General features: G+C 45.5%; 75 protein-coding genes (2 of these 75 cut by a window edge). 66 read left to right on the forward strand and 9 right to left on the reverse strand.

The window, feature by feature from the left end; genetic code table 11:
- Both LM917_RS03360 and efp read left to right on the forward strand, forming a co-directional pair.
- Positions 1-487 carry the 3' portion of a M24 family metallopeptidase gene (locus LM917_RS03360; RefSeq protein ID WP_232696079.1) on the forward strand. The gene continues 587 nt to the left of window position 1, outside the view, so 487 of the gene's 1,074 nt are visible here — the last part of the coding sequence; the start codon falls outside the window, past its left edge; it ends in the stop codon at positions 485-487.
- Between the two features lie 41 nt (positions 488-528).
- The gene (gene efp, locus LM917_RS03365) at positions 529-1,086 is read left to right on the forward strand and encodes an elongation factor P (RefSeq protein WP_232696080.1); all 558 of its coding nucleotides are present in this window, start codon (positions 529-531) and stop codon (positions 1,084-1,086) included.
- Between the two features lie 54 nt (positions 1,087-1,140).
- Here efp and LM917_RS03370 read toward each other — a convergent pair whose 3' ends face one another.
- From LM917_RS03370 to comA, 3 genes are read right to left on the reverse strand one after another with little or no spacing between them, the layout of a single operon-like run.
- Positions 1,141-1,605, reverse strand: coding sequence for a DUF441 domain-containing protein (locus LM917_RS03370; protein WP_232696543.1), 465 nt, complete (start codon positions 1,603-1,605; stop codon positions 1,141-1,143).
- Between the two features lie 42 nt (positions 1,606-1,647).
- Entirely contained in the window at positions 1,648-2,367 is a 720-nt protein-coding gene (locus LM917_RS03375) for a 2-phosphosulfolactate phosphatase (RefSeq protein ID WP_232696081.1), read from the reverse strand.
- Entirely contained in the window at positions 2,358-3,197 is an 840-nt protein-coding gene (comA, locus tag LM917_RS03380; protein ID WP_309241921.1) for a phosphosulfolactate synthase, read from the reverse strand. Before comA ends, LM917_RS03375 begins: the two co-directional genes overlap by 10 nt.
- Before the next feature lie 138 nt (positions 3,198-3,335).
- On the opposite strand from comA, the gene LM917_RS03385 reads away from it, so the two are divergent.
- From LM917_RS03385 to LM917_RS03465, 17 genes are all read left to right on the forward strand, one after another.
- Positions 3,336-3,602, forward strand: coding sequence for a YqhV family protein (locus tag LM917_RS03385; RefSeq protein ID WP_232696083.1), 267 nt, complete (start codon positions 3,336-3,338; stop codon positions 3,600-3,602).
- A gap of 85 nt (positions 3,603-3,687) precedes the next feature.
- The gene (locus LM917_RS03390) at positions 3,688-4,182 is read left to right on the forward strand and encodes a CD1247 N-terminal domain-containing protein (protein ID WP_232696084.1); all 495 of its coding nucleotides are present in this window, start codon (positions 3,688-3,690) and stop codon (positions 4,180-4,182) included.
- A gap of 135 nt (positions 4,183-4,317) precedes the next feature.
- On the forward strand, positions 4,318-5,274 hold the full coding sequence (gene spoIIIAA, locus LM917_RS03395; protein ID WP_232696085.1) for a stage III sporulation protein AA: 957 nt from the start codon (positions 4,318-4,320) through the stop codon (positions 5,272-5,274).
- Positions 5,268-5,786 carry a stage III sporulation protein SpoIIIAB gene (spoIIIAB, locus tag LM917_RS03400; protein ID WP_232696086.1) on the forward strand — a complete coding sequence of 173 codons (519 nt, stop codon included), beginning with the start codon at positions 5,268-5,270 and terminating at the stop codon, positions 5,784-5,786. Before spoIIIAA ends, spoIIIAB begins: the two co-directional genes overlap by 7 nt.
- Positions 5,787-5,802: 16 nt before the next feature.
- On the forward strand, positions 5,803-6,006 hold the full coding sequence (gene spoIIIAC / locus LM917_RS03405) for a stage III sporulation protein AC (RefSeq protein WP_232696087.1): 204 nt from the start codon (positions 5,803-5,805) through the stop codon (positions 6,004-6,006).
- A 14-nt stretch (positions 6,007-6,020) separates the two neighbouring features.
- Entirely contained in the window at positions 6,021-6,410 is a 390-nt protein-coding gene (gene spoIIIAD, locus LM917_RS03410; protein WP_232696088.1) for a stage III sporulation protein AD, read from the forward strand.
- 18 nt (positions 6,411-6,428) lie between these two features.
- Positions 6,429-7,613, forward strand: a complete 1,185-nt coding sequence (gene spoIIIAE / locus LM917_RS03415) for a stage III sporulation protein AE (RefSeq protein ID WP_232696089.1) — start codon at positions 6,429-6,431, stop codon at positions 7,611-7,613.
- A 9-nt stretch (positions 7,614-7,622) separates the two neighbouring features.
- A complete protein-coding gene (gene spoIIIAF / locus LM917_RS03420) occupies positions 7,623-8,309 on the forward strand; it encodes a stage III sporulation protein AF (protein WP_232696090.1) in 687 nt (228 codons plus the stop codon).
- A 23-nt stretch (positions 8,310-8,332) separates the two neighbouring features.
- Positions 8,333-8,974 carry a stage III sporulation protein AG gene (gene spoIIIAG / locus LM917_RS03425; protein WP_232696091.1) on the forward strand — a complete coding sequence of 214 codons (642 nt, stop codon included), beginning with the start codon at positions 8,333-8,335 and terminating at the stop codon, positions 8,972-8,974.
- Positions 8,975-8,989: 15 nt separating this feature from the next.
- Complete coding sequence (locus LM917_RS03430) at positions 8,990-9,667, forward strand: SpoIIIAH-like family protein (protein ID WP_232696092.1); 678 nt, start codon at positions 8,990-8,992, stop codon at positions 9,665-9,667.
- A gap of 161 nt (positions 9,668-9,828) precedes the next feature.
- Positions 9,829-10,341 (forward strand): acetyl-CoA carboxylase biotin carboxyl carrier protein, encoded by a 513-nt coding sequence (accB, locus tag LM917_RS03435; RefSeq protein WP_232696093.1) that lies wholly within the window; start codon positions 9,829-9,831, stop codon positions 10,339-10,341.
- A gap of 17 nt (positions 10,342-10,358) precedes the next feature.
- Positions 10,359-11,711, forward strand: a complete 1,353-nt coding sequence (gene accC / locus LM917_RS03440) for an acetyl-CoA carboxylase biotin carboxylase subunit (protein ID WP_232696094.1) — start codon at positions 10,359-10,361, stop codon at positions 11,709-11,711.
- 67 nt (positions 11,712-11,778) lie between these two features.
- Complete coding sequence (locus tag LM917_RS03445) at positions 11,779-12,198, forward strand: Asp23/Gls24 family envelope stress response protein (RefSeq protein WP_232696095.1); 420 nt, start codon at positions 11,779-11,781, stop codon at positions 12,196-12,198.
- A gap of 120 nt (positions 12,199-12,318) precedes the next feature.
- Positions 12,319-12,885 carry an alkaline shock response membrane anchor protein AmaP gene (gene amaP / locus LM917_RS03450; RefSeq protein ID WP_232696096.1) on the forward strand — a complete coding sequence of 189 codons (567 nt, stop codon included), beginning with the start codon at positions 12,319-12,321 and terminating at the stop codon, positions 12,883-12,885.
- A 12-nt stretch (positions 12,886-12,897) separates the two neighbouring features.
- Entirely contained in the window at positions 12,898-13,110 is a 213-nt protein-coding gene (locus LM917_RS03455; protein ID WP_232696097.1) for a DUF2273 domain-containing protein, read from the forward strand.
- Positions 13,111-13,125: 15 nt separating this feature from the next.
- Complete coding sequence (gene nusB / locus LM917_RS03460; RefSeq protein WP_232696098.1) at positions 13,126-13,527, forward strand: transcription antitermination factor NusB; 402 nt, start codon at positions 13,126-13,128, stop codon at positions 13,525-13,527.
- Between the two features lie 15 nt (positions 13,528-13,542).
- Positions 13,543-14,496 (forward strand): tRNA (adenosine(37)-N6)-threonylcarbamoyltransferase complex transferase subunit TsaD, encoded by a 954-nt coding sequence (locus tag LM917_RS03465; RefSeq protein WP_232696099.1) that lies wholly within the window; start codon positions 13,543-13,545, stop codon positions 14,494-14,496.
- Between the two features lie 565 nt (positions 14,497-15,061).
- Here the strand turns inward: LM917_RS03465 and LM917_RS03470 are convergent.
- Positions 15,062-15,376, reverse strand: a complete 315-nt coding sequence (locus tag LM917_RS03470) for a GNAT family N-acetyltransferase (protein WP_232696100.1) — start codon at positions 15,374-15,376, stop codon at positions 15,062-15,064.
- A 532-nt stretch (positions 15,377-15,908) separates the two neighbouring features.
- On the opposite strand from LM917_RS03470, the gene folD reads away from it, so the two are divergent.
- The 7 genes from folD to LM917_RS03505 all read left to right on the forward strand — a co-directional run bounded on the left by folD (position 15,909) and on the right by LM917_RS03505 (position 22,673).
- Complete coding sequence (folD, locus tag LM917_RS03475) at positions 15,909-16,760, forward strand: bifunctional methylenetetrahydrofolate dehydrogenase/methenyltetrahydrofolate cyclohydrolase FolD (RefSeq protein ID WP_232696101.1); 852 nt, start codon at positions 15,909-15,911, stop codon at positions 16,758-16,760.
- Between the two features lie 25 nt (positions 16,761-16,785).
- Positions 16,786-18,132 carry an exodeoxyribonuclease VII large subunit gene (xseA, locus tag LM917_RS03480; protein ID WP_232696102.1) on the forward strand — a complete coding sequence of 449 codons (1,347 nt, stop codon included), beginning with the start codon at positions 16,786-16,788 and terminating at the stop codon, positions 18,130-18,132.
- 1 nt (position 18,133) lies between these two features.
- The gene (gene xseB, locus LM917_RS03485; RefSeq protein ID WP_232696103.1) at positions 18,134-18,400 is read left to right on the forward strand and encodes an exodeoxyribonuclease VII small subunit; all 267 of its coding nucleotides are present in this window, start codon (positions 18,134-18,136) and stop codon (positions 18,398-18,400) included.
- The gene (locus LM917_RS03490) at positions 18,390-19,286 is read left to right on the forward strand and encodes a polyprenyl synthetase family protein (RefSeq protein WP_232696104.1); all 897 of its coding nucleotides are present in this window, start codon (positions 18,390-18,392) and stop codon (positions 19,284-19,286) included. Before xseB ends, LM917_RS03490 begins: the two co-directional genes overlap by 11 nt.
- Before the next feature lie 107 nt (positions 19,287-19,393).
- A complete protein-coding gene (gene dxs / locus LM917_RS03495; protein WP_232696105.1) occupies positions 19,394-21,283 on the forward strand; it encodes a 1-deoxy-D-xylulose-5-phosphate synthase in 1,890 nt (629 codons plus the stop codon).
- A 7-nt stretch (positions 21,284-21,290) separates the two neighbouring features.
- Entirely contained in the window at positions 21,291-22,118 is an 828-nt protein-coding gene (locus LM917_RS03500; protein WP_232696106.1) for a TlyA family RNA methyltransferase, read from the forward strand.
- A 123-nt stretch (positions 22,119-22,241) separates the two neighbouring features.
- Complete coding sequence (locus tag LM917_RS03505; RefSeq protein ID WP_232696107.1) at positions 22,242-22,673, forward strand: GNAT family N-acetyltransferase; 432 nt, start codon at positions 22,242-22,244, stop codon at positions 22,671-22,673.
- On the opposite strand, the gene LM917_RS03510 is transcribed toward LM917_RS03505, so the two are convergent.
- Positions 22,665-22,940 carry a hypothetical protein gene (locus LM917_RS03510; RefSeq protein ID WP_232696108.1) on the reverse strand — a complete coding sequence of 92 codons (276 nt, stop codon included), beginning with the start codon at positions 22,938-22,940 and terminating at the stop codon, positions 22,665-22,667. The genes LM917_RS03505 and LM917_RS03510 overlap by 9 nt on opposite strands.
- On the reverse strand, positions 22,933-23,493 hold the full coding sequence (locus LM917_RS03515; protein WP_232696109.1) for a GNAT family N-acetyltransferase: 561 nt from the start codon (positions 23,491-23,493) through the stop codon (positions 22,933-22,935). The genes LM917_RS03510 and LM917_RS03515 overlap by 8 nt, the downstream gene beginning before the upstream one ends.
- 267 nt (positions 23,494-23,760) lie before the next feature.
- Between LM917_RS03515 and LM917_RS03520 the strand changes: the two genes are divergently transcribed.
- The 20 genes from LM917_RS03520 (at position 23,761) to LM917_RS03615 (ending at position 38,501) form a co-directional block, all read left to right on the forward strand.
- Positions 23,761-24,618, forward strand: a complete 858-nt coding sequence (locus LM917_RS03520; RefSeq protein WP_232696110.1) for an NAD(+)/NADH kinase — start codon at positions 23,761-23,763, stop codon at positions 24,616-24,618.
- Positions 24,619-24,622: 4 nt separating this feature from the next.
- Positions 24,623-25,072, forward strand: a complete 450-nt coding sequence (gene ahrC / locus LM917_RS03525) for a transcriptional regulator AhrC/ArgR (RefSeq protein ID WP_232696111.1) — start codon at positions 24,623-24,625, stop codon at positions 25,070-25,072.
- 13 nt (positions 25,073-25,085) lie between these two features.
- Entirely contained in the window at positions 25,086-26,810 is a 1,725-nt protein-coding gene (gene recN, locus LM917_RS03530; RefSeq protein WP_232696112.1) for a DNA repair protein RecN, read from the forward strand.
- 113 nt (positions 26,811-26,923) lie between these two features.
- Entirely contained in the window at positions 26,924-28,243 is a 1,320-nt protein-coding gene (spoIVB, locus tag LM917_RS03535; RefSeq protein WP_255667933.1) for a SpoIVB peptidase, read from the forward strand.
- Between the two features lie 290 nt (positions 28,244-28,533).
- Positions 28,534-29,316 carry a sporulation transcription factor Spo0A gene (spo0A, locus tag LM917_RS03540; RefSeq protein WP_232696114.1) on the forward strand — a complete coding sequence of 261 codons (783 nt, stop codon included), beginning with the start codon at positions 28,534-28,536 and terminating at the stop codon, positions 29,314-29,316.
- A gap of 425 nt (positions 29,317-29,741) precedes the next feature.
- Positions 29,742-30,314: a hypothetical protein gene (locus LM917_RS03545; protein ID WP_232696115.1), complete on the forward strand. Its 573-nt coding sequence runs from the start codon at positions 29,742-29,744 to the stop codon at positions 30,312-30,314.
- A 633-nt stretch (positions 30,315-30,947) separates the two neighbouring features.
- Positions 30,948-31,172 (forward strand): helix-turn-helix domain-containing protein, encoded by a 225-nt coding sequence (locus tag LM917_RS03550; protein ID WP_232696544.1) that lies wholly within the window; start codon positions 30,948-30,950, stop codon positions 31,170-31,172.
- Positions 31,173-31,410: 238 nt separating this feature from the next.
- Positions 31,411-32,136 (forward strand): phage antirepressor KilAC domain-containing protein, encoded by a 726-nt coding sequence (locus LM917_RS03555; RefSeq protein ID WP_232696116.1) that lies wholly within the window; start codon positions 31,411-31,413, stop codon positions 32,134-32,136.
- A complete protein-coding gene (locus LM917_RS03560) occupies positions 32,130-33,245 on the forward strand; it encodes a ParB N-terminal domain-containing protein (RefSeq protein WP_232696117.1) in 1,116 nt (371 codons plus the stop codon). Before LM917_RS03555 ends, LM917_RS03560 begins: the two co-directional genes overlap by 7 nt.
- A complete protein-coding gene (locus tag LM917_RS03565) occupies positions 33,238-33,954 on the forward strand; it encodes a hypothetical protein (protein WP_232696118.1) in 717 nt (238 codons plus the stop codon). The genes LM917_RS03560 and LM917_RS03565 overlap by 8 nt, the downstream gene beginning before the upstream one ends.
- Before the next feature lie 343 nt (positions 33,955-34,297).
- Entirely contained in the window at positions 34,298-34,642 is a 345-nt protein-coding gene (locus LM917_RS03570; RefSeq protein WP_232696119.1) for a hypothetical protein, read from the forward strand.
- Between the two features lie 236 nt (positions 34,643-34,878).
- Positions 34,879-35,106, forward strand: a complete 228-nt coding sequence (locus LM917_RS03575; RefSeq protein ID WP_232696120.1) for a hypothetical protein — start codon at positions 34,879-34,881, stop codon at positions 35,104-35,106.
- A 373-nt stretch (positions 35,107-35,479) separates the two neighbouring features.
- Positions 35,480-35,752 carry a hypothetical protein gene (locus tag LM917_RS03580; RefSeq protein WP_232696121.1) on the forward strand — a complete coding sequence of 91 codons (273 nt, stop codon included), beginning with the start codon at positions 35,480-35,482 and terminating at the stop codon, positions 35,750-35,752.
- Between the two features lie 4 nt (positions 35,753-35,756).
- Positions 35,757-35,999 carry a hypothetical protein gene (locus tag LM917_RS03585; protein ID WP_232696122.1) on the forward strand — a complete coding sequence of 81 codons (243 nt, stop codon included), beginning with the start codon at positions 35,757-35,759 and terminating at the stop codon, positions 35,997-35,999.
- On the forward strand, positions 35,993-36,385 hold the full coding sequence (locus LM917_RS03590) for a hypothetical protein (RefSeq protein ID WP_232696123.1): 393 nt from the start codon (positions 35,993-35,995) through the stop codon (positions 36,383-36,385). The genes LM917_RS03585 and LM917_RS03590 overlap by 7 nt, the downstream gene beginning before the upstream one ends.
- Positions 36,386-36,675: 290 nt before the next feature.
- Positions 36,676-37,041 carry a hypothetical protein gene (locus LM917_RS03595; protein ID WP_232696124.1) on the forward strand — a complete coding sequence of 122 codons (366 nt, stop codon included), beginning with the start codon at positions 36,676-36,678 and terminating at the stop codon, positions 37,039-37,041.
- Complete coding sequence (locus LM917_RS03600) at positions 37,038-37,418, forward strand: hypothetical protein (RefSeq protein WP_232696125.1); 381 nt, start codon at positions 37,038-37,040, stop codon at positions 37,416-37,418. The genes LM917_RS03595 and LM917_RS03600 overlap by 4 nt, the downstream gene beginning before the upstream one ends.
- Positions 37,418-37,723, forward strand: a complete 306-nt coding sequence (locus LM917_RS03605; RefSeq protein ID WP_232696126.1) for a hypothetical protein — start codon at positions 37,418-37,420, stop codon at positions 37,721-37,723. The genes LM917_RS03600 and LM917_RS03605 overlap by 1 nt, the downstream gene beginning before the upstream one ends.
- Complete coding sequence (locus tag LM917_RS03610) at positions 37,711-38,112, forward strand: hypothetical protein (protein WP_232696127.1); 402 nt, start codon at positions 37,711-37,713, stop codon at positions 38,110-38,112. The genes LM917_RS03605 and LM917_RS03610 overlap by 13 nt, the downstream gene beginning before the upstream one ends.
- A complete protein-coding gene (locus tag LM917_RS03615; protein WP_232696128.1) occupies positions 38,109-38,501 on the forward strand; it encodes a hypothetical protein in 393 nt (130 codons plus the stop codon). The genes LM917_RS03610 and LM917_RS03615 overlap by 4 nt, the downstream gene beginning before the upstream one ends.
- Before the next feature lie 32 nt (positions 38,502-38,533).
- Here the strand turns inward: LM917_RS03615 and LM917_RS03620 are convergent, their stop codons facing one another.
- Complete coding sequence (locus LM917_RS03620) at positions 38,534-38,701, reverse strand: hypothetical protein (protein WP_232696129.1); 168 nt, start codon at positions 38,699-38,701, stop codon at positions 38,534-38,536.
- Between the two features lie 244 nt (positions 38,702-38,945).
- Here LM917_RS03620 and LM917_RS03625 point away from each other — a divergent pair, with 244 nt between their 5' ends.
- The 3 genes from LM917_RS03625 to LM917_RS03635 all read left to right on the forward strand — a co-directional run bounded on the left by LM917_RS03625 (position 38,946) and on the right by LM917_RS03635 (position 41,610).
- A complete protein-coding gene (locus tag LM917_RS03625; protein WP_373688759.1) occupies positions 38,946-39,638 on the forward strand; it encodes a P-loop NTPase family protein in 693 nt (230 codons plus the stop codon).
- Entirely contained in the window at positions 39,635-39,811 is a 177-nt protein-coding gene (locus LM917_RS03630) for a DUF7695 domain-containing protein (protein ID WP_232696130.1), read from the forward strand. Before LM917_RS03625 ends, LM917_RS03630 begins: the two co-directional genes overlap by 4 nt.
- A gap of 455 nt (positions 39,812-40,266) precedes the next feature.
- Positions 40,267-41,610, forward strand: coding sequence for an AAA family ATPase (locus LM917_RS03635; protein WP_232696131.1), 1,344 nt, complete (start codon positions 40,267-40,269; stop codon positions 41,608-41,610).
- 13 nt (positions 41,611-41,623) lie between these two features.
- On the opposite strand, the gene LM917_RS03640 is transcribed toward LM917_RS03635, so the two are convergent.
- Positions 41,624-41,848, reverse strand: a complete 225-nt coding sequence (locus LM917_RS03640) for a helix-turn-helix domain-containing protein (protein WP_232696132.1) — start codon at positions 41,846-41,848, stop codon at positions 41,624-41,626.
- Between the two features lie 755 nt (positions 41,849-42,603).
- Between LM917_RS03640 and LM917_RS03645 the strand changes: the two genes are divergently transcribed.
- Positions 42,604-42,984, forward strand: coding sequence for a toprim domain-containing protein (locus LM917_RS03645; RefSeq protein ID WP_232696546.1), 381 nt, complete (start codon positions 42,604-42,606; stop codon positions 42,982-42,984).
- A 60-nt stretch (positions 42,985-43,044) separates the two neighbouring features.
- On the opposite strand, the gene LM917_RS03650 is transcribed toward LM917_RS03645, so the two are convergent.
- Complete coding sequence (locus LM917_RS03650) at positions 43,045-43,290, reverse strand: helix-turn-helix transcriptional regulator (RefSeq protein ID WP_232696133.1); 246 nt, start codon at positions 43,288-43,290, stop codon at positions 43,045-43,047.
- Between the two features lie 155 nt (positions 43,291-43,445).
- Here LM917_RS03650 and LM917_RS03655 point away from each other — a divergent pair, with 155 nt between their 5' ends.
- From LM917_RS03655 to nrdJ, 16 genes are all read left to right on the forward strand, one after another.
- Entirely contained in the window at positions 43,446-44,033 is a 588-nt protein-coding gene (locus tag LM917_RS03655) for a hypothetical protein (protein WP_232696134.1), read from the forward strand.
- 374 nt (positions 44,034-44,407) lie between these two features.
- Complete coding sequence (locus LM917_RS03660; RefSeq protein ID WP_232696135.1) at positions 44,408-44,929, forward strand: hypothetical protein; 522 nt, start codon at positions 44,408-44,410, stop codon at positions 44,927-44,929.
- A gap of 628 nt (positions 44,930-45,557) precedes the next feature.
- On the forward strand, positions 45,558-45,968 hold the full coding sequence (locus tag LM917_RS03665; protein WP_232696136.1) for a hypothetical protein: 411 nt from the start codon (positions 45,558-45,560) through the stop codon (positions 45,966-45,968).
- A gap of 30 nt (positions 45,969-45,998) precedes the next feature.
- Positions 45,999-46,781, forward strand: a complete 783-nt coding sequence (locus tag LM917_RS03670; RefSeq protein ID WP_232696137.1) for a hypothetical protein — start codon at positions 45,999-46,001, stop codon at positions 46,779-46,781.
- 186 nt (positions 46,782-46,967) lie between these two features.
- Positions 46,968-47,360 carry a PDDEXK-like family protein gene (locus LM917_RS03675; protein ID WP_232696138.1) on the forward strand — a complete coding sequence of 131 codons (393 nt, stop codon included), beginning with the start codon at positions 46,968-46,970 and terminating at the stop codon, positions 47,358-47,360.
- Between the two features lie 2 nt (positions 47,361-47,362).
- Positions 47,363-48,787, forward strand: coding sequence for a hypothetical protein (locus LM917_RS03680; RefSeq protein ID WP_232696139.1), 1,425 nt, complete (start codon positions 47,363-47,365; stop codon positions 48,785-48,787).
- Positions 48,788-48,934: 147 nt separating this feature from the next.
- Positions 48,935-50,569, forward strand: coding sequence for a DNA polymerase (locus LM917_RS24360; RefSeq protein ID WP_309241926.1), 1,635 nt, complete (start codon positions 48,935-48,937; stop codon positions 50,567-50,569).
- Entirely contained in the window at positions 50,566-51,663 is a 1,098-nt protein-coding gene (locus tag LM917_RS03685) for a DNA polymerase (RefSeq protein WP_309241927.1), read from the forward strand. The genes LM917_RS24360 and LM917_RS03685 overlap by 4 nt, the downstream gene beginning before the upstream one ends.
- A gap of 368 nt (positions 51,664-52,031) precedes the next feature.
- Entirely contained in the window at positions 52,032-52,649 is a 618-nt protein-coding gene (locus LM917_RS03690; protein WP_232696140.1) for a hypothetical protein, read from the forward strand.
- Positions 52,646-53,236: a 3'-5' exonuclease gene (locus LM917_RS03695; protein ID WP_232696141.1), complete on the forward strand. Its 591-nt coding sequence runs from the start codon at positions 52,646-52,648 to the stop codon at positions 53,234-53,236. The genes LM917_RS03690 and LM917_RS03695 overlap by 4 nt, the downstream gene beginning before the upstream one ends.
- Entirely contained in the window at positions 53,237-53,497 is a 261-nt protein-coding gene (locus tag LM917_RS03700) for a hypothetical protein (RefSeq protein WP_232696142.1), read from the forward strand. It begins immediately after the preceding gene.
- Entirely contained in the window at positions 53,497-53,700 is a 204-nt protein-coding gene (locus LM917_RS03705; RefSeq protein ID WP_232696143.1) for a hypothetical protein, read from the forward strand. The genes LM917_RS03700 and LM917_RS03705 overlap by 1 nt, the downstream gene beginning before the upstream one ends.
- A gap of 4 nt (positions 53,701-53,704) precedes the next feature.
- Entirely contained in the window at positions 53,705-54,241 is a 537-nt protein-coding gene (locus tag LM917_RS03710; protein WP_232696144.1) for a crossover junction endodeoxyribonuclease RuvC, read from the forward strand.
- Positions 54,242-54,243: 2 nt separating this feature from the next.
- Positions 54,244-54,432 carry a hypothetical protein gene (locus LM917_RS03715; protein WP_232696145.1) on the forward strand — a complete coding sequence of 63 codons (189 nt, stop codon included), beginning with the start codon at positions 54,244-54,246 and terminating at the stop codon, positions 54,430-54,432.
- A gap of 195 nt (positions 54,433-54,627) precedes the next feature.
- Positions 54,628-54,837 carry a hypothetical protein gene (locus LM917_RS03720; RefSeq protein WP_232696146.1) on the forward strand — a complete coding sequence of 70 codons (210 nt, stop codon included), beginning with the start codon at positions 54,628-54,630 and terminating at the stop codon, positions 54,835-54,837.
- Positions 54,838-54,871: 34 nt separating this feature from the next.
- On the forward strand, positions 54,872-55,246 hold the beginning of the coding sequence (gene nrdJ / locus LM917_RS03725) for a ribonucleoside-triphosphate reductase, adenosylcobalamin-dependent (RefSeq protein WP_232696547.1). 1,815 nt of this gene lie beyond the right edge of the window; only the first 375 of its 2,190 coding nucleotides appear in the window; the start codon lies at positions 54,872-54,874; its stop codon lies off the right edge, out of view.

Below are 55,246 nucleotides of genomic sequence, written 5' to 3' on the forward strand. Positions count from 1 at the left end.
ACATGGCCGTGCCAGTGAAAAACTGATTGAAGCAGGCGATATGGTTACCATCGATTTTGGTGCTCATTACAAGGGATATCATTCCGATATTACGAGAACATTTAGTGTGGGAGAACCTAATGCACAAATGAAGGATATTTATGAAATTGTGTTAAAAGCCCAGCTACATGCAGTGAATCAGGTAAAACCAGGTATGACAGGTAAAGAAGTGGACGCTCTCTGCCGCGATATTATTACGGAAGCGGGATACGGCGAAAAATTTGGACACTCCACTGGACATGGCTTAGGTATGGATGTTCATGAAAGCCCAGCTGTATCTGCTAGTTCTGATGTCGTACTTCAACCTGGAATGGTCATTACGATTGAACCTGGAATCTATGTTGAAGGTCTTGGCGGTGTACGGATTGAGGATGATATCATCATTACAGAAGATGGTTGCGAGATCCTAAACAAGACGTCAAAAGAGTTGATGATTTTGCCTGTTTAATTTATACTATGTAAGGTCGAGTTTTATTTAGGAGGAAAAACATGATTTCTGTAAACGAATTTCGTACTGGTCTTACAATTGAGGTAGATGGCAACATTTATTCTGTACTTGAATTCCAACACGTAAAACCAGGTAAAGGTGCAGCTTTCGTTCGTTCCAAATTGCGTAATCTGCGTAACGGTAACGTTGCTGAAATGACTTTCCGTGGTGGCGAAAAGGTTAACCCTGCTCGTATTGAAACTAGCAAAATGCAATACCTGTATTCAAGCGGAGACGATTATACATTCATGAACACTGAAACGTATGAGCAAATGACGTTTACAGAGGAACAAATCAAAGAGGAATTAAACTTCCTTAAAGAAAACATGAATGTACAAATTATGCAATACAATGGAGAAACAATCGGTATCCAACTACCTAACTCTGTTGAACTGGAAGTAACAGAAACAGAACCAGGTATTAAAGGCGATACAGCAACAGGAGCTACTAAAAAAGCGACTTTGGAAACAGGATTCATTGTTAACGTACCATTGTTCGTTAACCAAGGTGATGTCCTGATTATCGATACCCGTACACAACAGTACGTTTCTCGTGCCTAATTAACATGTAAAATGCCTGTTTGTTTGAGGAATCCTCAACAGACAGGCATTTTTTTACATCGATTTACTCATCCAATCGATTAGTTTCATAAAGAAGGCAGTTATACCAGCAGCCATTAATGGACCGACGGGAACTCCCTTGAAAAATACAATTCCAATGATAGAGCCAATAACCAAGCCTACAATTAATTGCGGGTCCGCCCGTAGCATATCTAATCCTTTGCCGTTCAGATGAGTAGCGAGGATACCCCCAAGTAATGCCATGCCGCCAACCACAGTGGTAAATAAAGGGGTGACATCTCTCAAGGAAACCTTCTCGCTTGCAAACGGTACGAGAACAGATACGGTTAGAAATAATAGCCCTAATTCTAGTCCCCTACGCTCCACTGTCGGGAAAAAACGATCTAATGCAGTTAATTTCAATACTAATAGTAGACTTGCTGCGGTAGCGATGATAGGCGAACGCCCAATCAATCCCACAATGATGAGAATAACTAGCATGATCTCACCGTTTGCCACATGCATGCGCTACCTCCTCCTTATGCTTGTCTTCATTCCACTTTATGAGCCAAGCAGGGGGAGTATTCGTTTTTCCTTCTGAACAGGTACAATCTTAAATGGGTTTAGTCTGGCAGCATAAGTGACATCAGCCTGTGCCTGATGCTTTACCAGCCGTTTTCCTGTCGTACTGGTAAAAAGCATCTCCTCCACAGAATCCTTGCAAGCCAGATATGCGGCTTCCAGTATCAAGCTTAGGTCACAAACGTTAACTACTTGACAAGTTTTTTTTGCATAATGGATCATATAACCTGCACATAATCCATCTTCCAAGGCGAACTCTTGGCGGGTACCAGCACAGTATAAAGTAATATCACGCTTTAATTGAATGGCATGATGAATGCAAGCATGGGCATTTAAAAATGAACCGATTAGCAGGTGCTCCGCTCGTTCTGCTTTTTGCATCGCTCGTGTTCCATTCGTAGTAGTTAGGATCAGATGATTTTTTATGCTCCAGTTTAAGTGACTCATGGAAACCGGTGAATTGGTCTCATCAAACTCCGGGATCTTTTTTGAATGTCGCTCCCCTGCAACCCAAGTGTCTGCTCGGCGTAATTGAAGAGCTTGCCCGATTGTCTCAGTAGGGGTTACAGCCTTACAGCCGTGTGCTAATGCTGACACAATCGTACTGGTTGATCGTAGTACATCAATAATGATCACGGTTCGATGTGTGATTTGCTCCTGCCTGATTTCATCCACAGTGGAAACAGATTCTATTCGCATAAGATTTCTCTCCTGTCTTCTAAAGCAGACAAAAGCGTATCGCCGCGAAGTCCTCTACGCAACGCTTCTAGAGAGAGTACGTCAGTAGGAGCTATATTGCCTAAATTCACATCGAATCCAATCGTAGAAAGCAAGGCAAGCTGTTGTTTTTTCTGAGGTGCCTCCCAAATTAAGTTGGAAGAGTAAGAACCAATTTCGCTAATAACCTCTTGAATGAAAGTAGTGTCCAACTCCCCACTTGCATTGCATATTCCCACGTTGCCACTCTCCCGTGCTTCAACAATAACATGATGGGAACCAGCATCTAGGTCGTGATGCAATGTCTCGATCAACTCATTTTTTTCAGCCTGAAAACCGTCTGCTTTTTTCCCGTATTCACTATAAACCGTAAAACCCATGCTACGTGCAAGTGCAATAGTACGTAAACGATCGGTTAGTGCGACAGGAAGACTTCCATCAGAAATTTCCACCGCTGTAAACCCTATCTCCCGTAATGTTTCAAGGTAGGTACGAGGAGAAGAGAATGAGGTGGCGATTTCGAAAAAAGTACCTCCAGGCATAATGAGGATATCAGCCTCGTATGCCATGGAAATCTTTTGTCTTAGTTGAGGAAGAGGATATAGAACGGTTGTTCCAAAACCCAATTTATAAACATCAATGTAGGAAGCAGCAATTTGTAGTAGATCTTTCATACCTTGTACGCCTAAGCCTTTGTCAATAATCATGCTGAGTCCATGCTGTCTGGGTTTGGACAACCGCTTACAGGAGGGGTCTGCCCACTGGGAAGGCCAAAAGGAGCACTCATTGTTCATTTCTGATCTATTCTCCATTCTCTAGGCATTTTTTCTAGCGTATGCAAGGGCGGGCTCACTGGTTGATGAAGGTTAAGCCCATCTATTTTTTCTCGATTTGCATGACTGAATGGACTTTTCTTCGCATAGAGTGTGGAGGAGAGAGGAGGGACATGCATGTGGGAAAAAGCGATCATCGGAATGGCTTCGCTTCGGCTGTTATCAGGCAGTCTAGAGATCATCGTAGCGCTATTAATTCTTAAAGCCAATCAGGTCGAAAAAGCGCTTATTTATAATTCAAGCCTTGCACTAGTGGGTCCCATGGTATTAATGGCAACAACAACGATTGGCTTAATAGGTTTATCAGATAAATTGTCGGTTAGCAAAATCGTATGGATTTTTATCGGTGTTACCTGCATTTTAATTGGAGTGAAGACGAAATAAGATTACTTCTGGAAAAACCTGTTACCACTACCTGTAGCAAAATGGGAAATACTAGCGGAGAGAAACTGAAGGGTGGTATGGCAGGATGGATGGACTAAAACAACGTATGGCTTATTTACGAGGCTTAACCGAATCACAGGAATTGGGTGGTCAAGTAGCTTCAGCCAAGGTTCTTACTCAGCTGGTCCAGATGTTTGACGAATTGTATAACGAAGTAAGAAGCCTGCATACACGAATTTATGAGTGTGAGGTTTATATGGAAGCTGTGGATGAAGATTTATCAGATCTGGAGTGTTTGTTATACGATGACGAGGATTATGACGAGACTGTAGCCAGAGATTATCAGGAGGCAATGGCATGGAGAGATCATTTTTCTGACCTGGATGACGATGAAGGAGCCTATCTCTATGAAACGGTTGGACCCAATTCTTCTACATGGAAAAATGATAGTATGCATGTACAGGAAATGGAGTGCCCAGGCTGCCATGAAATCTTCCTGGTTAGAGAACAGGTAGATTCGTCTGGATATTATTCATATAAAAGAGAATCAAAAGAGAACCAGCAGTGGAATCCCTCCTAAAATCATGAAAGTAACCCATAAAGAAGCGTTACCTGCACTCTAGCAGAAACGCTTTTTTTGTGTGAAAAACGGAATAATAGTTGTCCCTTCCTGCATAGAATGATATAAGTCTTGGTGGACAAAGGGGGGAGGCAGATGAGACAGGTTATGGCGATGCTTCCATCGGAGATTCGTACTGTTCTCGGTACGCTTCCGGAAAAGGTACATGAGTGTATGGAAGAGATACGGCTCAGGCAAAATCTTCCGATAGAAATTCGCTACGGACAACATTCGAGCTATGTGACCTCTACAGGACAGCTTACGGCTAACTATCGACTAGGATGGGTGTTTCGCGAGGAGTGTCGCTTAAAACTGATAAATCAGATCAGTCAACACTCTTTGTACGCCTTAGATGAAGAGTTACGTAGGGGTTACATCACAGTTGCAGGAGGACATCGTATCGGAATTGCAGGACGTGTGGTACTGGAACGAGGAGAGGTAAGAGGGATCAGAGATATAACCAGCTTTAATATAAGAATTGCCAGAGAAAAGAAAGGGGCTGCCAAGTCTCTAGTTGGCTCTCTTTTTGAGCAGGGAGTATTTCAGTCTACTTTACTCATTTCCCCACCACAATGTGGTAAGACCACCATTCTACGTGATCTCGCACGATTACTCAGTTATGGAAATGAGCACGCCTCTAGTAAAAAAGTAGGCATTGTAGATGAGCGTTCAGAAATTGCTGGATGCTATCAAGGTGTACCTCAAAAAGATGTGGGGCCGAGGACGGATGTGCTTGATGCTTGTCCAAAAGCTTCCGGGATGATGATGATGATTCGTTCCATGTCCCCAGATGTTCTGGTGGTTGATGAGATTGGGCGTCACGAAGATGGAGAAGCCATATGGGAAGCACTTCATGCAGGTGTTGCAGTTTTGAGTAGTGCTCATGGATCTAGTCTCGAGGATGTAATGAATCGGGCAACTCTCCACAAATTGATTTCGGAGCGTGTTTTTAAAAGGTATGTAGTGATTAGCAGGAGATCCGGAGTGGGAACGATTGAAGGGATTTACGATGAACATCTGAAGCCACTCCAAGGAGAGAAAATAAAATGCTAAAAATAATCGCAGCGCTTATCATCCTCTTCTCAGCCACTATGATCGGGTTTCAACTGGGCAAACATTATCGGGATCGCGTGACACAATTAAGGATCCTTCTATTATCCCTGCAAATGCTAGAAACGGAGATCGTGTATGGATCGACGCCGCTTTACCTGGCGTTTCAAAAAATAGGTGGACGAGTAACACAGCCAGTCGCCCTTTTTTATCAGAAAGCAGGGGAATTCTTATTGGAAATGCAGGGCGAATCAACACAGATGAGCTGGCACAAAGCGATCGAAAAAACCAAGGGTAAAATGGCGTTACAAGAGGAAGAGCTGGAAGTTTGGAAGAATGTCGGACTTATCATTGGTGGCTCGGATCGAGAAGATCAGAAGAAACATCTGCAATTGGCAATGTCTCATTTACAGTCGTTAGAGGACGAGGCAAAAAGTGATCAGAACAGGTACGAGAAGATGTACAAAAACCTTGGCTTTTTAAGCGGTCTTCTCGTTGTCATATTAATGATGTAAGAGCGGGGTGTGAGATGTGAACTTTGATTTGACACCAGTATTTCAAATAGCGGGTGTTGGTTTTATCGTAGCCATCCTTCATACAGTGCTGAAACAATCAGGGAAGGAAGACATGGCACATTGGTCTACCCTACTCGGTTTTATCATTGTGTTGTTTATGGTTGTCAGTTATTTAGGTGATTTGTTTACAGAGGTTAAGAGAGTCTTCCTTTTTAACTAGGGGGTGAGAAGCCGGTGGAAATCATACAAATCGTCGGCCTTGGCATCGTAGCAACCCTTCTCGCCCTGGTCATCAAGGAACAAAAACCGCTGTTTGCCTTCTTGCTTGCCATCGCTAGCGGCGCCATAATTTTCCTCTTTTTGATCGGGAAAATTACAGATGTGATACATGTTCTAGAAAGACTTGCCGTACAAGCAGATCTTAATCTCGTATTTTTGGAAACTATTCTCAAAATAATCGGAATTGCCTATATTGCAGAGTTCGGTGCGCAGGTAACCCGAGATGCAGGACAAGGGGCTATTGCCTCAAAGATTGAACTGGCAGGTAAAGTATTAATCCTCGTCATGGCGGTACCTATTATTCAAATTATTATTGAAACGGTAGTTAATTTGCTGCCCGCTTAAAGAGAGGTGGGGTTGCTTTTGGCACGCAGATGCTTCCTGTTAATCTTCCTGCTCATTATGCTTGTAACGGATGGTGCCAGCGCTGCTCCAACGGACACCGGCACATTTTCTCCCTTAGATAAAATCGTAGAGCAACAGACAGATCATCTTAATTTGGATCAGATTGAATCATTCTGGAACAAGACAAGGGATCAATATGAAGGATATCTGCCTGACTTAAAGCAAAAAGGTTTTGTTCAACTCCTCATGGAGGATGGACAGCTCACTTTCACTGGCGTAACGAAGGGCATAATCAAATTTATTTTTCATGAAATTCTGCTAAATGGAAAGCTGCTCAGCTCGATCATAATCATTACCGTTTTTGCGATGTTATTAGAAACCATGCAGAATGCTTTTGAAAAAAATGCAGTATCAATCGTTGCTTATGCTATCGCTTATTTGGTATTGATGGTGCTTGCAATGAACAGCTTTCACGTGGCAATCACCTACGCAAAGGATGCCATTTCGAGCATGTCAGATTTCATGCTAGCGATGATTCCACTAGTCCTGGCTTTACTTGCATCAATGGGCAATCTGGCATCAGCAGCCATGTTTCATCCTATTATAATTTTCATGATACATGGCAGTGGCCTTCTGATCTCTACAATCATTTTCCCACTACTCTTTTTATCAGCCATGTTATTTATCGTCAGCCTGTTTTCTGAGCGCTACAAGGTGACTCAATTAGCCAATCTGCTACGAAATATATCCATGGGACTATTAGGCTCTTTTCTAACGATATTTCTCGCTGTGATCAGCATCCAGGGAGCTACGACAGCTATGGCAGATGGTGTAACCATCCGAACGGCAAAGTATCTCACAGGTAATTTTGTTCCTGTTGTCGGTCGAATGTTTACGGATGCGGCAGACACAGTGGTGAGCGCGTCCGTCCTTGTTAAAAACGCAGTTGGATTGTCGGGTGTGATCATTCTGTTGCTCTTATGTGCCTTTCCTGCCATCAAAATATTGGTACTTGCCCTGATCTATAACTTCTCCTCAGCGCTCTTACAACCGCTAGGTAACAGTCCCATCATCAAGGCGCTCGGCACGATTGGTAAGAGTCTGCTCTATATTTTTGCCTCGCTGGCTACTGTGGGTCTGATGTTCTTTTTAGCCATCACCATCATCATTGCAGCCGGAAACATATCTTTGATGGTTCGGTAGGTGAAATGAATGGAGTTTATAACAATATGGCTTCGAAAAGTAATTCTGTTGGTGTTACTAGCGGCTTTTCTAGATTTAATCCTGCCAAATACAAAGCTTCAATCGTATGTAAAGATGGTAATGGGCTTAATCATTATCCTGACGATTATGCAACCTCTGTTTTCTCTCATGAATGTAAAGCAAGAGGAACTGGCAGCCAAAATCGGTATCTACCAAGATATACAAGAAGGACAAAAAGTTGAAGCAGAGTGGCAACAACTGTCCAAAAAATTGATCAATACACAAGACAAACAAGTAATTAGCTATGTGGAAGATCAGATGCGGAGTTTATTAACGGAAAAAGTAAAGCTTGCCTATGGAGTCACCCTTACTGATTTGGCTGTTTCATTTGAAACTGAAGTCACAGGTCAGCAGAAAATCTCACAGGTAGTCGCCACCATTTCTGATCAAACTAATGCAACTTCTGGGGAAGCTTCTGGTGTGCGAGCGATCCAATCCATCAATCCTGTTGAACCTGTTCAAATAACTATCGATGACAAATCAGCGACGAATTCCAATGAATCGATAGCAGCAAGTTATACCCCGCAACATCCATTACAGAAGGAACTGGTCACCTATATTGCGATGGAGTACGGAGTAGAGCCGGAAGACGTGAAAGTAAAGGTGGAAGGAGTGGAAGGAAGCAGTCGTGAGTAATGAAAGGGACAAGGAGGGTCAGTATGCTGGATTCCTTAAAGAAAATCATTACATCCAAGGATGAACCTAAAAAAATGAAACCGCTCCATTATTTCATCATCCTGTTTTGTCTCGGGGCGGCAGTAATGATCCTGACAGATTTTCTGGACATGACTCCAGATGTGGCACAGGAGCAAGAAGGCAATTACAACATGAGCCAGCCTCCGGAACAAGAAGGGAATAGCACTCCCGCCTTTTCTTTCAATTCTACTTCTCCGAATGATTTAATCAGGGAATATGAGAACCACTATGAGACGCAATTGAAAGAAATACTGGAGATGGTTCCTGGTGTAACCTCTGTTGATGTACTGGTTAATCTGGATTCTACGCCAGAAGTGGTTGTGGAAAAGAACACAGATCAACGTCTCGCATCTACCAATGAAACGGATAAGGATAAAGCAACCCGTACCCAGATCGATCAATCAAAAAATGAGCAGGTAGTACTAATCAATGGCTCCAAGAACGAACAACCCGTGGTCATCAAAACCGTGAAGCCCAAAGTTAGAGGAGTACTTGTTGTAGCAAAAGGGGCGGAGAATATTCAGGTCAAGGCATGGATAACGGAAGCCGTTCAAAAAGCTTTAGAAGTGCCTGCATACAAGATTTCCATTTTGCCGAAAAAATAGAGGAGGGATTTCGTAATGATGTTGCGTAAACAAACGGTGTGGTTATTAACAATGTTGGCAGTCATGGTGGTATTGTCTGGTTACTATATGGTAAAAGGACCAGAAGAGCAGATACCGGCTGCTATTTCCGAACAGCACGGGGAAGGACAGCCAACTGTAGAACAGCCAATAAATGGTGTACAAGTAGATACGAAGCAACTTGATCAGCCAGTTCCAGAAGTAGCGGTGGTTGAAGGGAAGGAAACCGTTTCTCAACCTCCAGCGACGAAAGCACCTTCAGCGCCTGCTGAAACAACCGATAAAACAGTACCAAAAGATACACAGCTTGACGGATTGACTGCAACCAACCAAGTGTTTACCGGCTATAAACTGAAACGCGAATCCACGTTCCAACAGCAAAAAGATGATCAAACCTCTATCATGACAAACTCTTCTTCTACACCTCAGGCAATAGCAGAGGCGGATGCTCGTATTCAGGAATTATCTACGATGGAGCAACAAACGGTCGCACTGGAGGAATTGATCAAAACAAAAGGCTATAAGGATTGCGTCGTAATGTTGCAAGCTGAAGGTGTTATGATTATGGTTCAAAAGGATAAACTGGAAAGTAAGGAAGCAGCTGAGATCATTGGAATGGCGAAGGTATATCTGAAAGTGCCTGGACAAAAAGTTACAGTTTCGTATCAACCCTAAGGGGGAAAAAGGATTTCTTTCTCGAAATATGAGGAGAAGGAAATCCTTTCTTGACGTTCAGGTTACAAAAAGATACCATTTAATTTATGACCAGCTCATAATACTAATCGCTAAATGGCAATAAAGAGCTGAATTTTGGATGAATAAAGGGGTGCTAGGTAGTGTTTAAACTGCATGAAATCCGTGAAATTATCAAGTTAATTGATCAAACATCGATAAAAGAATTTGAATTAGAATCAGACGGCTCGAAGCTTTCTATTAAAAAAAGCGGTGGTGTAGAAGTTCCTCAGCCTGTTTACATTCACAGTGAACCTGCTGTTGCACCAACAGTCGTGAATCAAGCAACCGTTCCGCCTATCGAAACTTCAGTTACTCCTAATACAGAAGTTACTGCTCTGAAAGCGGATGCCAAACAAGAAGACGAAATGCAGAACCTACATAAAGTCGTCTCTCCAATGGTAGGGACTTTTTATCGTGCTGCTGAGCCAGGAGCTGCTCCATTCATTGCTAGTGGAGATCGTGTAAATCCAAATAGTGTTGTATGTATTGTGGAAGCAATGAAGCTGTTTAACGAGATAACGGCAGATGTATCAGGGGAGATTGTGAAAGTATTGGTAGAGGATGGATCGTTAGTCGAATACGGACAGCCTCTATTCTTAGTAAAGGCACAATAATCGAAAGGAGATGCGAAATGTTTCATAAGATTCTCATTGCAAACCGGGGCGAGATTGCCGTACGAATCATTCGTGCTTGCCGTGAATTAGGCATTAAAACCGTAGCGGTCTATTCAGAAGCAGACCGTGATGCATTGCATGTTAGGATGGCCGATGAAGCATATTGTATCGGACCGACAGCCTCGAAAGACAGCTATTTACATATGGCAAACATAATGAGCGTAGCTACAAAAAATGGGGTAGATGCCATTCATCCTGGTTACGGATTTTTGGCGGAGAACGCAGACTTTGCTGAAATCTGCTCCGCATGCAATATTACGTTTATTGGACCAGATCCGGAAGCAATTACGGGAATGGGCGATAAATCAACAGCTAAGGATACAATGAAACGAGCAAACGTTCCTACTGTTCCAGGAACCGAAGGACTAATAGATGATGTCTCTGAAGCAATCGTAACAGCGAAGCAGATAGGATACCCTGTCATGATTAAAGCAACGGCTGGCGGTGGAGGACGAGGCATGCGTGTTGCCCAGAATGATGAGGATTTGGAAAAATCTATTCGTCAGGCACAAAATGAGGCGAAAACAGCCTTTGGTAACGCAGGTGTTTATCTAGAAAAATTCGTGGAAGGCCCACGACATGTTGAAATTCAGATTATGGCAGATAAACATGGTAATGTTGTATTTTTGGGTGAACGTGATTGTTCCATACAGCGCCGCCATCAGAAATTGGTTGAGGAAGCTCCTTCACCAGCATTAAATCCCGAACTTCGTAATCAAATGGGAGAAGCAGCGGTTGCAGCTGCACGTGCCGTTCAATACCATGGAGCAGGTACGGTAGAATTCCTGCTGGATAAACATGGACAATTTTATTTTATGGAAATGAATACTCGCATTCAGGTAGAACATCCCGTTACGGAGCTGATTACCGGGATCGATTTGATAAAAGAACAGATTAGTGTTGCCTATGGCAATGAGCTATCTTTTACTCAAGAGGATATTGTTCTGGATGGTTGGGCGCTCGAATGCCGAATTAATGCAGAGAATGCTTCACGTAATTTTATGCCTTCTCCGGGAAAAATTACAGAATATCTTCCTCCAGGCGGCTTTGGAGTAAGAATTGATAGTGCTGCTTATGCCGGATATGTGATTCCTCCTTATTATGATTCGATGATTGCTAAGGTAATTGTCTGGGGAAAAACGAGGGACGAAGCAATTTCACGAATGAGAAGAGCGTTAGAAGAATTTACCATTGAAGGAATTCATACTACTATTCCTTTCCATCTGAAATTGTTGGAGCATGAAGTATTCATTAGTGGAGATTTTGACACAAAATTTTTAGAGACGTATGATTTAAGGCTTGCGGAGTAAGAGTAGGTTTGCAAAAAAACATTAGCCACTGTTATAATGGGGTGTAACGAAAAGGGAGGTGCGAAGAGTGGAATTTATCGATACAGAAGAAACCAAAACTGAATTAGGAAAAATTCAAATCGCCCCCGAGGTCCTGGAAATTATTGCTGGACTAGCAGCTGCTGAGGTAGACGGCGTAGCGCAAATGACAGGTGGACTAGTCGGTGACTTCGTAGAAAAATTAGGGCGCAAAAGCGCTGGCCGTGGCGTTCGTGTTGAAGTAGGCTCCAGAGAGGCAGCAGTAGATGTCTCTATCATTGTAAAATACGGTTTTCGTATCCCGGAAGTAGCACGTAACATTCAAGACAACGTGCGCAATGGGATTGAAGCAATGACAGGCCTTAATGTGGTGGAAGTAAACGTACATATTATCGATGTTGAACTGAAATCTGAGGAAAAAGTACAGCCTACGCCACCAGTTGTGGAAGAGACTCCACGAGTCCGATAGGTATTATACTAGGATGCCCCCTGTTTCGGGGGCTTTTTTTCCTAGATCGCATATAAACTTGTCTTGCCAGGTGGTTCATACAAAGGTATACTTTTTTAGCACGCACAAGGAGAGGTGCTTATGAATCTATTTGACCGTTTCATCTTAACGATCTACAGTCTTGCACTAACTGTCCTGTCAATCATCGCTATCGGAATTATTACAAGGGTGATTGATCCTAGTTATGTGCAATACGCATTAAACTCCATGTACAATGCAGGCTCTATCAACATTCCATATCTGATTGTAGCAGTGATTTTCCTTGTTATTAGTGTCCGCTTTATTTTCAGTGCATTCCCGCAAAAACGTGCACGTGAAGAGAAAGGTATTTATCAACGTACCGAGACAGGTATGGTGACCATTAGTGTAGATACAATCAAATCGATTGCTGAACGAACTGGTCGCAAGGTCCGTGGTGTTCGTGATTTGGATACGAAGGTTCGTACAACTGAGAGTGGAAACGTGATCCTTGTAAAGATTACTGTTGATGGAGAAACTCCAATTCCTGAGATGACTCAAACCCTGCAAAAAGAAATCAAACATCAAGTCGAAACGATTGCAGGCGTCGAAATTGCTGAAGTAACCATTGTTGTATCCGAGGTTGTTTCCAGGGAAAACGTCGCTGGTCGCACGAGAATGTTGGATTAGAGGGTGAAGAGCATGATGATGGAGTTATTATGGGAACATAAAGGGAAACTGTTAGGAATTCTCGCTGGCTTTCTTTTTGGCTTAATCTATCTGTTTGTCGGCTTCTGGGATACGCTCGTGTTTCTGGTTCTTATTGGAACAGGCTATTATATAGGTCGTAAACTGGATCGTAAGGAAGATTTACGCGAAATTCTTGATCGGATTTTACCAGGTAAATTTAAATAGTAGGTGACTAGAAACATGAAACGCAGAATTGCACGTGAAAAAGCAGTTCAAATCCTTTTTCAAATCGACATGGCAGAAGTGAAGATGCATGATGCCCTGCACATGGTAATGGAAGACAGTTCCGATGACAATAAATACCTAATGTATTTAGTTGAGGGTACATTGGAACATTTACAGCAGATTGACGAAGAAATTAAACAATATCTGCGCGGCTGGCAACTGGATCGGATCGCTAATGTGGATCGCGCCATCCTGCGTCTCGCCTATTTTGAATTGATGTTTGAAGAGGTGCCTGATCGAGTTGTAGTAAACGAAGCGATTGAACTGGCAAAGCTTTTTAGTGATGATCAATCCTTCCGCTTTGTAAATGGAGTATTGTCTCAATACTTGCAGACGAAACAACCAACAGAAGAATAATGATAGGTGAAGCGAATGAAAAACGTGATGCTAGGAATTGATACCAGCAATTATCGGACATCGCTTTGCCTTGCTACGAAAGACGGCGAGATTGTAGCAGAAGCGAAAAAACTTCTGCATGTAAAAGCGGGTAAACGCGGTTTACAACAATCAGAGGCCGTCTTTCAACATGTGATGAACCTGCCAGAACTTTGCGATCAGCTTGAGCTGGATAAGTGGAAGGTAGAGGGAATCTGTGTAAGTGAAAAGCCACGTCCGGTAGAACAATCTTATATGCCTGTTTTTAAAGTAGGGGAAGGTCTGGCGAAGTCCCTCTCACTTTTTTTGAAAGTGCCCTTATACATGACCACTCATCAGGAAGGTCATATAGCGGCAGGTGAACATTCAGCAAGCGATTGTCCTGTTGCAGATCGCTTTCTAGCCGTTCACTTGTCTGGCGGAACCAGTGAGATCCTCGTTTGTACTCGCACGGAGCATGGGTACGATATAGAGATTATTGGTGGTACGATTGATCTCCACGCAGGTCAACTATTAGATCGAATCGGGGTTGCCTTGGGATTGCCTTTTCCTGCAGGACCTTATTTGGAAAAACTGGCGAAGGAAACAACTGAAGATTTTCGTATTGCTTCCTCTGTTCAGAAATGCACATTTAGTTTCTCAGGTCCTGAAAATGCACTCATGCAAGCGATTCAGCACCAAAAAGCTTCTCCTAGTGCGATAGCCAGAGCTGCTGAGCAGTGTGTAGCTAATTCGCTTGAGAAAGCGCTGCGTAATGCCATTGAAATGGGATACGAACGGGAAATCCTTATTGTAGGTGGCGTGGCCGCTAATGAGTACATCAGAGAGCGGTTAATTAAGCGTCTTGAGCATCCCGCTGTAAAGGCAAAACTCTATTTCTGTAATCCTGCGTATACGGGAGATAATGCTTATGGCGTGGCAATGTTAGGATGGAAACAAGTTAATCAATAATAAAAAGCACAGCGCTCGTATCCCAACGTATCAGGTGGGAAATGAGCGCTGTGCTTTTGTCTGGTTTTAATGCTGGTTCGGGTTTTGGCATTAGAGTTTTGCGTTTTATTAAATGTCAATAAAATCGTTATAAGTATTGATTTATTGGACATTTATGTTTATTCAACTAAAGGATACATCGATTACTTACCGTTTCTGTTGCAAAAGGACAAAAATCAAGATGGCGTAGACAGTCAGCATTACCGGAATTTGTATATCGAGGAATCATTAAAAATGAAGGTTAAACGAATGGGGAGGGTAGGCGATTTTTCTAAGTAGGTGACAACAGCTCCCTAGTCCCAAGTAATAAGTATTAGAACGATCTGAATACCAAACGAAGCGGCAGTCTGGAACAGAAAAAATAATGTCCTTGACTGCCGCTGCTATTATTCAACTATCAATTCCCGTTACTACATTAACTTCTCTCTTTATAATTCGCAATTTTATGTAACTTAGGATAACTTTAACTCCATATAGATTGTCCCTTCAATAGGGTTAAAACGATAGGGTTCAATACTATAGAATCCTAACGAGCGGTAAAGCGAAATTGCTTGTTCCATATTATGAATTCATATCCACGGGTTTTAGCTTCGTCAATTATTGATGAGGCTAAATTTCTTCCTATTCCTTTTCCCTTAAAGTCCGGCTTCACATATAATCTCTTCATTTCACAAACATTTTCATTTGTTTTCCTTAAGGCGACACATCCTGCTAACTGTTCTCTATACATAGCCAACAGTATACAGCCTTCAGGAGGTGCGTATTCACCCGGTATATTTTGCAATTCAGTATTGATATTTTGAAAACTTAAATCGATACCTAAAGAATCTACATATTCCAAGAAAAGTTCACGTACTTGTTTGTATTGATATTCCTCAATTACTTTAACTAAGCTTAGCGACTAAAACACCCCCAATTTGATTTACTTTATACTTCCCCACTCTTCTAAGCGATCAGCTCTCAGCTATGAATATTCTCAGATCCCCTGTTATACCCAGACTTTACTATTTTCTAAAGCTAGTTAAGAAACCCTTCTATGATAAAGATATTGTTACGCAATTCTGCTACCCGCCGGGATAAGGCACCTTTTTCGCACAAATGGGACTAAAATTAAATAGCGATAACTTAAGTTGATTGTGGCGGTTACTTTTGTCATAATTGTGGTATGTCTATTTGGACATATTAAGCACTTGTTCATTTCTGTAAGGATAGCTTAGCGTAGGATACTGTACCACTGTGCCTTACCTTTCTTTTAATCACCATCATAATCCGAACAATTAATGGATTATTGTATGTATTTTTCGTCTTTACACCTATCTACACTTTCGGTACACTAATAGAAGATATACGAAGGATAGGGAGGCGCCATATAGATGAAGGCCCAAATCATTGATGGAAAAGTATACGCAAAAACATACCGAGAAACCTTGAAAACCGAAGTGGATGCATTGGTGCAACAAGGGGTTCAGCCAGGTTTAGCAGTGGTTTTAGTAGGTGAAGACCCTGCATCACAAACTTATGTGAACGGTAAAATAAAGGCTTGTGAAGAAACAGGCATATACTCAAAAGCATTCCGTCTACAGAGTGATATCGCTGAGAGTGAATTATTAGCTCTTGTTGAAGAATTGAATCAAGATCCGAATATTCATGGTATCCTGGTTCAGTTGCCATTGCCTGCTCATATTAATGAAGATGCTGTCATTGATGCGATTTCAAAAGAGAAGGATGTAGATGGCTTTCACCCTGTAAGTGTAGGTAATTTGAGTATCGGAAAAGAAACGTTTTTACCTTGTACACCTCATGGGGTTATCAAGCTGATCGAGAGCACTGGGCTAGGGATTGCTGGTAAACACGCCGTTATTGTAGGAAGAAGCAATATTGTAGGAAAGCCAGTAGCTATGTTACTCTTGCAAAAGAATGCTACGGTTACGATCTGCCATTCCCGGACCAAAGACCTTGGAGAAATGACTCGTCAAGCAGATATTTTAATCGTAGCGGTGGGTGTAGCGCACTTGATCAAAAAGGAACATGTGAAGGAAGGCGCAGTTGTTATTGATGTAGGAATGAACCGTGTTGATGGCAAGCTAACAGGAGATGTGCTGTTCGATGAGGTAGCAGAAGTAGCTAGTTATATCACTCCAGTTCCCGGTGGAGTTGGTCCGATGACCATTACGATGCTGATGCAGAACACCCTGACAGCAGCGAAACGCATCTCTGTAAATTAATGAATAGAAGAGGAAGGGATTGCAGATGAAGCCAGGAGAAGTATTATCTGTTGCAGAGCTTAATCGTCAGGTCAAGCGATTGCTTGAAACAGATATCGGACTTCAAGATGTATGGGTACGCGGTGAGATATCCAACTTTACTCATCATCATAGTGGTCATATGTACTTCACACTGAAAGACAAGGATTCCCGTCTTAAAGTGGTCATGTTTGCTGGTTACAATCGCTTTCTCAAATTTGTACCTAAGAATGGAACCAAGGCGATCGTGCGTGGTTCCATTTCTGTGTTTGAGAGAGATGGAGCGTATCAGCTTTATGCTAGAGAAATGCAACCAGATGGCATAGGAGCCTTGTTCCTCGCCTTTGAGCAATTAAAAGAAAAGCTTCAGGCAGAAGGACTCTTTGCTCCAGAACGCAAGCGCGCTTTGCCGCGTTTTCCTAAAAAAGTAGGAGTAGTTACCTCGCCAACAGGAGCAGCGATTCGCGATATTATCACGACAATCAAACGTAGATACCCACAGGCGCATATCGTTCTGGCACCAGCTATCGTACAAGGGGTAGAGGCTCCATCTTCCGTGGTGCGTGGAATTAGACAAATCAATCAGCTAGGCGACGTTGACGTGTTGATTGTTGGGCGTGGTGGAGGCTCTATTGAGGAGCTTTGGGCGTTTAATGATGAGCAGGTAGCACGTACAATCGCAGCTTCTGTTATTCCTATCATTTCTGCGGTTGGTCATGAGACGGATTTTACCATCGCAGATTTTGTAGCAGATGTAAGGGCAGCTACTCCTACGGCTGCTGCAGAGCTTGCTGTTCCGCATTATCTGGAATGGACGGAGCGAGTGAAACAACTCGAACATCGATTATTCCGGGCTCTAAAGACTCAAATGGAAGAAAAACGAACCAGTCTGAAACGATTGCAACAATCATACGGACTAAAAAACCCACTGCGTCGAATTGACGAGCGTAAGCAGCGAATTGACGAGCTAAGTATGCGACTGGGAAGCCTTACTCGTCAGTCTGTTAACAAAAAACGAGATCAGCATCAGCATTTGAAAAGCAGGCTGCAACAGGTCAAAATAAAGAAGCGAGTTCAAGAACAACGTCAAGAAGTAGAGCGTAATAGAGAACGTTTAGGACGTAGCATGAAGCTGCGTATTACTCATGATCGTCGCGAGTGTCTATCTCTTTTACAGCAACTTGATGCACTAAGTCCGCTAAAAGTCATGCAACGCGGATTCACACTCGTTTATCAGGAAGAAAAATTGATTAAATCCGTTGAAGGAATTGAACCAGGTGAGAAGCTCATGATACGATTGACAGATGGAATCATTCATTCTACGGTGACAGAAACAGAGCGAAAGGAAGAGTAAAATGGCTCGTAAACCGAAGGAACAGGCTGAAGAGTTACAATTTGAAGAAGCAATGCAGCGCTTGGAAGAAGTAGTTCGCCAATTAGAAGAGGGCGACGTACCACTTGAAAAGTCCATTGAACTATATCAAGAAGGTGTCAAACTGTCTCGACTTTGTACTTCTAAACTGGATGATATTGAAGCAAAAGTAATACAATTGCTTGATGAAGACGGAAGTGTCAAAGAGCGACCGTTCCAAATGACAGAGGAGGATAAGGATGCCTTTTGATTTGAAGAGCTACCTCCGTGAAAAGATTGAGCGTCTGGAAAAAGAATTCCCAGAAGCACTAGTACAACATAACATTCCTGCCCCCCTGTATGAATCCATGCATTATTCACTTATGGCAGGTGGGAAGCGTTTACGTCCTATCTTGGTGTTAGCCGTTTTAGAAGCTTTCGATAAACCAATTGAACGAGGGCTTCCTTATGCGATCGCTATTGAAATGATACATACCTACTCATTGATTCATGATGATTTACCTGCTATGGATGATGATGATTTACGTAGAGGCAAGCCAACTAATCATAAGGTGTTTGGGGAAGCAACGGCTATTCTTGCCGGTGATGCCTTACTCACGAGAGCATTTGGTCTCGTAGCGGAATCATACTTGCATCATCCTGAGGTAAAACCAGAAACGACAGTTCAACTATTGGTAGAACTAAGTAAAAGAGCAGGAGAACAAGGCATGGTTGGGGGCCAAATGGCTGATATGCTAGGAGAAAGGCAAGCCCTTACCTTACAACAGCTTGAATATATTCACCAACATAAAACAGGAGATTTACTAGTAGCTTCTTTGCGTGGCGGAGGGTATTTATCAGAAGCTTCGCCTGAGCAGATCGACGCTCTAACTCAATATGCTTTTAAAATAGGACTAGCTTTCCAAATCAAGGATGACATCTTGGACATTGAAGGAGATGCCGCGTTACTTGGTAAATCTGTGGGAAGCGATGTTTCAAACGAAAAAGCAACTTATCCGTCATTACTGGGATTAGAGGAATCTAAAGAACGATTACATAGTTTGGTTGTTGATGCAAAGGCTGCCTTAACTTCTGCAGGGATTACACATGAGGCCTTGTTTGCTCTAGCTGATTATGTGATGGAACGGGTAAATTAGTGTCATAGAAGTGAGAGTGGTTTTTTTGTCCGGAAACGTTTATAATTCGTGACAAGAATATGTAAAGAAGTAGGATGTACTTATGTTTTTGAAAGCGAGGGGTTACAGTGTTGCTTGAAAAACTGCAAAGCCCGAAAGACCTGAAACAACTATCAATTACCGAGATGAAACAGTTATCTGAGGAGATTCGTCAGTTTTTGATTGAAAATCTTTCGAAGACTGGTGGGCATCTAGCTCCCAATCTCGGAGTTGTAGAACTTACCGTAGCTTTGCACTACCTGTTTGACAGCCCGCGTGACAAGTTTTTATGGGATGTAGGCCACCAGGCATATGTTCATAAAATCTTGACAGGACGTATGGATGCATTTCCTACGTTACGTCGTTACAAGGGGTTATGCGGCTTCCCAAAAATGCATGAGAGCCCGCACGATGTCTGGGAAACAGGACATAGCAGTACTTCATTGTCAGGAGCCATGGGCATGGCGTGCGCCCGCGACTTGCAAAATGAAAACTATTCTGTCGTAGCCATCATTGGTGATGGTGCTCTAACGGGCGGAATGGCATTTGAAGCATTAAATCATATTGGTCATGAACAGAAAAATGTGATTGTCGTGTTAAATGACAACGAAATGTCAATTGCTCCTAATGTGGGTGCAATGCACAACTATTTAGGAAAATTACGTACCGATCATAACTATGTTCGTGCTAAGGATGAAGTGGAAAGCCTGCTGAAAGCTATTCCAGCGGTAGGCGGAAAACTGGCTCATTTGGCTGAACGATTAAAAGACAGCATGAAATACATGGTAGTCTCTGGTGTTCTTTTCGAAGAATTGGGCTTTACTTATTTAGGTCCAGTAGATGGACATAATCTAGAGTTAGTGATTAATTCGTTGCGAACGGCTAAACAGACAAAAGGACCTGTGCTCGTCCACGTAGTGTCTAAAAAAGGTAAGGGATACCTTCCTGCCGAACAGAATGCTATGAAATGGCATGGAGCGGATACTTATAAGATCGAATCTGGCGAAATGATCAAAGCCGTTAGTCATGCACCTGCCTATAAATCAGTCTTTGCTGAAACAATGATTCAATTAACCAAAGAAGATGACCGTGTTGTAGCTGTCACACCTGCAATGCCTGACGGTTCTGGTCTATTAAAATATGCTGAAGTTTTCCCGAATCGCATGTTTGACGTAGGTATAGCTGAGCAGCATGCATGTACCTTTGCTGCCGGTTTAGCTACACAAGGAATGAAACCGGTATTTGCCGTTTACTCAACATTCCTGCAACGTGCGTACGACCAACTGATTCATGATGTAGCCAGAATGAACCTACCTGTCGTTTTTGCTGTCGATCGTGCAGGACTAGTCGGAGCAGATGGAGAGACACATCAAGGTGTATATGATATTGCGTTTATGAGATCAATTCCTAATATGGTAATCATGGCGCCAAAAGATGAGAATGAAATGCGTCACATGATGAAAACCTCCATCGAATATGATGGACCTATATCTTTCCGTTACCCACGAGGAAATGGACTTGGTGTACCAATTGATAAGGAACTACAGGTGCTTCCTATTGGGAAATCAGAGGTTATTCAGGAAGGGAAGCGAGTTGCCATCCTTTCTTTTGGTCACATTTTTGATGTAGCCGAAAAAGCGGTGGAGACTCTGCGTGCAGAGGGTATCACCCCAACTTTTATCAATGCACGCTTTTGTAAACCGTTGGACGAGGAGTTGCTTACTCGTCTGGCAAAAGAGAACATGGATATCGTCACGGTGGAAGAAGGCTGTATTCAAGGCGGTTTTGGCAGCGCTGTGCTCGATTATTATGCACAACAGGGATATCATGATATGGTTGTTGAAGCAATTGGCGTTCCTGATTATTTCGTCGAACATGGCAGCGTCAGTGAACAACGTCAAGAGATCGGCTTAACTGCTGAAGCAATTGCTACCCGTGTGCGTTCATTACTACTACCAGCAAATAAACAGAGGGCATAATGAACTTATGAAAAAAGAACGTTTAGATGTATTGCTCGTTGATCGAGGATTATACGAGACACGTGAAAAAGCAAAACGGGCTGTTATGGCAGGACTCGTTATTGTCGCAGGCGATAGATGCGATAAAGCTGGGACCAAATTTGCCGAGGATGTAGCCATTCAAGTAAAAGGGGAACTACATCCGTATGTGAGCAGAGGCGGTTTGAAGCTGGAAAAAGCCATTAACGAATTCCATATCGATATGACGAATAAGGTTATGATGGATATTGGTTCGTCTACAGGTGGTTTTACGGATTGTGCCCTGAAAAATGGTGCACGAAAAGTATATGCAATAGATGTAGGCTACAATCAGTTGGCTTGGAAATTGCGTCAGGACGAACGTGTTATCGTCATGGAACGAACCAATTTTCGTCATCTGGACCCAACAGTGTTTGATGATGAGAAACCAGAGGTCGCTTCAATTGACGTATCATTTATCTCTCTTCGCTTGATTTTACCTGTTTTGTACGGATTCCTGGTTGAGGGTGGAGATGTCCTTGCCTTGGTAAAACCTCAATTCGAAGCAGGTAAAGAGAAGGTGGGCAAAAACGGAATCGTGCGAGATCCTTCTGTACATCAAGAGGTGCTAGAAGAGATTGCTGGGTTCAGTTCAACCATTGGCTTTGAAGTAAAGGGAATTAGCTTTTCGCCGATTACGGGCGGAGAGGGGAATATCGAATTTTTAATGTATCTTCAAAAACCAGCTGAAAAGGTTGAGATATCTGCTGAGGAAGATCCTTGGTGGATGGAACGAATTAGCTCGCTGGTGAAGGAAGCACATCAAACGTTGAAATAAGTGATTATAGCAAAAAAGCTAGCATGGTTAAAAGCTGTGCTAGCTTTATATGTATAGACGATTTTGAGTAAGTTCAGTTCAGTGAATGAACCGGAGCAGAAAAAATGAGAAGCGGGTGATCGTTTGTTAATAAAAATGTATTCACATATCATCGAACCTTCTGTAAGGGAATTGTTATTGTATGCTACATCTTTCGAAAAGGTTGATCAAGCGTATAGGAAGTATTTAGTCTCTCCGAACCAACATTTGTTTGGGTTCAAAAAGGGAAATAGTATCGTAGGCTGTATAGGAATAGAATTACACGGTTATAACGGTGTAATAAAACATATTGCTGTTTCTCCTGAAGAAAGAGGTAATGGGATCGGTAGCAAGATGATTACGCTTATCTGTGAAAAATATTCATTAACCAATATTTCTGCTGAAACTGATAAAGACGCAGTAGAGTTTTACCGAAAATTTGGTTTTAAGGTAACTCCATTAGGAGAAAAGTATCCTGGAGTTGAAAGGTACTTGTGTGAATGTAATAATTCAATTAATAATTCAATGTTAATTTGATGGTGTAGAAATGGGCGAATTTCCTTTCTCCCAATTGGTCGGTCCCTGATTCGATTCAATATATTTACGCCAATACTCGCCAGTTTGTTTATCGAATATGATGATGTTGGACTCATTTGGTGAGATAAACTCATATCTAAATTGTTCATTTGATGTTGAATTAACTTGCTGATTAGTTGAGCGTAAAGATTGTGAAATGAACCAAGAGCTTAAAAGAATACATATGCCCAAAAAAATAATGGAAAAAGACTGCAAGTTTTTATTCATTATTATCCCCCACTTCAATCCAGAATCTTTTCACTACGTTTCCATTCACCTCAAAATAATCACTATCCTCAATACCCCCATTCTTAAGAATCGTTTTCCATGATGCTGTATTGATTTCGTCACATACTACAAGTACTTGATCTAAGCCTAATTCAGAAGCCTTTTCTAAAGCAAGTGCCAGCATTTTACTTGCATACCCTTTCCTTCTTGCTGAAGGTCGCACACCGTATCCAATATGACCGCCACTTTGAGATAGCTTTTCTGTTAATCCATGCCGAATATTAACGGCTCCAACAATGGAACGCTCTTTTGTTACCAGCCAATACGTTGAGGCAGGGACCCAGCCTTCTGGCAAATTCTCAGCTATTTTTTCAGCTTGCCATTCTTTAAGAAGATGATCAAAATCTTGTGGATCTCGATCGACAGTGGCTGGGACAATACTTTCTCCACTTTCAACCCATTCGTTATAAAATTGTAAATATTCTTCCTTGAGTTTGGCGGTCGGTTCGATAAGAAATACTTCAACAGATGTCTCATTTTCGATCTTATGCATGGTTACACCCCTAGCGGCTTTTCATGAATGATAGCATTTTGTAATCAGATTGTACAATAAGAGGAAACCAGTAGAAACAGTACTTTGTCCTATGCAAGAAAATGTGTATAATTGTATAAAGATTAGAATTCATATGTAATCAATTCATAATTATATAGTTCAGACAATAAGCCTTCATCCCAGAATCCACACCATGGGCTAATGTCTAACAAGTTCATACGGTTTGCTTTTTTTGTGCCGATGACAACGATATACTGGGGTGACGATGTGAAATCCATTGGAATCATCGCTAATAAGGGGAAACCGGAAGCTCGGGTCGTCGCCAGAGAGCTTCTCTATCTTTTGGAGGAACGCGGAGCGAGCGTTTATCTGGAGGAAGACCTTGCTCGTTCAATAGGACGTACTGATACAGCCCTCACTTTATATGATTTTTCTAAGCATGTGGACATGCTATGTGTATTGGGAGGAGACGGAACATTGCTGGCAATAGCCAGGCAATTAGCTGGTCATGAACTGCCTATTCTGGGCATTAATCTGGGTACATTAGGCTTCCTGTCAGAAGCGGAGCCGGATAACCTTTCTGAAGCGGTAGAAAACTTATTGTCTGGAAATTATCATATGGAAGAAAGAAGTATGATCCAAACAGAATTGTATCGTGGCGGTGAACGATTAGCCGTCTATACAGCCATGAATGATATTGGGATTAGCAAAGGTTCGTTTTGCCGTATCATCAAATGTACGGTCTACTCAGACGACTATTACGTGGGTACGTTTAATGGAGATGGACTTATCGTATCCAGTCCAACAGGATCTACTGCCTATTCGTTGGCAGCTGGTGGACCGATTGTGGCACCTAATGTCCCTATGCTGCTCTTGACCCCGATTGCCTCACACTCATTAACGGCAAGGCCCATCGTTTTGTCATCGGAACAACAGATGCGGATAGAGGTAGATGCTGTTCATGATGAAATTGGCTTGTCCATTGATGGGCAGTTTGGTTACCGACTAGAAGGTGGTGACGAGATTTACGTGCAAAAATCAGATCATGTCACAAGGCTGGTTAAATGGAGACAAGGCAACTTTTTTACACTAATTCGAACTAAATTACAAGGTGAATGGGAGTAGAAACATGAATAAAGGCCAACGACATATTAAAATCAAGGAAATCATCATGAATAACGAAATTGAAACCCAAGATGAGTTGGTAGAGTATTTGCGTTCTTCCGGTTACAGCGTGACACAGGCGACCGTGTCTCGAGACATCAAAGAGCTTCATCTGATAAAAGTGCCGATGAGTGACGGTTGTTATAAATATTCAATTCCAACCGATCAAAAATTTAACCCTCTACAAAAAATGAAGCGTGTACTTCTTGATTGCTTTGTCAGTATTGATAACACAGAGAATATGATTGTGTTAAAAACAATGCCGGGGAACGCCAATGCAGTAGCAGTTCTGATAGATAGTTTGAACTGGAATGAGATCATGGGTTGTGTCTGCGGAGACGATACGATCCTAATCATTTGCCGTTCAAAAGAAAATGCAAAAGATATTACAGAGCGTTTCTTAGAAATGATCTAAGGGAAGGGTTACCATGATCCACGAACTTACCATACGTAATTTTGCCATAATAAAATCAACAACAATCTCTTTTAGACAAGGCTTAAATATCCTGACTGGGGAAACAGGAGCGGGTAAATCAATCATTATTGATGCTCTTGGTTTGTTACTTGGCGATCGTAGCTCTGCCGAATTCGTACGTTATGGCGAAAAGCGAGCTGAAGTGGAAGGGTTGTTTGAAATAAAACCTGGTCATCCTGCTTATGCTGTTTGCGAGGGCTTTGGCATTCAACTAGATCAGGACGGTATGCTGGTTGTTAGACGTGATATTTCCAGTACAGGAAAAAGTATTATACGCGTAAATGGTCAGCTAATTACTCTTGCTATGTTACGTGAACTGGGGCCGTGGCTGGTAAATGTTCATGGACAGCACGATCATCAGTCACTCATGCAGGCAGATAAACATATTCGCTGGCTGGATGCTTTTGGAGAGCACCAATTGGAAAAGACCAAGCAAGAGTTCGGGGTACTGTACCATAAATACAGAAAGACTGCACAGGATTTAGCCCGAATGGCAAAAAACGAACGCGAATTGGTGCAACGTATCGATCTGTTAAGCTATCAATTAAATGAGATTGAAAAAGCAAAGCTGGTCCCAGGAGAAGACGACAAGCTCATGCAGCAGAAGAAGAAGTGGGCTAACATCGAAAAGATTTTTGAAGGTGTTCAGGATGCTTATGCTTCGCTATATGGCGATCAGCGTGGTTTGGAGTGGCTAAGCCATGCGATGGGTGAATTAGAGCGTATTCAGCAGTATGATGAACAATTAGCACCTGTGGTGGAGGCTATTTCGTCTGCCTATTATCAGGTGGAAGACTCTGTTCATCAACTGAGACAGATGAAGGATCGTCTTGATTTTGACCCCATGCTTTTAGTGGAGGTTGAAGGTAGACTCGATCAATTGTCTGGACTAAAACGAAAGTATGGCAAGACTGTTAATGAAATCCTGGAATATGCTGCTGCCATACAGGATGAGCTAGACGATATTCAGAACTATGACAATCGTTTGCAACAAATGGAGAAGGCGTTGTCAGAAGCTGAGGCTGACCTTTCCGTTGAAGCTTTGGAACTTAGTATGCTACGACGTGATTTGTCTAAAGAATTAGCCAGACTCATTGAGGAAGAATTAAAAGAGCTTCATATGGAGCGGGCTCGGTTTGAAATAGAAGTGAGGCAGACTCATGATGATAAAGGAATTGAAATTGAAGGAAATCGGGTTCGCGTAAATGGTCGTGGAATTGATAATGTAGAATTCATGATCGCTCCTAACCCTGGAGAACCACTCCGACCTTTAACCAGAATTGCTTCTGGGGGTGAGCTGTCTCGTGTCATGTTAGCGATTAAGAGTATTTTAGCCATCACAGAGCAGGTTGGAACACTGATTTTTGATGAGGTGGATACGGGTGTTAGCGGACGAGCAGCGCAAGCGATTGCGGAAAAATTGGCTCGTGTTGCCAAACACCGACAAGTATTATGTATTACGCATTTGCCACAAGTTGCTTCTATGGCCGATGCCCACTTCTATATTCAAAAACAAATGGAAGAAAACGAAACCAGTACAAAGGTGTCACTAATGAACGAAGAAGAGCGTATTAATGAACTTGCTCGTATGCTCGGTGGTGCTGAGGTTACAGAGAAAACAAAAGAACATGCCAAGGAAATGATTTTGCTTGGCGATGAACGAAAAGCTGTCAACTGAAATTGACAGCTTTTTGTTGTTATAAAGGAAATCGGGGCAGGTAATAGTAAAGGATAAGCAAGTGAGGTGTAGCTGTAGGTGTAGGCAGGGAAGCTAGGAGTGAATGCTGGGTGATGCAAAGACAGAAAAGAACATGGATAGGATCTCTGCTTTTACTCTTCACGGCATTACTTGTTACTTCGACCCCCTTTCAAGATGTAACGTCTTTGCCAAAGGAAATGCGTATGATGGAAGGATCGCTTAAGCAATTGCAACTCTCCGTTCCCGCCTCGGGTACACTGACCAACAGTAACCCCGATATTCTGCAGGTGAATGGGCAAGGCTCTCGTGAAGTACACGTTGATTTTAGACACCCCCTGCAAGTAGCTTCCAAAAAAGTCGGAGAAACACGTTTACAATGGAAAGTTGGTAGCTTGCCAATTAAAGAGATAAAAGTAAATGTGCTACCCGATACAAAAGTAATCCCAGGTGGTCAATCAATTGGGGTTAAATTGCAAACGGCGGGTGTCTTGGTCGTAGGTCATCATTTAATCGATACCGGAAAAGAGAAAGTATCACCCGGTGAAACGGCTGGTATTAAAGTTGGCGATATGATCGTAAAAATGAATGACATGTATATTCATGACATGAATGAAGTGAAAAAGCTAGTACATGAAGCAGGCGAAAAAAACCAGCCATTACATCTGCTCGTTGTCCGAGGTAAAGAAAAAACCAACCTTGTACTTCAGCCAGCTAAAGACCAGAAAGAAAACCAGTATCGAATGGGGCTTTACATTCGAGATTCGGCAGCTGGTGTAGGGACATTGACATTTTACGAACCAAAAAGCAAAGCATACGGAGCATTGGGTCATGTCATTTCTGATGTGGATACAGGGCAAGCGATCGTAGTAGGGGACGGACAAATTGTACAGGCAAGTGTCACGTCTATTGAAAAAGGACAAAGCGGAAACCCTGGAGAAAAGTATGCTCGTTTTTACAATGAGAGTGAAGTGCTTGGAAACATTACCAAAAACACGCCATTTGGGATATTTGGTAAAATGAAAGATAAACCAAAAAAGACGAAGTGGCAGGAACCAATTCCCATTGCACTCGCTGAGCAAGTAAAGGAAGGTCCAGCGAAAATCTTGACTGTCGTAAACGGTCAGGAGGTTGAGGAGTTTTCCATAGAAATTGTAAATGTCGTAAAACAACATTTTCCCGCCACAAAAGGAATGATCATTAAGGTAAGTGACAAACGACTTTTGGACAAAACTGGCGGAATTGTTCAAGGGATGAGCGGTAGTCCAATCATTCAAGATGGGAAGCTGGTCGGGGCGGTTACACACGTCTTTGTTAATGATCCGACATCGGGTTACGGCTGTTTTATTGAATGGATGTTACAAGACGCGGGGGTTGCAGAAAAAAATACGTTCAACCAACTCAAGGCTAGCTAACTGCGGCCTTGAGTTTTTTCATTGACAGATAAGAATTTATAACAATTCTTATCTGCATAAGTGCAACTAAGGCTTTGCCTACGCCAAAGGCTTGGCAAAGCCAAGTTTTCTAAACATAATCCAATTAAGTAACATGGCTTATGTCGAATCATAAGAGAAATCATTCAATGTTTCGTCAAAGGAAGGAACTGTATGTGTGCTGTCGAATTATTTTCAGTAAGAGTCATGAGCGAACTTCATTTGAGCATTCTTTTACGATCTGTGACGAAGACGCGTAAGGAGGAACGAATTTGAGTAATATTAGTGTTGTATTGGCAGATGACAATCGTGAATTTGTAGGCTTGTTGGAAGACTACATTAACAGACAGAATGATATGAACGTAGTAGGTGTTGCCTATAATGGGAATGAAGTTCTGAAAATTGTTGAAAAACAAATCCCGGATATTATCATTCTGGATATCATCATGCCACATTTAGACGGGTTGGCAGTATTGGAGCAAATCCAGGCAATGAGATTATCACCGCAACCCAAAATTATTATGCTGACTGCTTTTGGTCAGGAAGAGATTACGAAAAGAGCAGTGGAGCTTGGGGCATCTTATTATATTTTGAAGCCATTTGATATGGATGTATTAGCACAACGTATTCGTCAAATGACCAGTTCAAAAAATTCTTTTATTCCAGTAATTAAAACCTCCGCGTTAAGTCAACATAAGGGACGCAATCTGGATGCAAGTATCACCAACATTATTCATGAAATTGGTGTACCTGCTCATATAAAAGGATATCTATATTTGCGAGAAGCCATCACAATGGTTTATAACGATGTGGAATTGCTTGGTTCCATTACAAAAGTGCTTTACCCTGATATTGCCAAAAAGTTTAACACCACCGCAAGCCGTGTAGAAAGAGCCATCCGCCATGCTATCGAGGTAGCTTGGTCCCGTGGAAATCTGGATTCGATATCCAGTTTGTTCGGGTATACGGTGTCCCATACAAAGGCGAAGCCAACGAATAGTGAGTTTATTGCTATGGTGGCTGACAAGCTGCGGATTGAGGCGAAGATTTCGTAAAGCCCGTAGCTACGGTGTTTTTGCGGTAAGCTAGCCGCCCTGTTCCCGTAAATTTAAGCGAAAATTTGACGGAGATTCCGATAAACTTTTTGTTACGATATCGATAAAGATAACGTAAAAACCTTCCGTAAGGACCTGTAATTTATCGGACGTGTCGCTGTCTCATAGTGTAACCGAAATGTATATCGCGAATCAATACGCTAGTCCTCCGGGGCTGGCGTAATTTTATGCGGATAGACTGACCGTTTGTGAGTAGTAAATCCGAACATTAATATTATCTTTCGTATTATTTTTCGAGTTATGTGGCGAATGGAATTTTAATAATTTTTGAAAATCCTTGATAAATGCGTATTTTCATTGGATTAAGCTTAATAATCTAGTAAACTAATCGTATACATACATAGTACTCAAGGAGGTTGTTATTCGTGGCTCTTCTAGGAAGTGCTTCTATATTATTATTCATTATCTCTTTAGTTGTAATTATTAACCCGAATTGGTTTTTTCGAGGAAGTTTCAAGCCGTCTCGAAGACACGTGTCGATAGTCACTGCGTTATCATTTGTCCTTTTCGTATTTGCTGTAGTCAACGACGAGCCCACTAGTCATCCGCAAGCATCCGCAGAAACAAGTACGTCGTCAAAAGAAACCTCGACCACTGAAAAGCCAAAGATCGCGATAACCGACGAAGCTATTAAGAACACAATCGAGTACGCAAAGAAATTTAACAACAATGTAAGAGACGCGGCTGTTTTGGTCGAAGGGGATAAGGTGACTTTAGCTGCTACAGTTGGTTTTGCGACCAGCGAAGAGGCTGCGAAAGAGGTGGGGGATGGTATTATCCGATTACTGGCATCGGAAGTTGACGGTAAAGGACCGACCAAAGACTATTACGGCGAGTTGTATGATCATTACTCCTTAATGGTCGTTGTCGGGACGCCCGACACTAAGCCGATAGTCATGGGAGCTAAAGCGAAAGGATCAAGATTTTTAGTTTGGTAACAACGGAGCCCGTCGAGAGATGGGCTTTATTTTTTTTGTCCGAAAGTGTGAAACTCGAGGATTAACTCGTGGAGTTATTTATGACAGCGAAAAAAATCGTTGGAGATGTACCAGTTTTTGAATTTGACGGGCCTATATAAGTAACGGCAACTTTTAAAAAGTATTTTCGCTGTAATGTACCAAAATAACCGCATGCATTGCACTATTAATAGTAAGAGGGTAGAAAAAGAGAAAATTAAAAACAAAATACTCCCTAGAGAATCCTAAGGAGTACTTCGGCCACTAGCATGATCCACCATGTTTCGTCAGCCGAGATGTTTATCTGGATGAAGGTGTTACGTTGGTATTGCATAGGTAGTCCTCCTCTCCGCACCTAACTTAGGCGTTAAGGCGTTAGGCACACGACTTAACATGCGGGATTTGGACTAATAAAAATTTTACCACAAGGCGGTGGGTGCGTAAATGTCCGAACAGAATCTCGTATCAGTCGAAACCCAATCGGAGTTCTCCGTCACTAGCGGACGCCGAGAAACGCGCATCTTCCTTAAAATGTACGTTGACGCCGTGCACTCTGGCTTCCTAGCGGACATTGGCGATGAGAACTGGCGCACACTCTGCGTTATAGCGGCGTTTATGAACGAGAGGGGCGAGTGCTACCCGACGCAAGAGATGATAGCGCACAGGCTCGGCGTAAGCCGTCAGACAGCGAACAGGCGCGTCAAACGGCTACTAGACTACCGATGGAATGGGCGCGAGGTCATACGGGCGGTAAAGGAGCGTGACGGGAAGGGGCGTTGGGAGAACGCGAGGTATACGGTGCTTCCAATCAGTCACCTTGCGATATTTAACTCCGGTTAAGTATACGTCCATGTCTCACGCGTCCGACACGGATACATCGGATATGGACAGACTTGACACTAACTATAACTAATCTTTAACAAGAACTAATCTTTAACAAGAAAAAGATAGCGCATCAATCAGTCACTACGTTCCTTATCTCGCGCGGTCACTATAGTAATAGAAAAGATAGTAGTCAAAAGATTATGACGCGGCAGAGATACGAATAATTCATTCTTAAATAGAGAGGGTGTTTCAAATGTCTGGATCACAGAAGATGTTTATGTATAAAAACCAAAAGGTTCGCGTGGCAGTAAAGGGCGACTTCGCATGGTTTGTGGCGGAGGATGTGTGTAATGCGATGGGAATTAAGGGCATTCGTACGGCGCTAAACCGTTTGGGACATAACCAAAAGAGCGTCAGTAGCATCGACACGTTGGGAGGTATGCGGAGGATGTGCGTAATCAACGAAGCCGGACTGCATGGACTCGTTGCTACTTCGCGCAGTCCGGAGGCACAGCAATTCGCCGATTGGGTCACGCAAGAAGTTTTCCCGACCATCCACGGCGCAGCCGATGATATATTCGTCGATATGTACCTACAGCACGCGGAAGATAGTGCGCGAGAAACGTTCCGATCAGCTATCGAAACTATAGCGATAATGGAACCGAAATCTCAAACATTCGACGGAGTAGTTTCCGGCAAGCACTCGCAGTCAATGAACGAGGTCGCGAAGTCATTCGGAACTGGGCGAAATACTCTATTCGGATTCCTACGATCAATCAATGTACTCATGGCGGACAACCTCCCGTATCAACAGTATCTAACAGCGGGTTATTTTGAAGTCGTAGAGGCTCCGAAGGTGACCAACGGTGCTATTACCGATTATCCTACGACTCGGGTTACTGCGAAAGGTACCGAATTTATAGAGCGCAAATTACGAGAACACGGCAGATTAAGAGCGAAGGAGGCGTCGTTATGCTAGTGCAAATTGACAAAATCAAGGTGTCCGACCGCATCCGAAAGGACTTCGGCAACATCGAGGAGCTCGCGCATGACATCGATACCAACGGACTAATCAACCCACCGGTAGTCACACCAGACCTCGCATTGATTGCTGGAGAACGTCGCCTACGAGCGTGTAAACATCTCGGCTGGCAACAGATAGAAGTCCGCGTCATGACCGTTCGCGACTACGAGCATCAACTCCGAATGGAGATCAGCGAGAATGAGAACCGCAAAGAGTTTACGTTCAGTGAGCGTATAGATTGGGCGCGGCGGTTGGAGCAAGTTGAACGAGTTAAAGCGAAAGAAAGGATGAGTGAAGGAGGAAAAGGTAGGCAAAATATTGGCAACCTTCGAACCGACGATGTAGTTGCGGAAGAATCCGGTTTTGGAAATCGTGAAAATTACCGTAAAGCAAAATTCATAACCGACCACGCTAACCCCGAGGTCATCGCGAAATTAGATACGGAAGAAATATCGATCCATGCCGCGTACCAAGAAACCAAGCGGAAACTCGCGGAAGCCGAGCGCGTTGCCTCGGAAGCTACAGCGGAAACACATCGCCTTCAATCCGAATTAGACGATGCTCGCGCACAAATGACCGTGGAGCCGGAAGTGGTTGAGCGCATCATTGAGAAACCAGTCGAAATTATACGGGAGGTGGTGCCTGAAGAGTTGAGCGAGCGCCTACACCAATTATCTGAAAGAGAGACGCATTACAAACGGCAGTTAGAAGGGGAACGTACTCGATTGGCGAAGTACGAGTCGTATATTGCCGAATTAACGGCCGAATTAGAGAAGTTTCGGACGACTTCGCAATACGATTCCCTATCCGTTAAGGCAGCGTCATTTGTAGACCGTCAGCTAGAGATTACCGGGGAGTGTAACTCGTTGGCAGAGAAAATCGTTGTGATGACGCTGGAGGTGCCGGACGACATTCCGCAATTTGTTCGTGAGATATATCGTAGATCATTCCGCACCCTATCAGATGTTTGCGCGAAAGCTTTTGAAACGATGACACCCGAGATAAGAGTGTACGATCCTGAATCTAAAGTTATTGAAATCAAAGGAGATGTTGTAAATGAGTAATGTATATGTTCAAGCCCGCGAAATATTTAATAACGTAAGTTCATTAACAGGGTTCACGCCTTCAAACTTCGATATTGTAAGAAGTCAAGAGCATTTACTGGAAAGACTGTGCGTTATGTCCGTTAACTCGCCGACGATAAAAGATATTGTTAGAAGTAGCGGTCTTGATATTAAGAAACTCGCGTCATCAAAGATAAGCCAGGTAACAGCTTCCGTGCTATCGAATAAAACAGCTCAAGATGTTCAACTAGTAAATCTATTCCCTTTAACTAATGAGGTTTTCGACAAAATTAAATCGATTCCTACCGTTATGAAAATCTGCGGCGATCCAGACAATCAAGTAGATGTTGACGTTCATTCTTCTGATCGTATGAAGTTTATGCATGGACTAGCTTTATTCGTAGGTCGTCAGATACTCGTAGTTAAGTACAAGATTGGAGAAATTCTAGATGGAAAAGTCCATCAGGCAGTAGAACTGTTCCTCGACGCCTACGACGGCACACGTGGCATGTTCACCGCATTCCATCAGATAGCCAATAAACTAGTTGCCGGTGGATTGGATAAGGACGAAGCTAAGAGCGCGTTAGTCGAGGTGAGCCAAGAGAAAGTCGAACGTTTAGCCTCATTTGTCCGCGCAAGTTTCGGCGGTTACATGGCGAGGGTCACCGACTCGATCCGCGAGAATTCATCGTTATTGAAAGGAGCGTAATCCCATGCGCATACTCGCCGGAACTTGGCGCCGCCTAACGCCATCAACGAAACTACGCTTACTCAACGCTTGGTCACGAAAATGATAACGTGTAATGACGATTGTACAGCCGTATGTGACTACTGTATATACTTCCGCGAGGTTGACGTTGATTCCGAGTATGACGGTGTCTGCGCGATACTTAACGTAGTAACCGACCGTTCGTCCCATTGCGGAGACTTCCACTGTGGGCTCGCGTAACAGGGCTAAACCGGACGATAGCCACTCGGAGGTACAAACGGACGAGTCCGCGAAGTCAGTCCGTTTTCACCCGAAGTAACTCAGCGAAAAAGGAGGGTATACGATGCCTTGTCCGTTGTGTATCGAACGCGGCAAAACGTGGAATGGCGATGATCCGCGCTGTGCATTCGAAACAGCCGTATTTTCACCCAATAACTGGAACTGCGCCACTATGAATCGACTCAGGCAAATAGCACGCGACATTAATATTTCGTATCGCGACGACCAAGCCGCGTCTTCCCTCGGAGCTGTTCCGTTTGAGGGAGACGATTACTCCGGATATGTCGTCATGACGTGGTACAAAGACCGCGGAAACACCGGCAACGCATTTATCGCATGGTCCGGCGAGCCTATTCGAGAACTGACGTTAGCTGACGCAATGTTAGCGATCAGACTGAACGCCAAATAGCCGATGCACAACCGCATACTCCCGCACAGGCAAGTCCGGCAACCCAATCGTATAGTCCGCGCCATTCCAGTCGAGTTTATACGGGATGCTCGCCGCGGTGAGTTCCGTAATGATTGACGTAATGTCAACGTAAGGCACAACGTAAGTAAACGAAATATTCATAATATCCACGCTCCTTTACGCGGATTATAGCGCAGGGACGTGGAACAAAAATAATCAATCGGGGTGATTGCGTAATGACTCATAGCGAAACGGCAGCGCAAGTCGAAGAGATGGTCTGCGTGATGAAACAACGTCGCGAACACGGTCAGGACTACGTTCCAATAGGCTCGTTTATACAAATTAGCGAATTGCTACTGAGTTATATTCGCCGCCTGGACGGTATCCAACGCACCGTTGAAAGCTACGATCCGCACGCAGAACGCGAGCGTATGAAGCGTGCGTTACGAGGTGACCGCCTATGAACGGAAACCTAACGCTCGACGAACTGTACGAAGCCGCGAACGAAATGTGCCGTAAGCATTGGGGCGTGGACTACACGGGAACGATTCGTATGATGCCCGGTTGTTGGCGTAATAAGATGGCAAGTTATATATGGTCTGATCGTACTGGACTTCGCGAGATACGATTTAACTCGCATATGAACAGGCGATTAACTCGCGAGAAAGTTCTCGGAAATTTACTGCACGAACTTGTACATTGGCGACTACACACGCTCGGTCTGCCCAATAGCGATTGCTCAAAAGAGTTTGTCAGCGAATGTGTCCGAGTCGGCGCGCCTTTCAGCGGCACAGTCGTAGCAAAACAAGCCGCACAAAAATACGGAGGTGTAGTGTTATGAGTAAATATCGAAAGAAACCGGTTGTAGTCGATGCGTACCAATTAACGTTGGAGAAGTGTTACGTAAATGCCGGTTTAAGTAAGCCGTTTAGAGTCGGTCACAGAACGTTTTATATCAACTTCCGTCGGGATTACGCTGTGATCGAGACGTTAGAAGGCGATATGAGGGTGGAGATAGGCGACTGGATAATCACCGGAGTCATGGGCGAGAAGTATCCGTGCAAACCCGATATCTTCGCGCAGACATATGAAAAGGTCGAGGAGGTGTAGCGATATGACAACGAATATATGCGGACGCCCATACGTTCTATTCGATCCGGAGCAAACAGCGGAGATCAAACGCGTTGAGGCGAAGAATGACGCCATCGACCGAATTGTGAACGGGCTTAACGTAGTCTTGGACGCGGTGGACGATTATGGTGAGGCGTATGGGTTCGATTTCGAGTCGGTCGGTACCGTCGGCGGGATCGAGCATCTATTGGCTATATGGAAAGGGGAGCGTGAGTCTATATGTTAACGCGTGAGGATCTCGAAGCAATCCGGGAGCGTGCGGAGAAGGCGACGCTGGGTCCGTGGGAATGGAGTGATGGCGACTATATCAACAATAACGGTGATTTTCGAACAAGCGCTGGTGAGCCGATTTGCCACTTCGGAGGACATTACGGTTACGAAACTTTTACTGGCATGGAACCGGAATTAGTGGACATAGAGTTTATCGCTCATTCCCGCGAAGACATCCCGAATCTACTGGCGGAGATCGACCGTCTGAATAATCGTTGGGATGATCTGCGCGGAGAGATCGAAGAAACGCACGACTGCGAGGACTACACCGAGGCGTGGGCGTACCGAGACGTACTCTCGCGTATGAAAACGAAGGAGGAATCCGATGCTGAACCGTCTTAAACTCGCCTATCACGCGTGGCAACTAAAGCGCGCAGTACGGCGGCAGGTCCGTGCGGAAACCGCATATCAACGGCACTATTTCGAGTGGCATACGTTGAAATTACGGAAGGGGCGTGATGCAACGTGGAAATAGACCGCGAGAAAGTGTACAGGTTAGCGGAGGTACTCGGTCTGCAAATATCGTTCGACAACGAAGTCAGTGGCGTTTTCATCGGTGACGCGACCGAGCCGATTATGACATTCGCGGAGTTATTCGAACATATTACGAAATGTGACGGGGAGGTATCCGAATGAATAGCGATAAAATTACGCAATATCTCGAACAAATGGCGGCACAGCTCGGAGTCGCGGCGGAACATGTATACGATGTACTCGTCCGTCAGCAGATCGCAAGCGGAATCGTAGATATTGTTATCGCAACGATCGTGATTTACGTACTAGCACGGACTGGTCGGTGGATTTACGCAAATTACGAGAAGACGCGCAATAATTGGATGAGCGAATGGGGCTTCGGATTAGCTATTTTTATATTATTCGGGGGATTCGGAGGCGTATCGATGTTATACGTCGGCGCGACCGGATTCCTTCACGTCCTCAATCCGGAATATTACGCAATTCGCGAAATCATGAATGTTATCGGAGGTGCTGCACGATGAAAAAACGAGACTTAACGGCTGACCTAGCGCTATGTGACGCGGCTACGGATGGTCCGTGGGGAGAGTTTTACGACGACGTGTTACGTATAGGGACCGGTAGTTGTAATACGGTAAGTGAAACAGTAGTCGATGAATCAGGCGTAGTCCGTTATCCAGACGCCAGTTTCATAGCCGAAGCCCGCACCGGATGGCCTATCGCTATTGAACGCGCAATACGAGCCGAGGCGGAGGTTGAACGGTTACAAGGCAATTGCCAAGCGTTGTACGACACGTTGATTCAGGCGCTAGAGTACGTACCTGGCGGATGGACCGAAGAGTGTCGGCAGATCATCGATAGGATTCGCGCTGACATTTACGAAGGAGAGGTGACCGCCTAATGGACGACATCCACGTTTACCTGCCGAATGGGATGCGCGTTGTGATCGCTCAATGGGATGTACGCATTCATTGGATATACGCGAGATTGCAAGTTCGAAAGTGGTACGGATGGAGTACACTAGCAGAACGCAGGTATCATGACGTAACAGTAACCGAAATTGAATCGCAAATAGACGTAATTATAAACGAGGTACTTGCACAGTACGAAGGACAGCTCGCATGTGTGAAGAAAGAGTCCGACGCGAACACACGATTACAAACGATCTACCACGGAAAGGTGCGTGATGTGAAGTGTCCACGATAAGACCAGGCGATCAAGTACGCGTGTTGATGGGATGGCACGAAGGAAAGAATGCGACTGTGTACGCGGTGAATTACGAGGATGCATGGCCCTTTAGTTGCGGATTTTCAGACGGGAAGCTAAAAGGATATCGTGAGGGACAAGTCAAGAAGGTCGAAACGCCGTCAGACGAAGAAATCCGATATTTACGCGAGTTCAATCAAACACTATTACAACGCGAAGGACAAAAGAACGGGCGGTTACTAACGAGGATTCGCGAATTGGAAACCGAGCACAAGCCGCGATATGGTTCCAAACGGTTTCCGTATATTTATCACGAAGACCACATCGATGGACGTACGCTCGTTCCCGAATATGTCGCGAGGAATCTGATCGGGGGTGACCGTAGATGACACGCACTAAACTACCGCCAGCCAAGGCGTGGCGCGAACGTAATGTCGCCGACTGGAACACCGTTTCCTTTACGGAATATCTACGCGACCACCACGCGGAGCTTTATGGATTGCCGTACGTGCCCGCCAAGTCGTGGAAAGCGGAGATGGGCATGATCAAACGGATGATCGACGAGTTCGGACCGGAAGTGGTCAAGCGGTTCATAGACGAAAGTTTCAGAGAGTACCGTCCGACGCGCGAGTACCCAGCGCCGACCTTTACGTTTATGTTCACGTACATGCGATCGCGGAACCTGCCGAAAGCGTTGCGTGAGAGCGAACGTGTGGCGCGAGATGAGAAGGCGGAAGTGAGCGCTATGAGTGCGGAGGAGCTTGTGGATTGGTTGTAATAAAAAAAGGCAACCTAGTGGCTGCCCATTCTTTAAATGAATGAAATTGTGCCCTTACTTTTTACGATAAACCCACGCGCTTTCCATTGCTTAAGAAAAGGTTCAGTACATAGAACCTCAATGTTGCGGATAGGGTGGTACATCGTGTAACCTTCTTGTTTTCTTGATAGTAGGTCGTACTCGGTCTTGTGCTCTTTCATGAACATACGCCTCCTTCCTATAAAAAGTGTGTTCTACATCTTGTACCCGATACTCAGTCCAAGTTAACAAGATAAGGACATCACCTTTTTAGGGACGACGGATGTATAAATCTATTATAGTCAGACAAAAAAGAATTGTCAAAGATATCGGAGGTGACCGAATTTGTCCACGGAAACGAACGCTTCATCCTGCATCCTACGCGAACCCTGCCGCCAGTCCACCGACCCGACCGCATGCACCCGTCTGTGTCCATCCTATATCGCAATGCACGGGGCGTCCGGTAATTCCGGTCGAGTAGCGTCCGCCTGCATCCCGCGTGACTACGCAATTGATACGATCACTACAGCTCCACCACGCGCCGATCAACCGGAGGTATACAAGAGTGTGGACGCGTATGTATCGACGTTTACACGGCAATTTAGCGACGCCGATAGGCGCATTAAATCGCTATACTTATATTCACGCGAACCCGGCACCGGTAAGACAACGACGGCGGCTGCGGTTGCCAACGCGTACATGACCACGCACTATATCGGATCGGTTCAGCGCGGACTACAGCCGTCACAGCGACCGGTGTTCTTCCTCGACGTAAACGAATGGCAGACGCTATTCAACACGTTCAATCGCCCAAGGGTGCCTGATCACGTTGCGGAACCCGCCAGCGCTAAATATTACGCTTGGATGGCGCATGCCAAGGCGGTGCCGTTCGCCGTGCTCGACGATATCGGCGTACGTGACGCAACCGATGCGTTTCGAGGCGACTTGCATACGGTGATTAATGCGCGTGTGACTAACGGACTGCCGACGGTGTATACGAGTAACATTCCGATGGACGAGCTTGCGGACGTATTCGATAAAAGGCTGGCGGATCGCGTACGGGATCAATGCGCACAGCTTACGTTTAAAGGCGAAAGTAAGAGGGGGATACGGAAATGAAACGGAACGCAATCCGTTGTTTACATTGTAACGACGTTATCGAGTCGAAGCACCGTCATGACTTCGTATGGTGCTCGTGCGGGAAGGTTGCGGTAGACGGAGGGTTAGCGTATATGAGGCGATTGTTTCCGAACCACCCTGCGGAGGACCATTACGAGGAGGTGGACGAATGATAGCGAAACTGGCGAAGGTGTTTGGGAAGGGATCGCGGGTGCCCGAGGCGGAGTTCGAACATTGTAGCGCGGCTATATTCGATTACTGGGCGCTGATTGAATACCGGAATGAGTACGATGTGAGTTTCACATACGTTAAACATTATCTTGTCAAGAATTATTTAACAAAATGCTACTATAAAATTTGATACTTTTTGTCGCACTAATTCTACGAAGTATAGATTTAAGACTACGTATTACCGATTATATCCTACAAGCTAAGGGTTTAGTTATACTGAAAAAATAAAAATATGAAAAACCTATGATATCCTTATTTCACAGGCAAGTTACGAATAACTAAGTAATTCTAGGTATTCAATTAATGTGAAAAATCTGCAAACATTTATGCATTTATCTGGCAAGCTTATCCATGTTAATATTTAGGTAAGAAAACGCTAACATACGGGGGTGACGTAGTGGCAGTTGGTGAACAGCTTTTATCCAAGATTATCGATGCGAACGACCCGGGTATACTAACGCGTTACAACGTTTCTGAGCAAGATTTCCCAACGGTATCCGAACGGCAGACATACCATTTTATCCGCGAGTATGCAGAAGCCAATCGAGGGCAGGCGCCAGACTATCGGACGGTGGTCGCTAAGTGCGATAAGTTTACGTATATGCCGGAAGTCGGCGACACTTTCGAATATCTCGTAAAGAGCCTAAAAGATGCTGCGGCTAAACGAGAATTTCACCGGGTATTGTCTGACCCGAAGACTGACGAGGACTTTCAAAAAAAATCCTTCGAAGAATTTTCAACCACATTGCAAAAAACACTGGAAAGGATTACAATAGAAACAAGTGTTCGTGGTAAAGTAGGAACGGATTTAAAGAGCGAAACGGACGCTTTTCTTGAAGAATATAAACGACGCAAAGAAGGGCAGTCGTTCAAAATATGGAAATCGAAGTTCTCGACCATTAACCGCGAAATAGGTGGCTACTTTTCCGGCTCAATGTATACCTGGTACGCACGCTCTGGTCGCGGTAAATCCGTGCTCACGCTAGAGGAAGCGATTGAAGCCGCGTTCCAAGGCGCGACCGTTCTCGTATGGGCGATGGAGATGTCGCGGTTCGAAGTCATGGCGCGCGCCTACACGTCTATCAGCGCTAGGCTTGGCGTATGCTCTACGAAAATTGACGGCATAGATTACGAGGCGGGCTTCGATAATAAGGCGTTACTTGCCGGTAAGTTGCCGGAGGAATTCGAGCAAGCGCTCGTTTCCTTTTTCGGTCAACTCCACGAAAAGATTCCGGGCCGCATCGTTATCCGCGCGGTTGACGACGAGGATTTTAGCTCGCGTAAAGTGTCCGACCTCGAGGCGGATATTCTCGCTGTAAAGCCGGATGTTGTCGTAATCGATCCGTTTTATTACCTTGACTACGAGCCGAATACGTCACGAACAACGGGCGGCGACGCGATGGAGACGAGTAAGAAGTTGCGTAGGGTGGCCGGGCGGACTCGATGCGTATTCCATGTGATAACGCAGGCGGACGAAGTGAAAGACGATAAGGACGACGAGGGTAATCGGGAGCTGCGACCGCCAGTTCGTGCGGAGATCAAGAAAACGAAGCAGGTGCTAGAGGACGCAACGAACGTATTCGGTATAGATACGTGTGACGGGCGCGGGATTATTGAGCTCGGGAAAGGGCGAAATGGCGGCGAAGGTGCGCAGGTTGAAGTCGTATACTTGCCGAATTTCGGGATTGTTAACGAGCAAAGTGCGACAGAGGCAGCGGGTAAGTTCGAACTACCCTTCTGAGGAAGCTAGTAGTTTAGTCATCCATTTCCACTTCCTCAAACTGCATTAACTCAGATATATCAGAGATATTAAGCGCGCGTGCGATCTTTTCAACAATGGGTATGTTTATTTCAGTTCTAGCATTTCGACACATATCTGAAATTGTTCCCTGCCTTACATCAATCATTTGCGATAATTTCGTTTGACTAATGCCTTTGTCTTTCAGTACGGTATCTAGTTTAAGTCTAAGTTTTATCATAATAAAAACACTCCAATTCAGAAATTTGTTATTGACACTATACTAAGGAACGTATAATATGAACACAAGAGCTATACGATCCAGCGTATAGATTTAATAATAACACTCATTTACAGAAAAATCTATGGTTTTCTGCTAATTTCCTATTGTCAATTTTTGAAAGGAGGGTAGAAATGATAGACGTACGAGAGGAACTCGAACAGTTTCCGTGGACAAGCGCAACGTGGACGGAGGACAGGCTGCTCGCAGCAAGTCCGTTCCGTTTCGACCGATCACCGTCATTCTACGTATGGTTACAGGATAACGCTAGATTCAACGCAAAAGCTGGCTACTGGTCGGACTCAGGCGCAAAGGACCCGGAATATCAACGCGGCGGAATCGTAAGGCTGCTCGCATTCCTTCGCGAAGAAGAAGAGTGTGAGACGCTAGAATACTTACGGTGGAAATACGGAGACGACGAGAACGATGGTCATACCACGTATAGTATCGCGGGATTACTGCGCCTAAAGGAGGAGTCACGCCCTATAACGCTTGATTCTTCGACGATCGATATATACCGTACCGTACATCCGTATTTATCCGGGCGCGGAATCAGTAGCGAAGCACAGGCGCTTTTCCAGACAGGTTATTGTCCGCGTAGAGACGCTATTGTAATCCCGTGGTTCGACGAAAGCGGAGCGCTAGGAAACGTAAAGTACCGCAAAATCCGCGAAAAGGCGTTCTTTTACGAAAAAGGTGGACGACCTGTGCGCGAGATGGTATTCGGGCTGAACCTCGTATATCAACGGAGGATCAATCGTGCAGTGATCATAGAGTCAGAAATAGACGCTATGTATTTATGGAGCGCGGGAATACCGGCTATTGCGATGGGTGGATCGGTATTTAGCGAAGAGAAGGCGGAGTTGCTGCGGAAAAGTCCGTTAGAGGAAGCCATTGCTATGACGGATCATGACGAGGCTGGACAGAAATTGAAACGTGCGATCATAGCGGGGCTAGGTCCGTATGTTCGCGTATCCGTGGCGGGTTATCCGTATCGTTATAAGGACCCAAACGAGATCGGTGACCTGGCGAAAGTAAAGGGATACGTGGAACGAGCGAGGGGTGTTCGTTGGAAGACTGCGTTACTTTCGGCTTAATAGCGAGTTTAAAAGTACACCTAAATTGGGGTACATTTATTGTTGAGCAGACATAAAAGCCTACTCATTGCGGTCCTTCCTTCTGGTTCGAGGTACTTCTTGCCATTCCCAAAGATCATCAATACTACAGCCTAAGAAATCCGCCATATCTTTTTGAATACCAATGGGAATAGATCGTCTATTGTTCGCCCAGTCTGAAACTCGCTGCCTCGTAACGTTATACCTCTCAACAAGATCACGCTGCTTCTTTCCAGCAAGTTTCAATCGTTCTTTAAGTAGGGACCGCCCGGCTACATAACGCGCCATGCGTAACCCTCCTGTGGATGATTATTGAATCATTATACCACAAAACAATGAATCCACAGTTTAATGAGAAGATAAAAAGATTTTTCAAGAAGGTTGTACCAGTTTTTGAATTTGACGGGCCTATATAAGTATAGGGCAAAAAGGGGGATAAAAAGATGAGTAACGATGAGTTAAATGACGCGGTTGTCAAAGCAAAAAACGGCTGCAAGGAGTCGAGACAAAAGGTGCTGGAATGGTATATTAGATTAGTAAATAAGACAACTATTAGGATTTGGTTCAAAATCAATAATGAATGTAACTTCGAGAGGAAGTGCTTAAAAAATTTAGATTATATGATTAAACGCTTTGAGAGAGAAAGGGGGAATTTCTCTAGTGTAGCAATAATAGACCTAGAGCGAGTGACTAATGATTACATGAAAAACAGAAGTTCCAAAAGAAAACATTTAGAATCATTAGATGAAGTTGCACGGCAAGGAGATCAAGATAGCAGGAAACGCGTAGCAGAACCCAGAGACGTTTTAGCGGACGTCGAGGGGGATTATATCACAAAAGAAATGGCCGCCCTGTTAGCGCAAGGCGACCCGAAAAAAATGATGATCCTTAGAGGCTGGATCGATGGAAATACTGATTCTCGCGTTGCACAGATGTTAGCGCATCTGTACGGCGGTAAACCTGAATCACATAGACAAGCCGTCAAACGATTTAGAAAAGACTGCCGAACCACCCTATCACAAGTAGCATGACAGTTTTCCAGAGAAGTGGATAGCGACGTTTAGGCATAGCGTCGTTATTCCTTCCCTGAATAAAATATTATATGACACTTTCGTGTTAGTTTCAATGTTTTGATATTAGTATATTATAACCAATATCTACATTATCTATACTATCAAGTTTGGCAGCTTTTTGTCAAGCGTATTTATAACGCAAACAAACGCGAATTCAACGAAATAATAACGATAAACCAACGGAGGCGAATCGCCATGTACGATATTCTACGCAAGCCAACGCTACAAACGACATATTACGATTACAACGGAGGTTTCCCATACGATGATGATATTGCGGACTTTCTTTCGGCTTTCATTTCCGACAACGAACGAAAGGCGGTGCGCCTCGGATGACCGCCGTCACCGTAACCCGCCACGCCGCCGAAGAAGCCGTTAAGGACTTCCGCATCCCACAGCGGACAGCCGAGGAGTGGGTACGGTCGACCTTCCGCAAAGCCCGTTTTGTCGCGAACATAATATCCGGCGAGGGTAAGCCGACGCGTCTCTTCAGCCACAACGGAATTGCCTTGGCGGTCGCTCCCGAAGAGGATCGCGTAATTACCGTCTATCCCGCAAATCCAAGCGCTACCGTTCGCCAACGCGTCCAAGCGATGGTACAACGAGAGCTTGCGAAAATTGAACGACGAGAGCAGGCGCTACTAAGGCGGAATGAACTGACGAAGGCGGAGCTGACCGTCGAGCTTGCGCAATTACAACTACGGCTGATCCGCGCAAGAAGTGAGGCGACGAAGCTGGCGAGTCAAGCGCGCATTAACGCGATCAACGAATACTTTACGCAATTGGACAGCGATCTACTCGCAGTTAAGCACGAAAAACGTGCGGTGGCGAAAACGGTCGCGGCGTATATGTAGCGAAAAGGGAAAGGTGGAGGAGCGGCAGTGGTTTACACGCTTATCTATTTATTAGTAGGTTTGGGCTTTATCTACTTGGACACCCAAACCGAGCAATTTGCGGAAAAATCCGAGAAGATTCCCGTAGACTTGCGACATAGAACGCAAATGACTTATGTAGTAGTCGGAATTTTCATATGGCCTGTACGACTAATCCTAATTCTAATTAGGCTGATATTCGGAAAATAAAAATACCCACCCGCGACTAGCGCAGGAGGGCGAGGACCCCCAAAATAACTAGAACCAAGTCTAGTATCCCGGAGTCGCGCAAGTGTTGTAGCCACTTCACGCGATCACCACCTTTCTGGCCAATGCGTTACGGCCCCGATCCGGGCAAGCCACAGATCAGACGAAAGAAAGTTTGTCCAACGTAAAGTATACGAAACATTCGATATGTTAGCAAGAGCCGACAACCTGCGTCAGCAAGGCGGTATGAACGAAACAGGGCGTAGCTTCCCGTATGCCCGTCGCAAACCTTCGGGGAGCAACCGAGGTTCCAGCGGACCTTGACTCGAGTAGGCGACCGTTCATATCGTCTTACGGACGCGGGATTACCGGTGTCCGAAATGATAACGAGGAGTGTTGCGAAATGACTACGTTAGAAACGATTGTACACGAAGGGCAGACGTACAAGAAGGTCGCGCGTGTGGCGAAGGAGGGCGAGAAAATCCTTGTTACTAAAGAGGAAAGGGCATACGGGTCCTATAAGAATGGCGATGTCCTAACGATCAGAAAAGTTGATACTTTATTTGAGTGCGTACGAGTTACTGAGCACGGGACAGTTTTGTACCACCGTGAATACGTAGTCCTCGAACCGATCGCCCAACCGTCCGCACCAATCACGCTTATCTCCACGACGCCTGCCGTTGAGAAGACGTACACGATTCAACTAACGGAAGAATCGATGGGCAAGCTGATCAACGCATTGCGCTATTTCGCATCTGACGTTCCGATGGGCGCAGAGCTACGAGACCAGTTCGAAGCCATCCGCAAGTCCTAACGAAAACCTACGAAAAGGGAGCGATGTGTAATGAGTATTTTTACGAAAAAAGGTTCCGAAGCTGCTGCGGCTGCCACGGCGGAAAAGGACAAGAAGAGTAGCGCAATCGTCTCATTCAACGCGGGCACCACGCTAAAAGTACGCGTTAAATCCGTTACGGATACGGCAGAATATTACGGTTACGGCGTCTACAACAAGGTGAATACATTCGTGCCGAAGCAACCGGCGGAACGTAACGCGAAAGGGTTTATCACCGCAAATCCGACCGTATGGGATCGCGCGGCTGACCACTATTACGGTTTAGCAAAGGCGGCGAAAGATCGTGGTGACGAAACGGAAGAGAAGAAGGCGAAGGATGCCGCGTACCTCTATAAAGGGAAGCCACGCTATCTGATCGGACTCGGCTCGCTAGAATCCGGAAAAGACATCGTTGTCGACTTGACCGCCAAGCAAGGCAAAACGGTAATCGCCGCCATGCAGAAGTATGAGAAGAAGATCGATAAGGTCGCGTTCGAACTGTCCAAATCCGGGTCATCCACGGATACAGTCGTCTCCCTGACTCCGATTCTCGATATGGACGAAGACTTGACGGATGCTGAACGTGCGAACTTCGATAAGACCGGAGAGAATCCGTTTGACTTCGCGCTGTTTGATGATTGCCTTTACCTCGCGGACGAAGAGGAGCAGACGAAGAACCTCGTTGTTGCCGGTTTCGATATTGGACTTATCGGTTTGACGATCGGCGCGGCCGCGCAAACAGCGGATACGGACGATAAACCCATCGAAATCACGGACGAAGACTTGCCATTTTAACGGAAAGGATGTCGCGTATGCGTAAGTTTTTAATGATGCTTGCCGTTATCGTAGCTCTTAACACAATGTCAGCGCTCGCCACCGTATGTTTTGGCGCTGACTTCTATCTGACCCACCACAGCATGTTAACCGCGCTTGTTGCGTTAATGTACGCGAACTATCTATGCGAGTAAGGAGGCGGTGACATTGGCGCATCACACGAACAATATCGGAGCGCACTCGGAGTCACTCGCCGTAACCGCACTCCTAGCGAACGGATACGAAGTTTCAGAGCCGAAAGCACCCGAAGTTTATGACCTAGTTGCGCGCCATCCCATAACTCGCGAATGGAAGACGTATCAGGTAAAAACCGTGCGTAAACGGGAGGATCGCGGATATCTAGTCGTATGTGGATCGCGGAACAATGGCGAAGTGTACACGAAGGGTGATGCGGACTACCTTATCGGCGTGCTCGACGGCGACGTATATCTCATCGAGAACCGGGAGTTGTCGGAATACTGGGTGACGCCGGACAACATCAACGAGAAATGGCGGAAGCTTTCAACGGTAATACAAAAACAATTATCGGAGGCGGTCTAATAATGGCGAACTTTAAAACGATTGATGGCGTGGATTTCCGTGTGGTAACGGATCGTGAAGCGAAGGTGGGCGATTATATTCTGTACGAAGAGTCTCCGGGTTATTACGTTAAGGAAAATAAGGCGTACGAGGTAATTGACGTAGACTTATACGATGATGCGCAGATTGTTGATGAGGACGAAGATGAGTACGATACTTGCGGCGACGATTTCATTATCCTCGAAAAAGTTGACGACATCATTACGCACGAAGGCGTGACTTATCGCAAGGTGGCGCGTAAAGCGAAAGAAGGCGAGAAAATCCTCGTTACTGCCGCGGAATCAACGAGCGGGTATTATAAAAACGGTGACGTTCTAACCGTTAGAGAGATAGGCTCCTACTCCGGTGAGGTCTACGTTACTGAGCACAGTCGAATCATATATCACAGCGAATACGTAGTCCTCGAACCGATCCCGTTATCCATCGACGACGAAATCGCAGCCGCAAAAGCCGCGCAAGAAGCCGCGTCAACAAAAGTTGCCGAACTCGAAGCGAAGAAGAAGGAAATTACGGAGGCTAATCGTTTGAAGGTCGGTGACTATGCGGTAGCCACAACCGGAAACAATGTCGGCGAATTCGTCGGCGCGGTCGTAGAGATCATCGAAGACGACGGATCAAGTACGCCGTTTAAAGCGAGAGTTATCGGTGACTCGTATAGCACGTGGTATTACGCTAGCTCGCTCCGTCGCGCCGACGACGAAGAAGTAGCGAAGGCTAATCGGTTGAAAGTCGGTGACTATGCGAAGGTTGTCGGTGGAAATAACATTATGACAAAGATCGGAGATATCGTAGAAATTACGAGTATCGAAACAGACGGTGACTATCGCGTTAAAAAATTGAGTGGCGAAGCAATTGACGGATGGAAGTTTCCTGAGAACGTTGTCCGTGCCACCGACGAAGAGGTTGCGGAAGCCAAACGTCAACTTGCGTTTGCACAATTCGCAAAAGGCGATAAGGTGCGATTGGTTAGCGGTGGCGGAGAATGGCCTTTGTTCGGTATGGTAAACGGTAAAATTTACACCGTTGATGAAGTCGGTGTACGTAAAATTTCCGTAGGATGCGGCTACGCTGACCCCGACCAACTCGTTAAGTTGACCGCAGAGGAAATCGCGGAATGTGCGAAACGCGAAGAAGAAACCGCAAAGTGGGCGGCAATCGGGCGAAAGGTTGGCGAGTATAAGGCGGGGGATGTCGTTCGTGTCATAAAAGTGCCTGGCGGAATTTGTAACGGTCATGACGAAGGTATGGTCGGAGTTGTAATATTCGATACGATCGTCCAATCCCTAATAAATGGTAATCCGCAGATTACGCACAACGGTGAAACGCTTTATTGCAACGTAGAGCTCATCGCACCCGTTGAATCCGTCGTCAACCTACGCGCATCCTAACGAAAGGGGACGATTACGCTGACCGTTAAGCTAACGTTAAATCTACGATCGCCAACCGTCGACGGCTCGGACGCAAAAGAACGAATAGCTGACGCAACCAAGCGCAAGGCGAGCGCAACTGAGACGATCGAGCAGGCGTGGGATCGCGTGAGCAAATCGAAGTTTGACGCCAAAGAGCTCGCGCTGTTCACCGCCGCAAGGCAAGCGTTCTTTTCCGGAGCGATAGGCAGGCTTACGGAGAAGAAGCTGTCCAAAAGCGAAGTCCTCGAGATGGGCCGCCGTGTCATGTTGGCGCGTGATGCGGAAGCCCGCGAGGGGCGGATTGCGGAAGTGCTCGCGAGTAAACCGGACAACTATTTTATTCTGACGGACGACGGCGACCTTCCGGCATTTGTCGAACGACTGCGCGAGGAAGTCCGGCGACAACGAACAGAATGGCGCGATCGATTCCGTATCTTAGGCGTCGATACGATGACCGCAGGAGACTTCGAGGGAACCGGAATCGATTCGTATATCGACTTGTCCATCGGATTCTCCGTATGGCTTCCGTTACTGAACGAGGGTTACTACCTTCCTTACGGTCATGTCGACGGATTCGATGTACCATGCGCTTTCAAAGCAGGAGACCCGCAGTTGACGAGATCAAAAGTGCTTGCAGCAATTACACCGTATCTTTCACGACCGGAACACGGCAAAACGTTCCACATGGGATCGGCGCGGTACGACTTACACGTTGCTAGAAACGATGGGTATACGATTAAAGGTTGCGTTTGGGATACGTTGGACGCGATGAACGATCTTAATGAACACGAGGAGGCGTACGGTTTGAAGCCGTTGGTCGCGAAGTACGGACGATGGTTCGGTATACCGGGTCCGATATACACTTTCGAAGATCTTTTCGGCAACCGATCGCCTGCACCGTTCAACACCGAGCTAGTCGGCATATACGCGATCAAAGACGTTCTGTACGGTTGGAAGTTGTTCGAGTGGCAATTCGAAATGATGGCGAAAACGGGACGCCTGCTCGAATGCTATGCGAATATTGATTCGAAACTATCGGAAACGGACGTATTTATGGCACGGTGCGGATTCGAAATTGATCTCGATTTGATGCGGGAACTTAGCGTTGAGTTCGAAGAAAAGTTGACGGAAGCAAGGCGTCAACTAGTCGAGACATACGGCATCGACGACGAGTTTGTACGTAAGATGGATCGGACAATACACGCTAAGAAAGTGACCGACTGGATCGAAGCGCAAAGGAAACGGATTACGAAACGGGACGAAGCGATTGCGAAATTACACGCTGAACTTCCGGCTATGAATCCGGCAACTAAGCGGTACCAACAAGCGAAAGAGCGCCTTGATAGGTTGCTCGCGGAAGAACTAGTACCAGCGGACGAAAAACACGCGCCAATTTTCGTCGAGGACGGCGAGTTCAAGTTGACGAATGGTAATCACATCGCGTATCTCATTTACGATCATGTCGGAATTAGAGACAGGACGCATCTTGTAAAACGCGGAAAATCACGTTCAACCGCCGCAGATGTACTCGAAATGTATTACGAGGATGAAGAAGAATTGGCACCGTTGGCAACGGTTGCCGCGTACGAGAAGTTGTTGTCGACATACGTTAACAAGATACCGAATGCGCTAGAGCCAGATGGGCGATTGCATTCCGAGTTCAAGGCGGGAGGGACTGTGACTGGGCGATATAGTTCGAGCAGCTACAGTGGACGACCTATCGACATACTGGACGAGTTCAAATCGGAGGTGATCGCGTGACACTGAAGATTACTGACGCAAATTACCACGCGATTGTGCGGAAGCTTATCTCAGACGACCGTAAAGTTCCGAAGGGGACGAATCTTCAAAACATACCGGCGAAGAAAGACGGAAAGCGAGTCCGCATGTGCTTCGTACCACGTGAAGGTTACGTATTTATCGGAGCTGACCTCGGACAGATTGAACCGCGCATCCAATCACACATTATGTACACGAAATACGGCGACAATTCGATGCGTCAGATTTTTATCGACGACACCGGATACTACGAAACAATGGCGGAAATGACGTTCAGATTACCGCGCGAATACTGCGTCGATGGTGCGGACGATCCAACCGGAACGTTCAAGCCTCGGTCGATGATGAAAACGGGAGTGCTTGCGGTATCATACGACCAGTCTCCAAACGCGTTCGCAAAGAAAATGCACGTAACGAACGGGATTGCGGAAATGTTTTTCAGCCAGTTCAACGAGTCATTCCCGTCATTCAAGCAGATGGTGACGGACATTCGCGAAGGAATGAAACGGACGGGCTACGTCGAGACATTGTACGGACGCAAGCGCAGGTTTCCCGATTACAAGCGAGTTGCCGCGGAGGCCGCCAAGCACGAACAGAAGCGCATTCGGTTATATACGGAGCGCAAACGTCTGAATGCGAAAGACAAACAAACACCTGCGGATGAGAGCCGCCTTTCTGTTATCCAAGCCGAGCTAGATATACTACGCGACCAAACCGGACTCGTCGGATACTGGGAACGCGCCGCATTTAACGCGGTCATCCAAGGCACAGGCGCCGATATCCTCAAGATGAATGGCAATCGGATGGCGCGGATTTGCAAAGAACGCGGATGGGAAATGAATGCATCGATACACGATGAGGTACTCCTATCGGTTCCGCGCGACCAAGTAACGCCAGAGACAATCGCACTGATTAACGATGTGATGACGAAGACTGCCGACCTGTCCGTTCCCCTTACGACTGATATCGTGATTATGCCACGATGGATGGAAGAGTACAGACCGGATAAAGGCGAATGGGATTTCGAAAATTGCCGACCGAAAACGAAGGAGGACGATGCACTATCTCACAATTAGCCCACGATTTCCAATCGATGCTTGACCGATGGCATTCCGCGCCCGAAGTATGGGACAACGCTCTTGACGCGTTAATCTCCGAACAGAAAGCGCATGCCCTCCGTAACCGACCGTTTATCAACTTCCGAGCGCAGCCGTATTTCTCTCCATCGAGCGCTGACGCGTGCAAACGTGAACTATACGAGAAGCTGCGAGGTGCTAAGAAAGAAGTCCAACCACGACCACCGCATCAGGGACGATGGACCCGACTTGGTACCGCAATCGGTGACGTAATCCAACGCGACCTACTATTCATCGAGAGGCATTACGAGCGCACTTTCGGAGAGGCACCGCCATTCACGGTCGAACGTACGCCGGACGGTCTGCCGATGTGGGAAGATTTCGCGCAGAAATTGCACGTCATCGATCACGAGGGTCACCGATTCGCCCTCTACGGCAAGCCCGACGGGATTCTTCGGTACAAAGACGGGCGCCGCGTTGGACTCGAAATAAAATCGAAGCAGACGACCGCAGCCAAGACGAGTCCGCATTCGATGAGCGAGCCGGAAGGTAAGCACGTTGCCCAATGCGTCGGCTACACGGAAATGTACGGCAGCGAAGCCGAGCCGTTAGACGATTACATCATCGTGTATGTTAACGCGGCGAAATCGAGTTGGAATTTAACGAAGGAAGAGTACGAAGCCAAGCCGGACTTACGCGTGTTCCACGAAACAATTACGGACCGCGACCGTATTGGACTCCGTGGTGAATTGGCGGACATTGTGTCGCGATCGAAAGACGGGCGTCCGCCGAAACTCGACCTCGAAAAGTGGACGTTCAACAACTTCAAGACAGCGTGCGCGCTATCGTTAAGTACGGACGAATACGCGGAACTCGAACGGCAAGTATCGATGGTTAGGCGTTCACGAATGCCGGAGTGGAAGAAGAAATCGTATATTGGCGCGTTCGAACAGATTACGTCGATTCGCGAAAGGGAGGCGGCATGATGTCGGAAATCTACACGTTTATCGACTTGGAAACGACGGGACTCGATCACGAAAACGACCAGATTATCGAGATTGCTGCGGTAAGGACGGACTTGGAGCGCGAATACGGGCGATTGCAGATGTTCGTGCACCTCGAGGAGGGACGTGAGCTACCGGACTTTATTACGGAGTTAACAGGAATAACAACTGAGGACATTATCGGAGGGAATGGTCCCTTTTCCGCCACAAGATCGCTCGCCTGGTTTATTAATGGCTCCGTAGTGGTTGCGCATAACGCTCCGTTTGATCTTGCTTTCCTAGACAGTTGGAACGTTAACCGACAGTCGTTCATCTGCACCCGCGCCCTCGCCAAGCTCGTATCACCTACGGAATCGGCATCGCTAAAAGACGTATGCGCCCGCCACGGAATCGACTTAACCGGACACCATCGCGCAATGAACGATGTACTCGCGACAATTGAAGTCTTCCGTAAGCTCAAGCCGATCGCGGACTATCGCGGAATTGATTATCGGAATGTGGTCGTGAACTCGCCGGATCGACCATTAAAATTCGTGCCTTACGGGGCGAAAATCGTGGAGGTGGCGTAGATGATTGACTTATTTACAGGGGAAGGCGTAGGTCAACTTGTTAAAAAGAGACTTAACCAGCCTGTCATAGTTAGTGAAGTTGACTACGAGGACGGACAACACGTTGTAGTTGACGCTACTCAATTCGATGAAGACGAGGAGTTGTACGTTCTAGCACGCGGAAACTATTTGAATGGCGGCTATATGTACGTAGTTTACTCGCCGAGAATTAACGAGGCAACTACGATGCATGAAGAACTTCTCGAGGAGGTGTCCGCCTAATGCCGTTGGTTCCCTACGAAATGGTCGAGCGTTTCGACGAAATGGAACGCGAAATCGATTCGCTGAGAACGGTAATGGCGGTCGTGTCCGGCGACATTCGGCGGCTGGCATCCGAAATGCATACGGAGGAGCACGATGTAATCTACGATAACCTAATCGATTACGCGCGTCACTTAGAGGATGCGGCGGGAATGCGGAGGTGACGGATTGGCTAAACGTAAACAGGCGGAACCTGCCGCAAGATACCTCGGCTTAGACATTTCGCTGAACCCCGGATTCGCGGTGATAGACGTAAAAAACCGAGTCCCGACGTTAATCCACGCGTCCTCTCTCGTAACGGCTACGACTCACACTGACGGTCAACGTTTCGCCTATATCGAAGCCAAGACGGTGGCGACTGCACACGATTACGGACCATTTACCGCGATCATACGGGAGGACTTTACGGATGGACGTTCGAAACGGGCGAGACAAGGAGTGTTCGGTGCGTGGGCGGCGGTTGATCAGGGGTTAGGTCGTTACGGGTACGTGGTAACGGATGACATAGCACCGACGGCAGTTAAGCGCCATGTAACCGGAAACGGCAAGGCGGAGAAGGCGGAGGTCGCGGCGACTGTTCGGAAGTACCTGCGGTTGCCGGACGACTATACTTTCGCGGCTGGATACGATGATAGTGACGCGTGCGGCATTATACTTGCGCATTTGATCGCGAATAAATTGATAGACGTTGAGGGGGCGGTTTAATAATGGACGAGAAACAAGCGTTATTAGCGAAGTTGAATAGCGTGTTGGAGCGAGTTAACGAGACGATAGAACTGATTTCGGATGGAGATCGAGGTTATAGCGAAGCAGGCGAGTATTTCTACGACTTCTTAGGCGACTCGACAGCAAGCGCGCTAGAGGCGGCGATAGCTTACATTGAGGAGGCGGTTTGATGTTCGATAGTAAACAGTCTTCATTTTAGGCGCGATACTACTAGACATCGTAATTAACGTGTTTCTTGCGTGGGTAGTGTCCGTCCTCGTGTCATTCGTTTTCGGCATTGACTTCGGATTCTGGCAGTCGCTAGCATCGTTAATCCTCCTATCCATCGCGAGTAAAGTATTCTTCTCGAAGATGCCGACGTACGAATGACACGCCACTTCGACGATTACGCCGCGCCAACTATCGTACGCTCACTCCGGTATCTGCGTGAAGAACTGGCGGATACCGAGGCGTTGATAGCTGACGCAAATAAACGATGTGCCGCGCTAGAGTTACGAAGGCAAACGTTACTGGACGGAATAAACGATATAGAAACGGAGATGGGGCGGATTGAACATACGGTTATTAACGGATGATTTTATCGGAAGATATGCGGATTTTCCCGACCACATGAACGAGCTCGGTAAATTCGTATACTATCGGACGTACTCGCGATGGCTGCCGGAAATGGGGCGTCGCGAAACTTGGAAGGAAACGTGCAGACGCGCTACGGAATATAACGTCGGGCTTGCGACGAAACACTACGAGAAGATCGGATACGACGTGCCGACCGTTGATTTGCGCATGGAAGCCGAGGAGCTATTCGATAACATGTTTAACCTGCGCCAATTCCTGAGTGGGCGTACGTTATGGGTCGGTGGTGCCGAGAGTGGGATCGCGGACAAGTACCCACTGGCGAATTTCAATTGTAGCTACGTTAGTATCCGTTCGTGGTCGGATTTAGGCGATTTGTTTTACTTGTTAATGGTCGGCACCGGCGTCGGA

The organism is Brevibacillus daliensis, from assembly GCF_021245735.1.
In the GTDB taxonomy this organism is placed as follows: Bacteria; Bacillota; Bacilli; order Brevibacillales; family Brevibacillaceae; genus Brevibacillus_B; species Brevibacillus_B daliensis.

Bases quoted from the DNA above. Each gene is read 5' to 3' on its own strand.
- efp (WP_232696080.1), top strand. From the start codon at position 529: ATGATTTCTGTAAACGAATTTCGTACTGGTCTTACAATTGAGGTAGAT.
- LM917_RS03375 (WP_232696081.1), bottom strand. From the start codon at position 2,367: ATGCGAATAGAATCTGTTTCCACTGTGGATGAAATCAGGCAGGAGCAA.
- comA (WP_309241921.1), bottom strand. From the start codon at position 3,197: ATGGAGAATAGATCAGAAATGAACAATGAGTGCTCCTTTTGGCCTTCC.
- LM917_RS03385 (WP_232696083.1), top strand. From the start codon at position 3,336: ATGTGGGAAAAAGCGATCATCGGAATGGCTTCGCTTCGGCTGTTATCA.
- LM917_RS03390 (WP_232696084.1), top strand. From the start codon at position 3,688: ATGGATGGACTAAAACAACGTATGGCTTATTTACGAGGCTTAACCGAA.
- spoIIIAA (WP_232696085.1), top strand. From the start codon at position 4,318: ATGAGACAGGTTATGGCGATGCTTCCATCGGAGATTCGTACTGTTCTC.
- spoIIIAB (WP_232696086.1), top strand. From the start codon at position 5,268: ATGCTAAAAATAATCGCAGCGCTTATCATCCTCTTCTCAGCCACTATG.
- spoIIIAF (WP_232696090.1), top strand. From the start codon at position 7,623: ATGGAGTTTATAACAATATGGCTTCGAAAAGTAATTCTGTTGGTGTTA.
- spoIIIAG (WP_232696091.1), top strand. From the start codon at position 8,333: ATGCTGGATTCCTTAAAGAAAATCATTACATCCAAGGATGAACCTAAA.
- LM917_RS03430 (WP_232696092.1), top strand. From the start codon at position 8,990: ATGATGTTGCGTAAACAAACGGTGTGGTTATTAACAATGTTGGCAGTC.
- accC (WP_232696094.1), top strand. From the start codon at position 10,359: ATGTTTCATAAGATTCTCATTGCAAACCGGGGCGAGATTGCCGTACGA.
- amaP (WP_232696096.1), top strand. From the start codon at position 12,319: ATGAATCTATTTGACCGTTTCATCTTAACGATCTACAGTCTTGCACTA.
- LM917_RS03455 (WP_232696097.1), top strand. From the start codon at position 12,898: ATGATGATGGAGTTATTATGGGAACATAAAGGGAAACTGTTAGGAATT.
- nusB (WP_232696098.1), top strand. From the start codon at position 13,126: ATGAAACGCAGAATTGCACGTGAAAAAGCAGTTCAAATCCTTTTTCAA.
- LM917_RS03465 (WP_232696099.1), top strand. From the start codon at position 13,543: ATGAAAAACGTGATGCTAGGAATTGATACCAGCAATTATCGGACATCG.
- folD (WP_232696101.1), top strand. From the start codon at position 15,909: ATGAAGGCCCAAATCATTGATGGAAAAGTATACGCAAAAACATACCGA.
- xseA (WP_232696102.1), top strand. From the start codon at position 16,786: ATGAAGCCAGGAGAAGTATTATCTGTTGCAGAGCTTAATCGTCAGGTC.
- xseB (WP_232696103.1), top strand. From the start codon at position 18,134: ATGGCTCGTAAACCGAAGGAACAGGCTGAAGAGTTACAATTTGAAGAA.
- LM917_RS03490 (WP_232696104.1), top strand. From the start codon at position 18,390: ATGCCTTTTGATTTGAAGAGCTACCTCCGTGAAAAGATTGAGCGTCTG.
- LM917_RS03500 (WP_232696106.1), top strand. From the start codon at position 21,291: ATGAAAAAAGAACGTTTAGATGTATTGCTCGTTGATCGAGGATTATAC.
- LM917_RS03510 (WP_232696108.1), bottom strand. From the start codon at position 22,940: ATGAATAAAAACTTGCAGTCTTTTTCCATTATTTTTTTGGGCATATGT.
- LM917_RS03515 (WP_232696109.1), bottom strand. From the start codon at position 23,493: ATGCATAAGATCGAAAATGAGACATCTGTTGAAGTATTTCTTATCGAA.
- ahrC (WP_232696111.1), top strand. From the start codon at position 24,623: ATGAATAAAGGCCAACGACATATTAAAATCAAGGAAATCATCATGAAT.
- recN (WP_232696112.1), top strand. From the start codon at position 25,086: ATGATCCACGAACTTACCATACGTAATTTTGCCATAATAAAATCAACA.
- spoIVB (WP_255667933.1), top strand. From the start codon at position 26,924: ATGCAAAGACAGAAAAGAACATGGATAGGATCTCTGCTTTTACTCTTC.
- LM917_RS03550 (WP_232696544.1), top strand. From the start codon at position 30,948: ATGAACGAGAGGGGCGAGTGCTACCCGACGCAAGAGATGATAGCGCAC.
- LM917_RS03555 (WP_232696116.1), top strand. From the start codon at position 31,411: ATGTCTGGATCACAGAAGATGTTTATGTATAAAAACCAAAAGGTTCGC.
- LM917_RS03560 (WP_232696117.1), top strand. From the start codon at position 32,130: ATGCTAGTGCAAATTGACAAAATCAAGGTGTCCGACCGCATCCGAAAG.
- LM917_RS03565 (WP_232696118.1), top strand. From the start codon at position 33,238: ATGAGTAATGTATATGTTCAAGCCCGCGAAATATTTAATAACGTAAGT.
- LM917_RS03570 (WP_232696119.1), top strand. From the start codon at position 34,298: ATGCCTTGTCCGTTGTGTATCGAACGCGGCAAAACGTGGAATGGCGAT.
- LM917_RS03575 (WP_232696120.1), top strand. From the start codon at position 34,879: ATGACTCATAGCGAAACGGCAGCGCAAGTCGAAGAGATGGTCTGCGTG.
- LM917_RS03580 (WP_232696121.1), top strand. From the start codon at position 35,480: ATGAGTAAATATCGAAAGAAACCGGTTGTAGTCGATGCGTACCAATTA.
- LM917_RS03585 (WP_232696122.1), top strand. From the start codon at position 35,757: ATGACAACGAATATATGCGGACGCCCATACGTTCTATTCGATCCGGAG.
- LM917_RS03590 (WP_232696123.1), top strand. From the start codon at position 35,993: ATGTTAACGCGTGAGGATCTCGAAGCAATCCGGGAGCGTGCGGAGAAG.
- LM917_RS03595 (WP_232696124.1), top strand. From the start codon at position 36,676: ATGAATAGCGATAAAATTACGCAATATCTCGAACAAATGGCGGCACAG.
- LM917_RS03600 (WP_232696125.1), top strand. From the start codon at position 37,038: ATGAAAAAACGAGACTTAACGGCTGACCTAGCGCTATGTGACGCGGCT.
- LM917_RS03605 (WP_232696126.1), top strand. From the start codon at position 37,418: ATGGACGACATCCACGTTTACCTGCCGAATGGGATGCGCGTTGTGATC.
- LM917_RS03615 (WP_232696128.1), top strand. From the start codon at position 38,109: ATGACACGCACTAAACTACCGCCAGCCAAGGCGTGGCGCGAACGTAAT.
- LM917_RS03620 (WP_232696129.1), bottom strand. From the start codon at position 38,701: ATGAAAGAGCACAAGACCGAGTACGACCTACTATCAAGAAAACAAGAA.
- LM917_RS03630 (WP_232696130.1), top strand. From the start codon at position 39,635: ATGAAACGGAACGCAATCCGTTGTTTACATTGTAACGACGTTATCGAG.
- LM917_RS03640 (WP_232696132.1), bottom strand. From the start codon at position 41,848: ATGATAAAACTTAGACTTAAACTAGATACCGTACTGAAAGACAAAGGC.
- LM917_RS03645 (WP_232696546.1), top strand. From the start codon at position 42,604: ATGGTATTCGGGCTGAACCTCGTATATCAACGGAGGATCAATCGTGCA.
- LM917_RS03650 (WP_232696133.1), bottom strand. From the start codon at position 43,290: ATGGCGCGTTATGTAGCCGGGCGGTCCCTACTTAAAGAACGATTGAAA.
- LM917_RS03655 (WP_232696134.1), top strand. From the start codon at position 43,446: ATGAGTAACGATGAGTTAAATGACGCGGTTGTCAAAGCAAAAAACGGC.
- LM917_RS03660 (WP_232696135.1), top strand. From the start codon at position 44,408: ATGACCGCCGTCACCGTAACCCGCCACGCCGCCGAAGAAGCCGTTAAG.
- LM917_RS03665 (WP_232696136.1), top strand. From the start codon at position 45,558: ATGACTACGTTAGAAACGATTGTACACGAAGGGCAGACGTACAAGAAG.
- LM917_RS03670 (WP_232696137.1), top strand. From the start codon at position 45,999: ATGAGTATTTTTACGAAAAAAGGTTCCGAAGCTGCTGCGGCTGCCACG.
- LM917_RS03680 (WP_232696139.1), top strand. From the start codon at position 47,363: ATGGCGAACTTTAAAACGATTGATGGCGTGGATTTCCGTGTGGTAACG.
- LM917_RS03690 (WP_232696140.1), top strand. From the start codon at position 52,032: ATGTGGGAAGATTTCGCGCAGAAATTGCACGTCATCGATCACGAGGGT.
- LM917_RS03695 (WP_232696141.1), top strand. From the start codon at position 52,646: ATGATGTCGGAAATCTACACGTTTATCGACTTGGAAACGACGGGACTC.
- LM917_RS03700 (WP_232696142.1), top strand. From the start codon at position 53,237: ATGATTGACTTATTTACAGGGGAAGGCGTAGGTCAACTTGTTAAAAAG.
- LM917_RS03705 (WP_232696143.1), top strand. From the start codon at position 53,497: ATGCCGTTGGTTCCCTACGAAATGGTCGAGCGTTTCGACGAAATGGAA.
- LM917_RS03715 (WP_232696145.1), top strand. From the start codon at position 54,244: ATGGACGAGAAACAAGCGTTATTAGCGAAGTTGAATAGCGTGTTGGAG.
- LM917_RS03720 (WP_232696146.1), top strand. From the start codon at position 54,628: ATGACACGCCACTTCGACGATTACGCCGCGCCAACTATCGTACGCTCA.